Annotated in this window: 39 protein-coding genes, 2 tRNA genes and 2 pseudogenes; 7 read left to right on the top strand and 36 right to left on the bottom strand. The window is 45.2% G+C overall.

Annotated features, from left to right (window positions below; genetic code table 11):
* Positions 1–182: 182 nt before the first annotated feature.
* From H9625_RS06535 to H9625_RS06515, 5 genes are all read right to left on the bottom strand, one after another.
* On the bottom strand, positions 183–1,265 hold the full coding sequence (locus tag H9625_RS06535; RefSeq protein ID WP_191763514.1) for a linear amide C-N hydrolase: 1,083 nt from the start codon (positions 1,263–1,265) through the stop codon (positions 183–185).
* Positions 1,266–1,379: 114 nt separating this feature from the next.
* Positions 1,380–3,284 carry a RecQ family ATP-dependent DNA helicase gene (locus H9625_RS06530; RefSeq protein WP_191763512.1) on the bottom strand — a complete coding sequence of 635 codons (1,905 nt, stop codon included), beginning with the start codon at positions 3,282–3,284 and terminating at the stop codon, positions 1,380–1,382.
* Positions 3,281–5,005, bottom strand: coding sequence for a single-stranded-DNA-specific exonuclease RecJ (gene recJ / locus H9625_RS06525; RefSeq protein ID WP_191763510.1), 1,725 nt, complete (start codon positions 5,003–5,005; stop codon positions 3,281–3,283). The genes H9625_RS06530 and recJ overlap by 4 nt, the downstream gene beginning before the upstream one ends.
* A 179-nt stretch (positions 5,006–5,184) precedes the next feature.
* Positions 5,185–6,381, bottom strand: coding sequence for a C1 family peptidase (locus H9625_RS06520; protein WP_022039666.1), 1,197 nt, complete (start codon positions 6,379–6,381; stop codon positions 5,185–5,187).
* A gap of 107 nt (positions 6,382–6,488) precedes the next feature.
* Complete coding sequence (locus tag H9625_RS06515; RefSeq protein ID WP_191763508.1) at positions 6,489–7,877, bottom strand: aminopeptidase P family protein; 1,389 nt, start codon at positions 7,875–7,877, stop codon at positions 6,489–6,491.
* Between the two features lie 178 nt (positions 7,878–8,055).
* Between H9625_RS06515 and H9625_RS06510 the strand changes: the two genes are divergently transcribed.
* Entirely contained in the window at positions 8,056–8,892 is an 837-nt protein-coding gene (locus tag H9625_RS06510) for a patatin-like phospholipase family protein (RefSeq protein ID WP_191763506.1), read from the top strand.
* A gap of 154 nt (positions 8,893–9,046) precedes the next feature.
* Here the strand turns inward: H9625_RS06510 and rny are convergent, their stop codons facing one another.
* From rny to H9625_RS06475, 7 genes and pseudogenes are all read right to left on the bottom strand, one after another.
* Complete coding sequence (rny, locus tag H9625_RS06505; RefSeq protein ID WP_022039663.1) at positions 9,047–10,585, bottom strand: ribonuclease Y; 1,539 nt, start codon at positions 10,583–10,585, stop codon at positions 9,047–9,049.
* 114 nt (positions 10,586–10,699) lie between these two features.
* A complete protein-coding gene (locus H9625_RS06500) occupies positions 10,700–11,002 on the bottom strand; it encodes a cell division protein ZapA (RefSeq protein WP_022039662.1) in 303 nt (100 codons plus the stop codon).
* A gap of 19 nt (positions 11,003–11,021) precedes the next feature.
* Complete coding sequence (locus H9625_RS06495; protein WP_022039661.1) at positions 11,022–11,315, bottom strand: hypothetical protein; 294 nt, start codon at positions 11,313–11,315, stop codon at positions 11,022–11,024.
* 230 nt (positions 11,316–11,545) lie between these two features.
* Positions 11,546–12,925 (bottom strand): annotated as a pseudogene (locus H9625_RS18035) (vWA domain-containing protein).
* Positions 12,861–14,480, bottom strand: a complete 1,620-nt coding sequence (locus H9625_RS06485) for an AAA family ATPase (RefSeq protein WP_191763504.1) — start codon at positions 14,478–14,480, stop codon at positions 12,861–12,863. Before H9625_RS06485 ends, H9625_RS18035 begins: the two are co-directional and overlap by 65 nt.
* Before the next feature lie 56 nt (positions 14,481–14,536).
* Entirely contained in the window at positions 14,537–15,418 is an 882-nt protein-coding gene (locus H9625_RS06480) for a DMT family transporter (RefSeq protein ID WP_022039658.1), read from the bottom strand.
* Between the two features lie 131 nt (positions 15,419–15,549).
* The gene (locus tag H9625_RS06475; RefSeq protein ID WP_191763502.1) at positions 15,550–16,725 is read right to left on the bottom strand and encodes an exo-beta-N-acetylmuramidase NamZ family protein; all 1,176 of its coding nucleotides are present in this window, start codon (positions 16,723–16,725) and stop codon (positions 15,550–15,552) included.
* 56 nt (positions 16,726–16,781) lie between these two features.
* Between H9625_RS06475 and H9625_RS06470 the strand changes: the two genes are divergently transcribed.
* The 3 genes from H9625_RS06470 (at position 16,782) to H9625_RS06460 (ending at position 20,481) form a co-directional block, all read left to right on the top strand.
* Positions 16,782–17,318, top strand: a complete 537-nt coding sequence (locus H9625_RS06470; RefSeq protein WP_022039656.1) for an HDIG domain-containing metalloprotein — start codon at positions 16,782–16,784, stop codon at positions 17,316–17,318.
* Between the two features lie 88 nt (positions 17,319–17,406).
* Entirely contained in the window at positions 17,407–20,160 is a 2,754-nt protein-coding gene (locus H9625_RS06465) for a putative LPS assembly protein LptD (protein WP_087210038.1), read from the top strand.
* A 150-nt stretch (positions 20,161–20,310) separates the two neighbouring features.
* Positions 20,311–20,481, top strand: a complete 171-nt coding sequence (locus H9625_RS06460) for a hypothetical protein (protein ID WP_158098033.1) — start codon at positions 20,311–20,313, stop codon at positions 20,479–20,481.
* 85 nt (positions 20,482–20,566) lie between these two features.
* Here the strand turns inward: H9625_RS06460 and H9625_RS06455 are convergent, their stop codons facing one another.
* From H9625_RS06455 to H9625_RS06365, 19 genes and pseudogenes are all read right to left on the bottom strand, one after another.
* Positions 20,567–21,205 carry an AlbA family DNA-binding domain-containing protein gene (locus H9625_RS06455; protein WP_087250077.1) on the bottom strand — a complete coding sequence of 213 codons (639 nt, stop codon included), beginning with the start codon at positions 21,203–21,205 and terminating at the stop codon, positions 20,567–20,569.
* A 109-nt stretch (positions 21,206–21,314) separates the two neighbouring features.
* Positions 21,315–22,613 (bottom strand): L-cysteine desulfidase family protein, encoded by a 1,299-nt coding sequence (locus H9625_RS06450; RefSeq protein WP_191763528.1) that lies wholly within the window; start codon positions 22,611–22,613, stop codon positions 21,315–21,317.
* Between the two features lie 270 nt (positions 22,614–22,883).
* On the bottom strand, positions 22,884–24,635 hold the full coding sequence (locus H9625_RS06445) for an ABC transporter ATP-binding protein (RefSeq protein ID WP_087406083.1): 1,752 nt from the start codon (positions 24,633–24,635) through the stop codon (positions 22,884–22,886).
* Between the two features lie 15 nt (positions 24,636–24,650).
* On the bottom strand, positions 24,651–26,453 hold the full coding sequence (locus tag H9625_RS06440; RefSeq protein WP_191763500.1) for an ABC transporter ATP-binding protein: 1,803 nt from the start codon (positions 26,451–26,453) through the stop codon (positions 24,651–24,653).
* A 6-nt stretch (positions 26,454–26,459) separates the two neighbouring features.
* A complete protein-coding gene (locus H9625_RS06435) occupies positions 26,460–27,281 on the bottom strand; it encodes a class I SAM-dependent methyltransferase (protein ID WP_087210030.1) in 822 nt (273 codons plus the stop codon).
* A 199-nt stretch (positions 27,282–27,480) separates the two neighbouring features.
* Positions 27,481–28,092, bottom strand: a complete 612-nt coding sequence (locus tag H9625_RS06430; RefSeq protein ID WP_177897316.1) for a TetR/AcrR family transcriptional regulator — start codon at positions 28,090–28,092, stop codon at positions 27,481–27,483.
* 94 nt (positions 28,093–28,186) lie between these two features.
* A pseudogene (locus H9625_RS06425) lies at positions 28,187–28,852 on the bottom strand (alpha/beta hydrolase); the annotation flags it as partial.
* A gap of 171 nt (positions 28,853–29,023) precedes the next feature.
* Positions 29,024–30,214 carry an AGE family epimerase/isomerase gene (locus H9625_RS06420; RefSeq protein ID WP_191763498.1) on the bottom strand — a complete coding sequence of 397 codons (1,191 nt, stop codon included), beginning with the start codon at positions 30,212–30,214 and terminating at the stop codon, positions 29,024–29,026.
* Positions 30,215–30,297: 83 nt separating this feature from the next.
* Entirely contained in the window at positions 30,298–31,680 is a 1,383-nt protein-coding gene (locus tag H9625_RS06415) for an MFS transporter (protein WP_191763496.1), read from the bottom strand.
* A 466-nt stretch (positions 31,681–32,146) separates the two neighbouring features.
* Entirely contained in the window at positions 32,147–33,313 is a 1,167-nt protein-coding gene (locus H9625_RS06410) for a glycoside hydrolase family 130 protein (RefSeq protein WP_087250059.1), read from the bottom strand.
* A gap of 108 nt (positions 33,314–33,421) precedes the next feature.
* Positions 33,422–34,528 (bottom strand): glycoside hydrolase family 26 protein, encoded by a 1,107-nt coding sequence (locus H9625_RS06405; RefSeq protein WP_394354924.1) that lies wholly within the window; start codon positions 34,526–34,528, stop codon positions 33,422–33,424.
* A gap of 54 nt (positions 34,529–34,582) precedes the next feature.
* The gene (locus H9625_RS06400) at positions 34,583–35,551 is read right to left on the bottom strand and encodes a glycoside hydrolase family protein (protein WP_191763494.1); all 969 of its coding nucleotides are present in this window, start codon (positions 35,549–35,551) and stop codon (positions 34,583–34,585) included.
* A gap of 96 nt (positions 35,552–35,647) precedes the next feature.
* Positions 35,648–37,426 carry a RagB/SusD family nutrient uptake outer membrane protein gene (locus tag H9625_RS06395; RefSeq protein ID WP_191763493.1) on the bottom strand — a complete coding sequence of 593 codons (1,779 nt, stop codon included), beginning with the start codon at positions 37,424–37,426 and terminating at the stop codon, positions 35,648–35,650.
* 11 nt (positions 37,427–37,437) lie between these two features.
* On the bottom strand, positions 37,438–40,470 hold the full coding sequence (locus H9625_RS06390; RefSeq protein WP_191763491.1) for a SusC/RagA family TonB-linked outer membrane protein: 3,033 nt from the start codon (positions 40,468–40,470) through the stop codon (positions 37,438–37,440).
* A gap of 39 nt (positions 40,471–40,509) precedes the next feature.
* Positions 40,510–42,003 carry a glycoside hydrolase family 28 protein gene (locus H9625_RS06385; RefSeq protein WP_191763489.1) on the bottom strand — a complete coding sequence of 498 codons (1,494 nt, stop codon included), beginning with the start codon at positions 42,001–42,003 and terminating at the stop codon, positions 40,510–40,512.
* 30 nt (positions 42,004–42,033) lie between these two features.
* Complete coding sequence (locus H9625_RS06380; protein WP_191763487.1) at positions 42,034–43,335, bottom strand: glycoside hydrolase 5 family protein; 1,302 nt, start codon at positions 43,333–43,335, stop codon at positions 42,034–42,036.
* A gap of 468 nt (positions 43,336–43,803) precedes the next feature.
* Positions 43,804–44,691, bottom strand: coding sequence for an AraC family transcriptional regulator (locus tag H9625_RS06375; RefSeq protein WP_191763485.1), 888 nt, complete (start codon positions 44,689–44,691; stop codon positions 43,804–43,806).
* Between the two features lie 136 nt (positions 44,692–44,827).
* Positions 44,828–47,629 carry a glycoside hydrolase family 2 TIM barrel-domain containing protein gene (locus H9625_RS06370; RefSeq protein ID WP_191763483.1) on the bottom strand — a complete coding sequence of 934 codons (2,802 nt, stop codon included), beginning with the start codon at positions 47,627–47,629 and terminating at the stop codon, positions 44,828–44,830.
* A gap of 118 nt (positions 47,630–47,747) precedes the next feature.
* Positions 47,748–48,545, bottom strand: coding sequence for a M48 family metallopeptidase (locus tag H9625_RS06365; RefSeq protein ID WP_087406087.1), 798 nt, complete (start codon positions 48,543–48,545; stop codon positions 47,748–47,750).
* Between the two features lie 151 nt (positions 48,546–48,696).
* On the opposite strand from H9625_RS06365, the gene H9625_RS06360 reads away from it, so the two are divergent.
* Entirely contained in the window at positions 48,697–50,913 is a 2,217-nt protein-coding gene (locus H9625_RS06360) for an alpha-galactosidase (RefSeq protein WP_191763481.1), read from the top strand.
* A 169-nt stretch (positions 50,914–51,082) separates the two neighbouring features.
* Here H9625_RS06360 and H9625_RS06355 read toward each other — a convergent pair whose 3' ends face one another.
* From H9625_RS06355 to H9625_RS06335, 5 genes are all read right to left on the bottom strand, one after another.
* Complete coding sequence (locus tag H9625_RS06355; RefSeq protein ID WP_191763479.1) at positions 51,083–52,276, bottom strand: pyridoxal phosphate-dependent aminotransferase; 1,194 nt, start codon at positions 52,274–52,276, stop codon at positions 51,083–51,085.
* Positions 52,277–52,347: 71 nt separating this feature from the next.
* A complete protein-coding gene (locus H9625_RS06350) occupies positions 52,348–53,055 on the bottom strand; it encodes a Bax inhibitor-1/YccA family protein (protein ID WP_022039156.1) in 708 nt (235 codons plus the stop codon).
* A 32-nt stretch (positions 53,056–53,087) separates the two neighbouring features.
* A complete protein-coding gene (locus H9625_RS06345; protein ID WP_022039863.1) occupies positions 53,088–54,302 on the bottom strand; it encodes a bifunctional 3,4-dihydroxy-2-butanone-4-phosphate synthase/GTP cyclohydrolase II in 1,215 nt (404 codons plus the stop codon).
* A gap of 12 nt (positions 54,303–54,314) precedes the next feature.
* On the bottom strand, positions 54,315–56,216 hold the full coding sequence (locus tag H9625_RS06340) for an LptF/LptG family permease (protein WP_191763477.1): 1,902 nt from the start codon (positions 56,214–56,216) through the stop codon (positions 54,315–54,317).
* Positions 56,217–56,296: 80 nt separating this feature from the next.
* Positions 56,297–56,677, bottom strand: coding sequence for an START-like domain-containing protein (locus H9625_RS06335; protein ID WP_022039861.1), 381 nt, complete (start codon positions 56,675–56,677; stop codon positions 56,297–56,299).
* Between the two features lie 313 nt (positions 56,678–56,990).
* Here H9625_RS06335 and H9625_RS06330 point away from each other — a divergent pair.
* Together H9625_RS06330 and H9625_RS06325 are read left to right on the top strand one after the other, a co-directional pair.
* A tRNA-Met gene (locus H9625_RS06330) sits at positions 56,991–57,064 on the top strand.
* A 49-nt stretch (positions 57,065–57,113) separates the two neighbouring features.
* Positions 57,114–57,187, top strand: a tRNA-Met gene (locus tag H9625_RS06325).
* The last annotated feature ends 484 nt before the right edge of the window (positions 57,188–57,671 follow it).

Genomic DNA, 57,671 nt, shown 5'->3' with positions numbered 1-57,671 from the left:
CGACTGATTTGAGATCTGAAGATGCTTATAACATTATTCTTGAATCAATTCAAAACAGTTTCTTAGATTGAAGAGGATTATCTTCTCTAGCGGAGAAGATAATCCCATATTCAGTATCAGATAATTACATTGTATGTATGCCTGATATGAGTATTTTTAATCCTCTTGCATCCCACAAGGTTTCATTTGATTTGTAGGATTCGAACAGGTTGTTGTTTTACTTCATCCAGTGGGACGGCTTGATAGGCGACTTTTGAAAAATCAATATCTTTGAGTCGGATACTACGTATCTCGCTGTTGTACATCGTACGGTAATAAATAATACGGTGTTTCATGTCTGTAGCCGAAGTCCATTGGGTCGCACTGGGAATGTCGGCGGGGATTTTTCCTCCGGTAAATTCAATGCCTACGGGAATGTCGAAATTGTTCAATATCTGGAATGACTGGAGAACCGTTTTTAGTGCGTTTTCCTGTTTGGGTGCCGTGGCTTGATAGAATGCAGCTCTTACGAAACGTGAAGGAGGAGTCACATCACCTGGGATACCGAGGAATCCGCTTCCTGCCCCGAAAGAAGCCAGTCGCGTATCGCCCAATGATTGGGAAGGAGCTGAACCGGGATAGAGGTTCACGTAGTTATTAAGGTTGGTCAGGTGCCATTCGAATCCGGGTGAATTGGTCAGTACGCCTAGGTCGTTTTCGTAAAACCGGGCTTTTCCTTGAACGAGTTCCAGTACAATTTGTCGTCCGCTGACATCGGTAAACCGCCAATGAACGGTAGAAGCACGCGGGTCGATACTGATGATGTGTGCTTCGTTTACTTTTTCTGTCACTTCTTCCAGTGTAGCACATTCGCCCAATATCCAAGCAACCAGTTGCAGGTCGGCTATGCTGGTATCTTTTTGGGCAGGGTTGTAAGTTTCGTATTCTCCATAATTGGGAAAATAAAATAGTCCGGCAGATAAGCCGGCTTCATTGATACCTTCGGCAATGAAGTCTTTTTGTTCTACTGCAAGCCCTACATAACCATAACGTGCAGTAAATGTCATGCCTTTGTTTCCATCGGGAGTAAGCGAATGCATTGTATAGCCTCGTGGTACAATGATATACTGGCTGTTCAGGTCGCTGCCTCCCCATTCGATGGTACGGGCTACGATGGTGGTACTGTCTTGGCTGATCAGGGTGATTCCTGTACAGGCATTTGCCGGGAGCGATACGTTGAGCATGCCGGCGAAGGCTAAGATTGAAATGATGGATGGTGTTTTCATGGTTTTTGAGTTTTTAAGTTTTTGAGTTTTTAAGTTTTGGGGTTTTTGAGTTTGAGCGTTCTTAAAGGGCTTCCCGACTTATAAACTTATTAACAATCTATGTGGTTAAATGGTTCAAGTTTTCATCAGATAGAGTTTTCCGTTCTCTTGCTTGATGCGTTCTTCCGAAAGCAGGTACGTCAGTACGTTCAGAATTTTTTCTTCGGGTACAGACAAGGCATGAATCACTTCCTGTGGGGTGTGGGGATGTCTGTTCAGCAAGTTTTTTATATCGGAGGCAATGTCTTCGTATTCACCTTTTTTTAATCCGGATGTATGTTTCTCAAGGCATACGTCACATTGTCCGCAATTATGTTCATTATTTTCACCGAAATAATGCAGCAGCATCCGGCTTCGGCACTGGTCGTTGCTCTCGGCATATTCCAACATTGCCTGTATGCGTTTTTCATAACTTCTTTTCCGGTCTTCGTATACTTCTTTGTTTAATACAATACGGTTCGTGTCTTGCCTCTCGCGTGTATATATAATATAAGGAGTCTTTTTGCCCGGTATATAGTGTAGGATATGTCGTTTGGTCAAAAGGATGAGCGTATCATATACCTGTTGGCGTGAAAGTCCGCTTCTTTGGGCTAAAGTTTCTTCATTGATGTATGCATAATCGCTGAACAGGCCGGTGTACGAGCGCAGGATAATGCGGAGCAGTTTTTCTGTATCCTGGTTATGCTCTTCCATACGGTATAATTCATCGCGGCGCAGGGTGAAAATAAGACGGGAGGCATTGTCTTGTTCATCGGTATATTCCAGGTATCCTGCGCGGGTCAGTATTTTCAGGGCACTGTCTACGCGAACTGGAAAATGCTTGAAGCGCTGACAGAACTCATCGATGTTGAAAGCGAAAGTACATCCTCTGCCATCACCCATGGCCATCTGGTAATAGTAGTTGATGTGTTCATATACTTGGCGGATATAGTCTTTTTCTGGAAAGGTATCACTTATCCGTTTTTTCAAAATAGTCTTGTCACTTTGTGCATACAGTAAGACCGCGTATGCTTTTTGTCCATCACGTCCCGCACGTCCGGCTTCTTGAAAATAGGCTTCCGGTGAATCTGGGAAATCGATATGAATAACCAGCCGCACGTCCGGTTTATCAATGCCCATCCCGAAGGCATTGGTAGCCACCATTACACGATACGTACCTGCCTGCCAGCCTTTTTGTCGCAAGTCTTTGGTTTTGTTGTCTAGTCCGGCATGGTAGAAAGTGGCACTGATATCGTGCTGGTTTAGGAATAGTGATATTTCTTTGGTGCGTTTCCGGTTTCGTGTATAGACGATTGCAGAACCTTGCACTTGGTTAAGGATATGTAGCAATTCACCGCTTTTGTCTTCCGTGCGGCGGACAATATAGGCAAGGTTTTTGCGCTCGAAACTCATCCGGAATACGTTTTCTTCGCGGAAGGCAAGCCGTACTTGGATGTCCTTTACCACTTCGGGGGTAGCTGTAGCTGTCAGTGCCAGTACGGGTACATCGGGCAAGAGTTTGCGCACATCGGCTATTTTCAGGTAGGCAGGACGGAAATCATATCCCCATTGCGAAATGCAGTGTGATTCGTCTACTGTTATCATGCTTACTTTCATACTGCGCAACTTGTTCTGGAAGATTTCGGTGCCGAGCCGTTCGGGTGAAATGTATAGAAACTTATAGTCACCGAAGATGCAGTTTTCCAGTGCAATGACAATCTCCTCACGCGTCATACCCGAGTAGACTGCCTGTGCCTTGATACCGTGTTTTCGCAGGTTTTGTACTTGGTCTTTCATCAGGGCAATCAGCGGAGTGATGACCAGGCATAGTCCGGGATTCGCCAGGGCAGGCACTTGAAAGGTAATGGACTTTCCACCGCCCGTAGGCATCAGCCCTAACGTGTCACGTCCACTACCGATACTGGAGATAATGTCTTCCTGTATGCCTCGGAAATTGTCATATCCCCAGTAGTGTTTCAATATGCTTTTATAATCGGTCATGTCTGTTTGCTCGGTTTAATATCCTCTATTTGTAACTGAATGTCTCCTCGTTTATGAGTGTTTTCTTCAATGGTATAGCAGATATTAAACGATTGTTTGGTCTTGATATAACGAGCCTGCGAACTTTGTCCGAATGCGATTCCGTTCATCACATTGTTTGACTTGTTGTCTACCAATTCCAATTTGATATGCTCCTGGTCACGTCCTACTACTTTACTCGTGCCATAATCGTAAACGTTCAGCGTAGAGAATACCGGTTTCGGGTTTTCAGGTCCGAAAGGATTGAACTTCTTCAAGTCGAAGAAGAATTTCGGAGTGATATCCCTGAAATCCAGTTGGGCATCGATATCAATGGTGGCACTGGTCTGTTCAGGCAGGATATGGTCGGTTACATACTCTTCGAAACGCCGGGTAAACTCCGGTACGTTTTCTATTTTCATCGAAAGCCCTGCGGCATATGTATGTCCGCCGAAGTTTTCCAGCAAATCCCGGCAATATTCGATGGCTTTATATACATCAAATCCCGATACCGAACGTGCAGAGCCGGTGGCAAGATTATCGGTTCGTGTCAATACAACAGCAGGTCGGTAATAGATTTCCGTCAGACGTGATGCAACGATACCGATTACTCCTTTGTGCCAGGCTTCGTTGTAAATGACAATAGATCGCCGTTCGGACAAATTGTCCAAATGGTCGACAATCTTGTTTGCCTCTTCCGTCATATTCTTATCCAGGTCTTTCCGTGTTTCATTATACCGGTTGATCTGATTTGCTTTTTCCAATGCTGCAGGGAAATCTTTTTCCGTGAGCAGGTCTACGGCTTCCTTTCCATTCTGTATACGGCCGGACGCATTGATGCGGGGACCTATCTTAAAGATAATGTCACTCATACTGAGTTCCCTGTCGGACAAGCCGCATACATCGATGATGGCTTTCAGTCCTACGCTGGGGTTGGTATTCAGTTGGCGTAAGCCATGATAAGCCAGTACCCGGTTTTCTCCCATGATGGGTACAATATCAGATGCGATGCTTACTGCTACCAAGTCTAACAGAGGAGTCAGTTGATGAAACTCTATCCCGTTGTTCAGTGCAAAGGCTTGCATAAACTTGAAGCCCACTCCACAACCCGACAAGTGATCGTAAGGATAAGTCGAGTCAAACCGTTTCGGGTTCAAGATGGCAACCGCGACCGGCAATGTATCATCGGGTACATGATGGTCGCAGATGATAAAATCGATACCTTTTTCCTTGGCATAGGCGATTTCCTCTACCGCTTTGATGCCACAATCCAACACAATAATCAGCTTTACGCCGGTTTCGTACGCATAATCCACTCCTTTTTTCGATACTCCATACCCTTCGTTATAACGGTCGGGGATGTAATAGTCGATGTTCGAATAGAACTGCTGGAGGAATTTGTATACCAGTGCAACGGCGGTTGTGCCGTCCACGTCATAGTCTCCATACACCATGATGCGCTCTTTCCGTCCCATGGCTTTATTCAGGCGCTCCACGGCTAGACTCATGTCTTTCATGAGAAACGGGTCGTGCAGTTCGTTCAGTTGCGGGCGGAAAAAGCGTTTGGCTTCACCAGCCGAGGTAATACCTCTTTGTAAGAGCAGCCGGCAAAGAATTGGGCTGATGCCAATTTCTTTCGCCAGAGCCTTAGCTGCTTCCCGTTCTTCGAGTGTAGGAGGTTGATAGTTCCATTTGTAGTTCATTTATATATTTTTTTTCTTTCTTTTTCTGCATTCAAAGGAGCGGGGTATGAATACTTGAAAATATGCCCTGCTCTTTCAACTTGTAAAAGTAAGAAAAAAGCAAGAAAAAAACGGCTAATTCCCGAATTATTTTCAGGAACCAGCCGTTTAATTATTTATAAATATTCTATATTATTGATTTACAGCCCCAGTTTTTTGGCTATATCTGCCGGGATTGCTTTTTTATGTACCAGTATATTCATAGTTTTATAAGCGACGAAAGTTTTCGATGCATACCAGATGCCTTTGTACTTGCCTTCCGTGCCCCATGAATTTTTTACCATAAAGTATTCTTTTCCGTTCTGGTCTTTGGCGATGCCGTAGATGACCATGCCGTGGTCGTCGGTCGTTTCCCAATTGTCGAAAGCTTCCTGGCGCATCTCTTGGGTTACGGTGATTTCCGGAAGTGGTTTGGCAGTAAGCTCTTTGCGTTTGTCTGCAGGGCTCAAACCCAGCCAATGTGCCATATCCGAGCCTGTCAGTTCGGCGCCTTTTTCCACATCGGGGCATACGGCAACTCCATTGCGTGTGAAGCCTTGTTCGCTTACATCAGCTCCCCAGGCGAATGTGTATCCATTGTTGATGGCGTTTTCCATTACTGCCATCAGTTCGTCAATGGGAAGGTTATACGACAAAGCGTTGCGCCAGTTGTCTTGCACTTCGATGCTGAACTGTTTGTAGAACGGATGGTGTGTGTACGAGGTCAGCGAAACATAGTCATCCATATTCAATCCCAATACTTCATCGGCGAAGGTTCGCGGTGTGTAGGTCTTGCCTTTATAGGTGAATTGTTCCGGACATTTGCCCAGGTAAGTATCGTAAATGGCACATACTCCGTTTTTCCAGACTGGACTTAATTTTTTCAATTTGCCTTTGGCTATGGCATCTACATACCCTGAAGCTACGGCATCCAGTTCGTTGTGGTTCGGGAGTGAATCGCCGTACATGATGCCCGGCATGGCTTCTTGGGGCACCATTCCATAGTTTTCGTAACAGTATACGATATCTTCAAAACTTCCGCCCGGCGAGAAGGAAGCATCGCCGTGATAACGCACGTAGTTTACGGCACGGTCTTCCATCGTATGATGTACAACGAACATTTCCGACAAGTCGAACTCTCCTTTTCCCAACCGGAGCAGTTCCGATTCGAAGAAACCGAGGGTAGAGAACGACCAGCACGTGCTCGACTGGTTTTGGTCTTTGATGGAAGTAATCGGGTTTTCTTTTACCGTAGTAAATACAAATCCTTCTTCTTCTGTCTTGTCTTTCTTAGGACCTTTGGCATATACATTGCTAAAGCAGATGCCCATTGCTAAAATTGCGATAAGTTTATTCATTGTTATTTATAGAGTTAATAGTTAATAATTAATACTTAATAACGGCGGATGCTTTCGATTTCCGCTATTCACCATTAATTATTAATTGTTCATTATTTAATTATTAATTACTTCATGATTTCTTCCACTTCCTCGATGGTGATGGGGATATGTTTTTCACCGGTGAAGCGCGAACCGCCGGGGATAATCAGGATATCGTCTTCCAGTCGGATGCCCCCGAAATCCTTATACTTATCAATGGCATTGAAGTCGAGGAAGTCGGTATGCATTTTGTCGGCACGCCATTTATCTATCAGGTCGGGGATAAAATAGCAACCCGGTTCGTCGGTGATGACGAAGCCTTCCTGTAAGCGTCGTCCCATACGCAAGGATGCCAGGCCGAACTGTTTGGAAGGACGTACTTCATCGTCATAACCAACGTAACATTGTCCCAGGTCTTCCATGTCGTGTACATCGATACCCATCATGTGTCCCAGTCCGTGGGGCATGAACAGGGCATGTGCTCCTGCTGCTACGGCATCCTCTACGTTGCCTTTCATCAGTCCCAGGTCTTTCAGCCCTTGTGCCAGTACACGGCACACTTCCAGATGGACCGATTTGTAGGTGATACCCGGACGTGCCAGTTCTAGGGCACGGTCGTGACAAGCCAGCACGATGCTGTACACGTCACGCTGGCGGCTGGTGAACTTGCCTCCTACTGGGATGGTACGTGTATGGTCCGAGCAATAGTTGGTCGTACTTTCGGCTCCTGCATCGGTCAGCATCAGTCTGCCCGCCTGAAGTATCTGGCTATGGTCATGGTTGTGCAAGGTCTGTCCGTTCTGGCTTAGGATGGTAGCAAAGGATACCATATTGCCGTAAGATGCGGCAATGCCGTCCAGTACACCGGTGATGTATTGTTCGGATACACCCGGTTTGCAAAGTTTCATTGCTGCGGTATGCATTTCATAACCGATGTTGCAGGCTTTGTCGATTTCTTCTATTTCGCAGGGTTCTTTTACCGAACGTAAGGCTACTACCGCCTTGATGAGTTCAAGCGAGCTGTGCTGTCTGACCAGTGAGGCACGGATGCCGGTCAGGTCTTCCAGCAAGAGCATGTTGTCGTAGCGGTAAGGAGGCAGGAAATGAATTTTCCGACGTTGGGCGATGGCTTTGCCTATCACCTCTTTCAGCTTACCGAAGGGGAAACTTTTGTCTATTCCTACTCGTGCAGCCAGTTCTTTTACGCTGGGTTGGGGACCCATCCAGATGATATCGTCCATCGTGACGTCATCGCCGAAAAAGTAATCTTCGCCGGAATCTGCATCAAGTATTCCTGCATATCCCGGATGGGCATGTCCGAAAAAATAAAGAAACGAACTGTCCTGACGGAATTTATAGGTATTGTCGGGATAATTGGCTGGTGCCTCATTGTTTCCCAATATCAGGATTAGGCCGTTGCCGACCTTGTCCCTTAACGCCTGACGGCGTTTGCTATATACGGTAGATTCGAACATATTGTTATGGTTTTTGGTAATACCTTTGTAGTAAGTATTGCAAAAGTAGAAAATTAAATTGAAAAGTTCTCTCTATATTCTGAAAAATGTATCTTTGTAGCAAATAAAAGAAATGAATATCCGCATTTTGCTCAATTGGCTGTAGGGGATGTTTGCGGATTCAAATAAAAGAAAGGTTATGGCTATGGATTATTCAAAAATGGGTTTAGTATTGGAAGGAGGAGGCATGCGTGGGGTGTTCACCTGCGGTGTGCTCGACTATTTTATGCAGAAAGGCATAGAGTTTCCTTATGTTGTCGGCGTTTCGGCTGGTGCATGCAACGGTCTGTCTTATTTGTCGCACCAGCCGGGCAGGGCACGTTACAGCAACATCGAGATGCTGGCTAAATACCGTTACATCGGGTTGAAGTATCTGTGGCACCAGCACAGCATTCTTGACCAGCATCTGCTGTATGAAAAGTTTCCTGCTACGATATTGCCTTTCGATTACGAAGCGTATTTCCTTAACCCTGCACGTTTTGAGATGGTGACCACTAATTGTGTCACCGGCAGGGCCTGTTATCTGGAAGAGAAACACGACCGCGGGCGCCTGCTGGCAATTGCCAAAGCATCGAGCAGCTTGCCCTATGTGTGTCCGATAACGTGGGTAGACGGGAGTCCCATGCTCGATGGAGGTATTGTCGATTCTATTCCGGTGATGCGTGCTGTTTCGCAAGGATATGCCAAGAATGTGGTTGTGCTTACCCGGAACCGGGGCTATCGGAAGACGGAAAAAGATATCCGCATACCGCGTATCATCTATACGCGCTATCCTCGTTTGCGTGTAGCGTTGAGCCGGCGGTGTCAGGCATACAATGAGCAGTTGGAAATGATAGAGAGGCTGGAAGATGAAGGGCGTATCATAGCCATCCGTCCCGAAGCGCCCGTGAAAGTAAACCGGATAGATAAAGACATCCAGAAACTGACCGCGCTTTATGAAGAAGGTTTGCGTTGTGCCGAAAAAGTGGTGGGTTAATGGGGTGATTCCGCATTTGCCTACAAGAAGTTGTTTAAAGGAGTTAGAGGGAGTTAAAAGCCAATACTTCTGTGCTATTGGCATTTAACTCCCTCTAACTCCTTTAAATTCTTCTAACTCTTTCTAATTACTGGCGTTTTGAGAGCAGTAATGACTATTTCGCGAAGCTTACGGCGCGTGTTTCGCGGATAACCGTAATCTTGACTTGTCCCGGATATGTCATTTCGTCTTGTATTTTTTTGGCGATTTCGGTAGACAGGCTTTCGGTCTGCTTGTCGTCTATCTTGTCTGCGCCTACGATGACACGAAGCTCTCGGCCTGCCTGGATGGCATACGTCTTGGTTACGCCCGGATAAGACATGGCAAGTTGTTCCAGGTCGTTGAGACGTTTGATATAAGCTTCTACAATTTCGCGTCGTGCTCCCGGACGTGCTCCAGAGATGGCATCGCATACCTGTACGATAGGAGCCAGAAGGCTGGTCATTTCCACTTCATCGTGGTGGGCACCGATGGCGTTGCAGATGTCTGGTTTTTCCTTATATTTTTCAGCCAGTTTCATACCCAGCAGTGCATGGGGCAGTTCGGGCTCTTCATCGGGCACTTTGCCGATATCGTGCAACAGGCCGGCACGTTTGGCTTTTTTGGGATTCAGTCCCAGTTCGGATGCCATGATGGCACACAGGTTGGCTGTTTCACGTGCATGTTGCAACAGATTCTGTCCATACGAAGAGCGGTATTTCATCTTACCGATGATACGGATCAGTTCGGGATGCAAACCGTGGATACCCAGGTCGATGGTTGTCCGCTTACCGGTTTCGATAATTTCATCTTCTACCTGTTTTTTCACCTTAGCCACCACTTCTTCGATGCGTGCCGGATGGATACGTCCGTCGGTTACCAGTTGGTGTAATGCCAAACGGGCTATTTCTCGGCGTACGGGGTCGAACGCCGAAAGGACAATGGCTTCGGGCGTATCGTCAACTACAATTTCCACTCCCGTAGCGGCTTCCAAGGCACGGATATTTCTTCCTTCCCGTCCGATAATCCGTCCTTTTATCTCGTCCGATTCAATATGGAATACGGTTACAGAGTTTTCAATGGCGGTTTCGGTTGCTACGCGCTGGATGGTTTGTATGACAATGCGTTTTGCCTCGCGGTTTGCCGACATTTTGGCATCATCCATGATGTCGTTGATGTACGATTGTGCTTCCGTTTTGGCTTCTTCTTTCAGCGATTCGACGAGACGTTCTTTAGCCTCTTCAGCAGACAGTCCCGACAAGGCTTCCAGTTTTTTACGTTCTTGTGCCTGGAGGGCATCCAGTTCTTCTTTCTTCTTGTCGATAACCACCAGCTGCGCATCAAGGTTTTCGCGGATGGCTTCGGTTTCGTTCCGTTTGCGTTGCAGTTCCTCGTGCTTTTGGCTTAATACCATTTCGCGCTGCTTCAGTTTGTTTTCAGCCTGTTGGATTTTCTGGTTGCGTGCTGTTACTTCTTTTTCCAGCTCGGCTTTCTTGTTCAGAAATTTTTCTTTGACCTCCAGCAACTTGTTTTTCTTGATTACTTCTGCTTCTGTTTCGGCCTCCTTTATAATTTTATCGTACCGCGATTTCAGGCCGAACTTGAAAAAAGCGTACGAAATTGCTCCTCCTACCAGGAAAGCAACAACCGTGAATATTACTACTGTTGTAAACATTACTATTTAGTTTAAAAATATAAATAAAAAACGCACATACTTTCCTGTCGGTTTGTTCCGGCATTCCAGTTGTGCGTAAAATCTTCCTTGTTCTATACTAAACTTTCCTGTCTCCTAATCGTCAGGTTTAGGATGAATGCATTCATCTATATCATCAGCCAGCTGTTTCAGTTTTTCTGCATACGGCTGTGTATCATTCCGGTCTTTCAAGGATACATTCTCAAAAGAGAGTTCCAGTGCAGTCATAGCCCAGTGTTTGGCCAGGCTGAACTCCGGATACATACTGCGATATTTGTTTAGTTTATAGTCAATCTGCTTAGCCGCCTTCCTATATAGTTCTTCCTTGTCGCGGTCAATGACCAAGGGATATAGTTCGTTGTCGATCCGCAGATGTATTTTTAATTTGTCGTCTTTCATGACTCGTTTACCTTTTGGCTTATTCATTCAGCAAAGCGATACATTTTTCGACTTCACGCACCAGCCTCGTCAACCTTTTCTTCGTATCATTGAGTTCCGTATCGTTGATACTGATTATACGGGCCATTTTCAAATTGGCATATCTTGACTCCAGTTCTTTCCGGTCACTTTCCATACGTGCGATAGCAGCTTCCTTTTCTTCCAAGAGGTGCCGGAGTGAAGCTATTTCCTTTTTCTGTTCTTCGAACAGGAACAGCAGGTTTCTTAATCTTCCTTCAAACGTATTCAGTAGCCTTTTGTCTTCTTCCGTCATTTTTTGCCAAATTCTACACAAATATAATGGATTGCTCAGAAACTCAAAAATTTTTGCGCTTATATTTTCAGAAAAAGTGGATTTTGCGTTTTTATAACATTATATGAATGCCCGCATTTCACCCATAAGGAGTTATTTCAGGGAGTTAGAAACCAATACTTTTACTAATGGAAATCCTAACAGAACTATTGTCTTTTAACTCCTGTGAGCGAAGCGCAGGACAGTTCGTGTTACCCCGGAATGTCCATGTTCCAGCAGCGGTCGCACAGGTTCAGGTAATCCATTTCGGGACGTGTTCCGAACACCAGGGCATAGAAAGCCGTTTCCTTACGTTTCAGTCCCAAAATCTGTTTCATCAGTGTTTCAGATATGGGGGGCATTTCGAAATCGGAAATCATCACTACATCCGAACGGTGCCATCCGTTGCTGTTTATCATTCGCACCGCTTCGTCTACGGCCTGTTCCATGCTGGTGCCTCCCCCGAAACTATGGTTCAGAAATTCCACCAGCACAGGTAAGTCGGTATACAGGTCTTTTACCAGCAGATGTTCGGTTTCTTCCGAAAAATTGATGATGTAACACTTGCGGTGTGTGCTTTCGGTAAGACGGGCAATGGCGAGTACGGCCGATTTGGCAAGTTGCTCCCGCTTGCCTTCCATCGATCCGGATGTATCCAGGCAAATGACAAAGGGACCTTGTCCGCTTACTTCCCTCTTACCCGGCTGTGCCGCCGAACGGTCTTCTTGCGAACGGCTGTCGAACATCTGCAAGCGTTTTTCCGTGTAGCGTTGCATAAAGACGGGACGTAGTGTTTCTTCGGCAAAATATCAATACTCTATGGGTAACAGGTGATTCAGGTCGTTGCCCAGCGTAATGCATTCGATGTCGCTTTGTGTGGCATGACGCACCAACTGCTCTTTTTGTGCTCCCGATAAGGGGTCGAAGCGTTTCTTTTCTCCCTGGCTTCTTTTGCCCAGTACCCGTACCAGTTCGTGTATGTGCCGGTTCTGTTCCATTGTTTTCTCGTAATGCATCACCTTCCGGTACAGTTCCGGATGGTTGTACAATAGCCAGCGGATGCGCGAACTTATCAGGTTGGTCTCGGTCTTCATGCCTGTACTTGCCTTCAGCAGTGCAAAACTGTTGCATAAAGAGGCGATGTGATGATACTGGTAATCGTATTCCTTGGCGGTAAGCAGGCGGTGCCACTTGTTTAGAAAAAACTCCTGTAAGTTTTTCCGCCCGGCATCTGTGCTGGCCGGTTGTTCCAGTTTTCCGATGTAATACGGCACATCCAGTTCGGTAAGTGCATAGCGCTTACGGAAAGCCGGGAGCATCCGCTTCAGAAAAAGTAGGAAATCGCCGGGCGACAAAGACTCAGCATCGTAGAACATCTCCCATTCGGGCGTATAGCGGGAGTAAAACTCCTGGAGCGATGGAGATGTCTTGCGGTAATACTGCCATATGGCGTCCTCCAGTTCGGCAGGGAACACGATACGTTTATGCAACGCTTCCTGCAGATGTTTGGAGCAACGCTGACGAAGCTCAGCCAAATAGATTGCCTTCAATGTTTTCAGACGGATATTCCGTGTTCTCTTCCCGATATGCATGTTCCAGTTCGTTTAGTTCGTTCCGATAATCTGCTACCGATGTCTGCTGATGTTCCAGCAATCCCCGTATGATGTCTCGTTCCTGCTCGTTCAGGAACAGGTGCCGGTCTGCATATGCCAATTCTTGTGTATAAAAGTCTTTGCATCCTCCTTCCACCCGTAGCAATAAGTCGTTCAGCTGGCAGAAGCGTTCCTCCAGCTTTTCCTTGTCCGTCCCTGCGGCTTGTGGTGGCAGCGGTTCACAACCGGGCACACACACCAATGGATATTCGTAATCATTGATAAAGACCGAGCGGTTGCCCTTGCGCAGCGAATAGATTTTATGCTGCGGCACCTTGTTCCGCATCGACAGGTCGTAGCGCTTCAAGATAAAACACTGGCTCTTATACTTGTCTTTGTGCAGGTAGAACAGTTTCCCGATGGTGTCGAGCGACTGATAGTCGGATGCAAACATCAGCAATCTTCCTGCCAGCCGCACTTTGTCTATCTGGTGATAATACGAGTCGACCAACAGCAGTCCCGGATCTCGGTTTTCGTGCACGGCTGCTGCCGATGACAGCTCATCTTTCAGAGCTTCCATCTCCCTGTGCAAGCCCTGCAGGTTCAACAGATACCCTTCGGCGCTCATCCGAATGGCGTCTGTTACCATCTCATTTATTTCCTCCAGCTGTGATACCTCGTTCCACAGGCAATGGCGTAACAACAGGCAGTCGGTCAGGCGTATGGTGTCCGAACCGTTCAGGAAAGCCGATGTACGTAGCAGCTTCACCAGTTTTTTCCACCTGCGGTCGGACACATACAGAGGTTGCTCCGTCGATTCGGCATTCTGTAGTTTGTGGTTGTGGTCTTCTATTTTTTCTTTCAACGTATGTATCACTTCGAAAATGGAATAGTGGATGCTGATTGAGCCGATTTTGCCTTGCCATGTCTCATATTCTTGTTCTTCTATTTGCAAGGCGGTATTAACACAAGGTTCGCTTTCGTCTGGCGAAGCTATCATACGGTCGAAGTCAGACTGGTCGGTTATGCCTGTCACCAGCATCCGCACCAGGAAGCGGTCCCACAAGGCGTCCAGTCCCTGTCCTGAGGCAGGCAATTCGTTAGAGGCAGCCACCAGCCCTTTCAGCGGTACCCGGAAAGTATGGTTGCCGTTGCGATATATTTTCTCGTTCAGAATGGTCAGCAGGGCATTCTGTATAGCTGGTCCTGCCTTCCAGATTTCGTCCAGAAAAGCAATGGTAGCAGTAGGCAAATAGCCTTCTGTCATCCGTTCGTACGTGTCGCGGTCTTTCAATTTCGAGATGGAAACCGGACCGAAGATTTCATCGGGGGTACTGAAGCGCGACATCAGGTAATCAAATGAACCCGCATTGCGGAATGCTAGCTTCAATCGTCGCGCCACCATACTTTTTGCTACTCCCGGAGGACCGAGCAGGAAGATGCTTTCGCCTGCCACTGCCGATAGTAGTGACAGGCTTATGATATGCTCTTTGCCGAATACTCGTTCGTTTAATGCTTCCAGCAATAGCCGGATGCGTTGTGTCAGATTTTCCATATTTGTAAAGGAGTTAAGCCGGTGCTTCTGTAAAACCGGCATTTTGCCTGTTGGCTTTAACACTTTTGTTTTTTTACTTTTGTTATTATCCGCAGGGTCTGCATCACCACCGACAGGAATATCATCCCCAGCCCGGCATAAAAACTTGCGTTCAGGTCTTTCGCTTCGCCGAAGATAATCATGGCAAGGATGATGCTGTAGATAGGCTCCAGGTTGTAGGTCAGGTTGAACGTGAACGCCGAAATCCGCTTCAGAACCTGTATCTGCAGGATGTACAGGCATACCGTACAGAGCGAAGCCAATGCCAGCAGGCTCCCCCAGTCGGCGGCAGAAGGCACGAGCGACGTAACCGGAAAGAAATGCAGGTAGAAGGGCAGCAGCAGGCTCAGCCCTGCGAAACCTCCTCCCATTTCATAGAGCAGCACAGTGCCCGACGGATAATCAGACGCTACCCGCTTGTTGCAGATGGTGAAGAGCGAAGCCAGTGCCGACGAGAGGATGCCCATTAGGATGCCCACACGGTAACGGGTATCGAAATGGAATATCAGCACGATGCCCGCCACACCTATCAGGCTGAACAGCACCTCGCTTGCCGATACCCGGTGTCGGTTGATAAGCGGGTCGAACAGGGCGGTAAAGAAGCTCATTAGCGAGAGGCAGACCACTCCGATAGACACATTCGATGCCTTGATGCTGCCGTAGAAGAACAGCCAGTGCAAGGCAAGCAGCACACCCGTCGCAGCAATCCGTACCGCATCCCGCCGTTGCACCTTGCGTAATTTGTCTAAAACAAACAACACGGCATAAAACATCAGTGTGGCAAGCAGCAGCCGGTACCACACCAGCAGTCCTTCGTTCAACGTAATCACACGCCCGAACACTCCCGTACCACCTGCTATCAGCACCGACAGGTGGAGTTTAAGTAAAGCTTCTTTCATCGTTTAACTGTTTTCCGGTGCAAAGGTAGTCATTTCTCCGGCGAACAGGCAATATGGGCAATAAAGATTTATGCATATCCGCACTTTACCCAATTGGCTGTAGGGGCGTATCGTATGGGATGTTTGCGGATTCAATTAGTATAATCATGATAGAGAAGATAATTTTTCCGCATGGTTTTATATTGCTGGAGGGCGGGTTGCCACGCTGTACGGATTTCAGCTTCAGATTTTCCTTTCAGTATGTCCATCCGCACACTGTCGGTGCCCATCAGCAGGTCAAACCAATGGGGACGGGTGAAGAAGCCTTTTGGATTATTCCGGTAAAGCCGGTAAATTTCAAGGATGTATTTTAAAGAAAAGCCTTCAGGTGCTTCTGTGTGCCGCAAGTCTGAACCGTAACAATAGGTGTTTTTATGCAACGGGTTCATATCCGAACCTTTTAACGGGCGAGGCATAAAACGGAATGTGCAGGTCTTGAGCGTGGGATTCCCGATTACTTGAAATGGGAAAGGGGTACCGCGTCCTATACTTACCGATGTACCTTCGAAAGGACAAAGGGAGGCATAAAGTGCGACGGCTTGATCGTTGGGCAGGTTAGGCGAGGGCTTGACGGGAAGCGAATAGGGCTGTCCGTGATGCCAGCCTGCGACAGGGATTATTCTCAGTCTGCAATGCAAGCCATTCCCCAACCACCCTTCGCCGTTGATCATTTGGGCGATTTCTCCTACCGTACATCCGTGTAATACCGGAATGGGAAGCATCCCTACGAAGCTCTTGAACTTCGGTTGCAATACAGGTCCGTCTACATAGTCGCACGGATTCGGCCGGTCCAATACAATCAGTTCTTTCCCGTTTTCGGCGCAAGCTTGCATCACATAGTATAAAGTACTGATGTAGGTAAAGAAGCGTGCACCTACATCCTGAATATCGAATACGATGATATCGGTATCTTTTAATTGGTCGTTTCGGGGTTTCTTGTCCTTGCCATAAAGAGAGAGAACCGGAATGCCGCTGCGTGCGTCTTTTCCATCTTTGACGATGGCTCCGGCATCTGCTTCTCCCCGTATTCCGTGTTCGGGAGCGAAGATGGATGTTACTTGTATGTTTTGCGATAACAGGGAATCGAGCAAGTGCGTCTTTCCGATAAGAGAAGTCTGGTTGACTACCAGTGATACATGTTTCCCTCTGAGCAAGTGCAGGTACAGTCCGGTCTGTTCGGCTCCAGTACGTACTTGGGCATAGAGTGAGGTGAGAGCAGTTGACACGCTCCAACAGATGAAAAACAGGAATAATAATCGATATTTCATAACGGATGAATATTTTTTTGTAATTTCGCGTGTTACAAATATAATAAAATAAGTATATGAATCCATTCGCATTGATTGATAAATTTTATCCGGAAGATAATGAATTGAAGCATATCCTGCTGGTACATAGCCGTTCGGTTGCCGACAAGGCGCTGGCTTTGGCACAGAAACATCCTGAACTGAATCTAGACTTGGCTTTTATTGGTGAGGCGGCGGTGCTGCACGATATTGGCATATTCCAGACCGATGCTCCTGACATTCAGTGTTTTGGTACTTATCCGTATATCTGCCACGGATATTTGGGAGCAGATTTGGTGCGTAAGGAAGGTTTTCCGCGTCATGCTCTGGTATGCGAACGGCATACCGGTGCCGGTCTTTCTCTGCAGAATATCCTCGACCGTGGTTTACCTTTGCCACATCGTGACATGTTGCCGGTGAGTATGGAAGAACAGATAATCTGTTTTGCAGACAAGTTTTTTTCGAAGACCAAACTAGACAAGGAAAAGAGCCTTGATAAGGCACGCAAGAGTGTTGCTAAGCACGGAGAAGAAGGTGCCGTGCGTTTCGACCATTGGTGCGAGCTTTTTTTATAGTCTTAAAAATACATTAAAAACAAAGGCTTCTGTGTTTATTTACAGGATAATGCTTACTTTTGCAGCGCATTGTGTAAAAAAAGAGTGAATGACGTCATTTAAGAAAACCACATACTCGTTTTTGCTTCTGTTTTTCGTGAGCTGCTTTTTCTCATTGTACGCTGAGGCTCAGCGTGCCAAGGGAAAGCGCGCACGAAAAAACAATACAGAGCTTCGTACAGATTCTTTGCAAGCGGATTCGTTACAGCTTGATTCGTTGATGAGAGACAGCCTTATGGCCGATTCGCTGGCAGCCGACAGTTCGAAAAAAGAACCGCTGGACGCTCCGGTAATTTACGAAGCAAGTGATTCTATAGTCTTTACAAAGGGAGGGTATGCCCATTTGTATGGTAACGGTAAGGTGAATTATCAGAACATCGAACTGACTTCGGCAAAGATTTCGATGAATATGGATAGCAGTACGGTATTTGCCGAAGGAGTGGTGGATACGGCTGGTGTAAGTTCGGGCACTCCGATATTCAAGGATGGCGAGACACCTTACGAATCGAAAACGATGCGTTATAATTTCAAGACCAAGAAAGGTTTTATCAACGATATCATCACCCAACAAGGCGAGGGCTATGTGACCAGCGTGAATGCCAAAAAAGGGGCGGATGATGAAATCTATATGACGGAAGGCAAGTATACGACGTGCGACAATCACGAGCATCCGCACTTCTACCTGAAGCTTTCGATGGCGAAAGTGCGCCCTAAGAAAGACGTGGTATTCGGTCCGGCACAGTTGGTGGTAGAAGATGTACCGTTGCCGCTTGCCATCCCGTTCGGTTTCTTTCCTTTCAGCAGCAGCTATTCTTCGGGATTCATCATGCCGACGTATGGTGACGAAATGAACCGTGGTTTCTACCTGCGTGACGGAGGATATTATTTTGCCATCAGCGACAAGATGGACCTGAAACTGTTGGGTGAAATTTATACCAAAGGTTCGTGGGGGCTTTCGGTGGCATCGAATTATAACAAACGGTATAAGTACAGCGGTTACTTTAATGCCAGTTATCTGGTGACAAAGACAGGCGAGAAGAATATGCCCGACTATGCCGTGTCGAAAGACTTCCGTATTCAGTGGAGCCACCGGCAGGACTCTAAGGCAAACCCGAACAGTTCGTTCTCGGCAAGTGTGAACTTTGCGACCAGCAGTTACGACCGTTCCAGCTTGAGTACGTTGTATGACCCTTCTTCGTATAGCAATAATACGAAAGCGTCCAGTATCAGTTACTCACGCAATTTCCCTGAAATCGGATTGAATATTTCGAGTACGTTCAACATTACGCAGAACACTCGCGACTCTTCGCTGAATATGACACTGCCTGATGTAAACATTTCGTTGAGCCGTATTTACCCCTTCAAGCGCAAGAAGGCGGCGGGCAACGAGCGTTGGTACGAAAAAATTTCGTTCCAATATACGGGTGCCTTGACCAATAGTGTGGACACCAAGGATAACCTGCTGTTTAAAACTCCGTTCTCGCAATGGGAGACCGGTATGCGCCACAATATCCCGATTGAGGCGAACTTTACCTTATTTAATTATATAAACATTACTCCTTCGTTCGACTATACAGAGCGTTGGTATACCAAGAAAATCATGCGCAGCTATGATGAACAGCGGCGTGAAGAGGTGCGTGACACCATCAACGGTTTTAATCGTGTGTATGATTATAATATGTCATTGTCGATGAACACCAAACTGTATGGTATGTACAAACCGTTGTTTTGGAAGAGCAAGGACATTACCATCCGTCACGTGGTGACGCCAACTGTGAGCTATACGTATACGCCTGATTTTGGAAGATCAAAATTCGGTTATTATGAAACTTATACCTATACAGACGAAAACGGCGAAGTGCGGACTACAGAATATTCTCCTTTCGAAGGTATGCCGTATGGTGTACCGGGACAAGGGGTTTCACAAACCGTTGCATTCTCATTGAAAAACAATCTGGAAATGAAGATGGCATCGGATAAGGATACGACGGGGTACAAGAAAATCAGTCTGATTGATGACCTGACGGCAAATCTGTCGTATGATATAGCCCAAAAGCGCTGGAGCAACCTGACGATGAGTGCCCGTCTGAAGCTGACCAAGAGTTATACCTTTAATATGAATGCTACCTTTGCCACGTATGCTTATAAATTTGACGAAAACGGAAATGTGGTGACCAGCGACCGCACGGAATGGTCGTACGGACGTTTCGGACGTTTTCAGGGATACAGTGGCTCGTTCTCATATACTCTGAACAATGACACATTCAAGAAACTGTTCGGTAAAGGAGATGACGAGGACAAGAAAGACAAGGACAAAAAAGATGAAGAGGAGGATAGCGACGAAGAGGATAGCGAAAGTACAGACCAGACAAACAATACAGCCAACCGGAAGACGGAAGATGCCAAACTTGACCCTGACGGTTATCTGGCATTCAATATGCCGTGGAGCCTGAGCCTGAGTTACAGTTATAGCATCCGCGAGAATACCAGTGGTAAAATCAATATCAAGAAAATGCGTTATCCGTATGCCTTGACCCATTCGTTGAACATTTCGGGAAATGTGAAGATAGGAAGCCGTTGGAATATCACGTATTCGAGTGGTTACGACTTTACCTCGAAAGAAATGTCTATGACTACGGTAAATATCACTCGTGACCTGCACTGCTTCAATATGAGTTGTGGCCTGGTGTTCGGTCCGTTCACATCGTATAACTTCTCTATCCGTGCCAACTCCAGTATGTTGACCGATGCCTTGAAGTGGGACCAGCGAAGCAATACGGGTAGCCAGGTGACGTGGTACTAAATAATTAATAGTAGTGAATATCCGCCATGACAAGCAAGCTTTGGTTTCTCCGCCATAAGCAGCATTGTTTGTAAGATTATTAATCTTACAGCGTGAAGATTAATAATCTTTCGGCATGAAGATTAGAAGCTGTTTTGAATTTATCGTGCGATGATTTGGGATGAGTTTTTGAGGCATTTCCGCTTCTGTGATGAGGAAGATAGCGGGCTATCTGACGAAGAACAGGAGCGGAAAGGACCAAAAAATCGCCCAAAGCACACACGAAAACGGATACATCAAGCCAAGAAAAACTTTTTGGAGAAATTCAAAACAGCTTCTTAATAATCTTACAAGCAAGGCAGTCATGTGGATTTAAGGTGACAAGCGATAAAATGCACCAATTAATGCCGCGAGAAGTATAACGGCATTACTCTTTCAACCGGAAATAGAACGTGTGTTCATGGAATACCTGCTCTACCAGTCCGAAGCGGATAAAGTCGGCAAGGAGGTTGGTGATTAGCTTGCGGTTCATCCGGGTGAGGCGTTGGCATTGGTTGAGGGTGAGGCAAGGATGTTGTGCCAGCAGGTTCAGTACTTGTTGTTCGCGTTGGGTGTAGGCGATGATGACCTTTTCCTCGTGCCGGTTGTGCTGCCAGATGTTCAGGTGGATAGGGCTTGCCAGAATGTTTTCGTCCTTGATGCGGACGTATGCCCACCGCCGTTCTTCGGCATCGAGGGCGTAGACGGGTTTTCGCGGGCTTTCATCGATTACCACTTCCAGCACATCTTTTCCTTCTACCTTATATATATAGGTATGCAGGTCGACGGGCGGCGTGCAATAACGTTGGGCGGCGGCTTCTATCATGTAGATTTCTTCTTCGGAGCGCACGCCGGCTATCTTTCCGTTGTCTTTTACTCCTACCAGCAGGCGTCCTCCTTCGGTATTGGCAAAGGCGGAGATGCTTTTGGCTATCTTCCGGGCATCGGAGATTTCGAACTTGAAGTCCTGATGCACGTGTTCGCCTTCGCTGATAAGCCGCTGTATGTAGTCTGCCGGATGTGTCATTTTTTAGTTGACTAGTTGACCAGGTACTAGTTGACTAGGTTTTAAATACCTTTGAGCATGTTTGGTATCTGAAAACCTAGTACCTAGTCAACTAGTTCCTAGTACCTGATTAATCACAATGTTTGTGGGTCATGATGTCGAGCACCATCTTGTCGGTCTCGTTCATGCCTTTCGAACCGATGAGGGTCAGGTTGCGGATGCTCCGGTTCACGTTCTCTTCGATGATGCCCTCTACGGCAGTGACGCACTTCTGGTCCATAGCCATAATGGCAGACATCACGGCAGTAGATACGCCGCTGGTTACTTTCAGGGCACAGCTGGGCTTTGCCCCGTCGCATATCATTCCGGTGAGGGTGGCAATCATATTCTGCACGGCGTACATCACCTGTGCGTAGCTGCCTCCCATCAGGTAGGTGATGCCGCAGCTGCTTCCGGTAGCTGCCACTACACATCCGCAGAGCGCCGAAAGCTTGCCCAGGCTCTGTTTGATGTAAATAGCGGTGAGGTGGCTTAGCGTCAGCGCACGAATGAGCTGTTCTTCGGTGGCGTGGGTGTCTTCGGCAAAGATGACTACGGGAAGGGTGGCAGATATGCCTTGGTTTCCGCTTCCTGAATTACTCATTACGGGTATCATTGCACCTGCCATACGGGCATCGCATGCGGCAGAGGTGTACGAGAGGATGTGGGTGAAGGTATTGTTTCCCATAATCTTTTCTTCATTCTTGTTAGTGCACAACATACGTCCCAATCCGTGTCCATAACAGCCTTTGAGTGATTGTTCGGCGGCAGCCTTGTTCAGATTTTTGGCTTCGAGGATGAAGCGTATTTCATCGATGGGGGCAGTGGTGGCGAAATCAAACACCTTGCGTAAAGTGAGGTCGACCGTTTCTTCGTCTTCGGCCGAGGTGGTGCCGGTACGTTTGTCGAGCTGCACTTCTCCATTACGGCATAAGTAGACAAAGTTGGTATGTCCGCCGCTGATGATGGCAGTCGCTACATTGTTCCCGTTTGTACAGGTCACTTCAATGTATAGTTTTTCCTCGATGTCGTCTTTTAAGGCGATGTTGATGCACTGGGGACGTGCTATCATTTCCTTTCCTTTTTCTACAACTTCGGGTGTGCAGTCTTTTAAGACTTCCAGTCCGTATTCCGACTTGCCGATGAGTGCGCCCAATGCAATGGCGATGGGAAGACCTATCATTCCCGTACCCGGTATGCCTACGCCCATCGCGTTTTTCAGGATGTTTGCACTCAGATAGACGTTGATATGTTCGGGTGTACAGCCCAAAGCCTCAGTAGCTTTTGCTGTGCAGAGTGCTACTGCAATAGGCTCGGTACAGCCGATGGCAGGAACCACTTCTCTTTTCATCAGAGCGATGATTTGCTCTCTTTCAGATTTGCTGATGATGCTCTCCATTTGTTTGTCTGTTTGTCTTGTTTTTGATTCGTGTTGCAAAAGTACATTTTTTTTGCAGAGAATGTGCAGGCTGGAAGGGAAAATCTTTTCGATACAGCTATGCCGGTACGGAACACAGATGGTACAGATGGTACAGATGGCACAGAGAAGCACAGGAAAATAAATTTATATGAATGTCGCAATCAGCCAAATAAAATAACCTGTATGTCCGTCTGTGCCTTTGCAATATCTGTGTTCTTTTGAAATGTACAAATTTGTATATCAATGGTTTTCAATTTGATTGGCAAGTTTCCAACCGGAACTGTTTTCTTGGATATTCCACAAATGTGCGTAAAGCCCTTCCTTCCGGATAAGTTCATCGTGCGTACCTTCTTCCCTGATTTCTCCGTTGTCCAAGACAATAATCCGGTCGGCGTTCTGAATGGTTTTAAGTCGGTGGGCAATGGCTATCACGGTACGTCCTTTGATGAGCGTGTCGATGGCTTTCTGCACTTCCACTTCGTTTTCGGGATCGAGGGAGGCGGTCGCTTCATCCAGCAGAATGATTGGCGCGTCTTTCAGAATGGCACGGGCTATGGATATGCGCTGCTTCTCACCGCCCGACAGGGTGCAGCCTCCTTCGCCTACCATCGTGTCATAGCCTTGAGGCAAGCGCATGATGAAGTCGTGGCAACAGGCTTTCTTGGCTGCGGCGATGATTTCCTCCTCCGTCGCATCGGTTTTGCCGAAACGGATGTTGTTGCGCAGGGTGTCCTGGAACAGATAAACATCCTGAAATACCATGGATATGTGGCTCATCAGGCTTTCGGGATCTGTTTCATCCATCGGAACATCGTTGAAGAAGATACGCCCTTTCTGTGGGTCGTAGAAACGGGCACAAAGCTTCATTACTGTACTTTTCCCGCTTCCCGAAGGACCGACAAGAGCTGTCAGTGAATTATTGGGAAGAGTAACGGTTACATCGTGCAACACTTCTTTATCTTGATAAGCGAACGATACATGTTCAAAGCGGATGTCGCCAGCCACCGGAGATTGCCGTTCCCCTTTCATTTCCGGCTCGTTCATCAGTGAAAGGATGCGTCCTCCGGCAATGGAGAAATAACGGAACTCGGTGAAATTGGTCAGGGCGGAAGTCAGCGGATCGAACACACGGGAACCGACCACGAGGAACAGTACGAATACGAGTATGGAAAGCTTGCCCCCTAACAGGAGATAAGTTCCGCACAGAACCATCATCGTCAGTCCGGCACGAACCACTGTGATACTTAGCAAAACGAACGGACCTAACAAAGCTTCCTGGCGGATGCAGGCACGGCGAAGCTGGGCAAAGGCATCACGCAACCGGACGAAACGGTCGCCCAGCAGGTTGTAGGCTTTCATCACCCGGATGCCTTGCAGGTATTCTTCCAACCGGTTTCCGGCATCTATTTTGGCTTGAATCTGCTTGCCGCTCAGTTTCCTTTGTACGCCAGTGCTTGCCCATAGGACAAGCATGGCAAGCGGAAGCGCGGCAAACATGCTGACTGCCATCCTCCAGTCTATCCAGACCAGCGAAGCAAAAGCCAGTACGGGCATGACCACGGCACCCATCAGTTGGGGCAAGTGGTGCGAGATACCGGTTTCCGCCATCATGAAGTCCGTAATAAGCATGGAAGACAAATCGCCGGGGTCGCGTCTGGACAGGAATCCCAGCGAAAGTTTCCGTAGATGTTCAGCCAGCGATAAGCGTCCCGATGCGCTCATTTCGTAGGCTCCTCGGAAATTGGCACGATAGGATGCCCGTTCCGCCAAAGCCATGACCAGCATATAAACAGCCATCATGCCGAATATCCACCAAAGGCGGGTGGTGTCAAGCGGCTGTCCGCTCCCGTCAAAAGCACTGAAGATGATGCGTACCGCTTCAATAGAGAGGCAGAACGGCACGATATTGACCAAGTTGGCAAGCATGGTGTATCCGACTGGCTTGTAAAGCCGTTCGGTATGTCCGATGGTAATGTTTTTGATTGCGTTCATATCTTGTTCTCCTTTTCAATTTTTGTTCAACGTCCAGTGGTAAGCACTTGTATAGGCATCCCACATCTTTTTATATACACCTTCTGTTACGGACAAGACTTCATGTTTTCCGCACTGTGCGATCCGTCCCTCTTTCATGACGACAATCTGATGTGCCGAGATGATGGAAGAGAGGCGGTGGGCAATCACGATGACCGTCTTGTCCTTTATCAGCGACTGCAAAGCCATTTGCATTTTATGCTCGTTTTCCGGGTCGGCGAAAGCCGTGGCTTCGTCCAGCACCAGTATCGGGGCATTCTTTAGGATAGCACGTGCCACACATATCCGTTGCGCTTCGCCTCCGGAGAGATACACACCTTTGTCGCCTATCCGCGTGTCGTATCCCTGCGGCAACCGTTCGATGAAGTCATGGCATTGGGCAGCCTTGGCTGCGGCTATCACTTTTTCCTGCGTGGCTGTGGGAGAGCCGACGGCAATGTTCTCATAGAGCGTGTCATAAAACAGGAACGTGTCCTGAAATACGAAAGACACCATGTCCATCAGCTTCTCCGTGGCTATCTGGCGGATGTCCACGCCGCCTATGCGTATCTCTCCCTGTTCCACATCCCAAAAGCGGGGAATCAGATTGGCTATCGTAGACTTACCGCTTCCCGACGGACCGACAAGAGCGGTTATCTCTCCTTGCGGTGCCGTGAAGCTGACATCGCGCAAGGCTTCCGTCCGCGTGCCCTGTTCCGTGTTTTCGTAGGAGAATGATACATGGCGGAACTCCACATCATAGGATGTAGGCACCTGCGGGTGCTCCGCTTCCGGTACAGGCTTTTTTCCCAAGATGCGGTCGATGCGTTTTACACCCTCATCGATGTCGCGCGTGTTGCCTCCCAAGAATGTCAGTTTATAGACGGGAGAAGCCATACCCGGACCCATGATGATGAAAAACAGCCATACCACCGCCAGCGACAAGGATTGCGGACTGGCCTGCATCAGCAGGATGCCCATGGGGAGAATGAACGTCACCATCGAATTGAGCAGAACCGTAAAGGCAATCATCCCGTTCTGGTAGGTGTCGCAACACTTCAAGGCAAAGGTCTTATATGCCTGGATTTCGGCATTGAACTGACGGAACGAACGGACACTTTGCCCGAATATCTTGACCACGGGCATCCCCCGCACATATTGCACGGCAGACGCGCTCATCTTTTCCTGCGCATCGTAGTAGATGCCCATAAACTCCCTTGCCCTTTTGCCCATGAAATTGGAGAATTGAAGAAACAGACTGACCACTACGACCGTCAGGCATACGGCCGTCAGCCACGCATCCAGCGAAAAGAAGATGGCAAGCATCACCGCTACCGTGGCTACCACGTTCACTAAGTCCGGAATGGTATGGGCGATGAACCCCTCTATCTTTTCGATGTTCTGGTCCATCGTTTTCTTGATGGCTCCGGTGGACGTGTTGTTCAGATACCCTAATGGAAGCCTGCCGATGTGTTCGGACAGGCGGACACGCAATCCATAGAGTATGCGGAAAGCCGCAATGTGGGAAGACATCAAGGCGGCATACAGCAATACCAGTCCGCCGACAAGTCCCCCAAACGCTATCCATCCCCAGCGTATCATGCTGGCTCCGTCCGAAGCGGCGGGATTTCCTCCATGTGTCAGCAATTCTTTTAAAACTTCATAAACCGCCCAATAGGGCACGAGCATACACACCGCGCTGCCGGCAGACAACACGCCTGCCATGATGAGCAGCCCTTTCTTCTGTCCCGCTATCTCGAACAGCCGGGACAGACCTTCTTTCTTTTTTGTTTGATTCATTGTATATTATTTTGATAGGATTTTATATCCGAGTAATGAACTGAATTTATAACATAGCCAAGGAATGCGCCCTAATACTTGTCCGAAGAAGAATCCCCAGCGTGAGCGGAAAAACTTCATGTAGTTAGCTTGTTCGATGAGTTGCAAAGCCGGTTCCCATTGTTCCACCAGATGTCCATCGCTCAATCCCGAACGGATTTGCGCCTCATGATGGCGGAGTGAATCGGGCTTTACACCATGCCGGCTCATCATGGTGCCACATACGTCAAACCACAACTCTCCACCTCCGAAACGGCTTGCCACGTGATGCAGGAAACTTTTTACCTGCTTCTCGTAAAAATACATCAGCACACCTTCCACAATGAAAATAAATTCCGCATCGGGATGTTTCCGACGTAGCTCGTCCATCCAGTCGGTTTCCAGTAAGGAAGCTGCGATATAAACATTACCTGTCTGTTCGGGTATCAATTCCCGACGTAGTGCCATGACTTCCGGCAAGTCCAAGTCATAAAAAACAGTTTTTGGGTTGCCGATACGCTGGAAACGGGTATCCAATCCGCACCCTACATTTACGACTACCGGACGGGGATGCGTATCGATAAACCGTTTTACGGCACGGTCGAAATACCAGCCGCGCACCACGCAGCCCACTTCGCTCAGCTTTGCCCCATCGAATTGGGAATAATCGTATTCCAAGCTGTCTGCCAACCGTTCCGCTGCCTTGTCATCCAGAATAGGATTGACACGGCGGCTTTCTTTCGCTCTCATGTATAGCGGAATGAGCAACGTCTCCGCCACAATGCTCTTAAATTCGTGTTTCTGTTTCATTATATTGCAATTTAATAGTGAACGTTTCGATTGAGTGAGAGCAAAGCGAGTTTACTTGCTTTGCTGAATGTGAGAAAAGTGCGCAAAAGCGAACGATATTCAGAAATGTTCATAAAAAAAGGAGGAAACCTCCGTGAAGATTTCCTCCTTGCCAACCGTTCCAATACGGTTGAATGTTCGTATGTACGTTGCCTGTATCTCATATTTGGATGATTGCCCTCCAGCCTTGAATTTCAAAAAGAATATAGTCGTGCAAGATGGTTTCCATTTCCTGTTGGGGAACCGAATGCATCAGCAGTTCCTCGAACAGGGTGAACATCCATACCGTATGCAGGTGGATGATAAAATCGGACACTGCCGTATTGATTTCGGGATGCTTCTGCTGCATGGACGTGAACCATGCCTTGACCAGTTCCGTAGAACGGTCGGTGTAGTTCTCGCGGAAATGTTCCAATGAAGAGCCTTGTGCGCGGAACAACAGAATTTCCATCAGCCCGCGGTGCGTGTTAATAAGCGAAACATATTCATCGATGCAGGACTTCAGATACTTTTCCGACCGCATCATCATAATATCCTCGCCCCGTATGCCGTGATGCTCCTGCAACATGGCTTCCAAGGCATACAAGACCGGACGGACCACTTCACGGAACAGCTCGTCTTTGTTTGCAAAATAGTTGTAGATGTTTCCGACCCCAACTCCTGCCAGTCCGGCTATTTCACGCATGGAAGTTTTGGAATATCCATTCTGCGCGAATTGCTGCCTGGCAATAGCCAATATACGGTCGCGTATGTCTTCTTTCAGCACTTGCATGATGTTTTCTGTTTTTTTCTTTCTGCAAAAATACAAGGCTTGAAATAATCCGGCAATACCTATTTATAGGGATTTGTGGTAGGGGTATTCTTGGTCAGTTGTTATCCACCGGTTTCCCTAAAATTTTCCGGATGTGTTGCTCTAAGATGTGGTAAGCCGGTTCTGCCATAGAGCCGTGCCCGTGTCCGTCTATCTCGTAGAGGTAGGTTTCGGCATGTCCGGTCAGTTTCATCATCCGCCACATGTAGGCGTTCTCTTCGTATCGTCCGAAAAGCTCGATGTTGCGGTCTCCTGTAATCAATACCAAGGGAGGAGCGTCTTTCCGGACATGAAAGAGTGGGGCATACTCATCAATGGTCGGTTGCAGGTTTCCGATGCCTTTCATGTCCCGATAGGCGAAATGGCTGATCATCTGTCCGCTGAACGGGATGAGTCCTGCTATCTCATTGGCATCGGTCTGATAGTTGGCGAGCCATTTCTTATCCAAGCCTATCATGGCGGTCAGATAGCCTCCTGCCGAGTGTCCCGATACGAAAATCTTCCGTTTGTCTCCTCCGTATTTCCCGATTTCGAGGAATACCCATGCCACGGCTGCCGCTGCATCATCAAGGCATTCGTTGATTTCCACTTTGGGAAGCAAACGGTAGTTGACGGCGACAAGCACCATGCCCTTTTCTTTCAGTTTCCAAGGGAAAGACTTGTTGCCTTGTGTCAGTCCGCCTCCGTGAAACCATACGACAACAGGACACTTAATCGTTTCATGGTTTTTGTTGAATTATTAGAAACGCAGATTTTCGCGGATTAACGCAGATTTATCAGATAATTAAAATGATAATCTGCGAAAATCTGTGTTAATCTGCGTTTCTGAACTGACTGTTTGTATAAACTTTAAAATCTAAATTGAAAATCTGTGTAATCTGTGGTGAAAAAGTCAGAAGCGTTCGATGACCTCCATGCACATGCGGCCGTTGTGGTAAGGACATTTCCAGAATCCAGCCTTGTCATCGCGGCGGTTTACGGTGCCGTCGGGCAGGAGGCTCCAGTGCCATTCGCCGTGTTCGCGGTCTATCAGTTTCGTCTTGATGAACTCCCAGCAGCGGACGGCGGTGTCGAGAGCTTCCGTGTTGCCGAAGTGTTGGTAGAGGTTGATGTGTCCTACTACGTTTTCCGCCTGTACCCACCAGTGCAGTTCACGGTCTATCTTTTGTTTGTCGAGGAAGTTTTCGTATATCATGCTTCCATCGGGATTTAGTCCTTCATCGGCGGCTTGAGCTATCCGGATGATGAGGGGCTCTATCCGTTTCAGCAACGCCGGGTCGCCCAGTACCAATGCCGCTTCGTGGATAAGCCATGAGGCTTCGATGTCGTGACCGTACGAATAGATGCGGTATTTGTTGGTCCAGTCTTCTTCGAAGAACAGGTTGAGGTGTCCGGTCTGTGGGTCGAGGATGCGGGTGATGAATACTTCAATCAGGTTCCGTAGCTGTCGTTCCAGCTGTTCGTCCTTCCATACGCGGTAGAGGTTGGTGTAAGGTTCCAGGATGTGCAGGTGCGTGTTCATCGTTTTCTTCTCGTTCTCGTCCTTGTCGCTCAGGCGCATGTCCCCGATGGGTTGCCAGTCACGGGTCAATGCTTCCACATATCCGTTTTGTTCGGAATCGAAGCTATGTTGTTCGATGACATCAAATAATTGTTGGGCATACGCCAAGGCTTCTTCATCACCTGTAGCACGGGCATATTCGCTCAGTCCGTAAATAGCGAAGCCGATGGCATAGATTTGTTTTTTCGTATCAAGCGGGTTGCCCTTGTAATCCAGTTCCCAGTAAATGCCACCGTACTGCGGGTCGTAGAACCGGTCTATCAGATAGCGTTTGGCACGGGTAGCTGTTTCTAAGTATTCGGGTTTCTTCAGCAGGCGGTAGGCAGACGAGAACGTCCACAGGATGCGTGCGTTCAGTATTGCGCCTTTCGATGCTTCAGGTTTCAATTCGTCTTCGCCGGTGATTTGTCCGTAGAAGCCGCCTTCTTCGTTATCTTCCATTTTGTTCATCCAAAACGGAAGGATGTTGTTTTCAAGCTCGGAGCGCATTTCGTTCCGAAGCTGGTTGATAAGTTGATTCATATTTATTATTTACGATTTGACTATTTACTATTTACGATTTGGCGATAAATAGTACCTTGTAAATCGCCAAATCGTAAATAAAGTTAGGATTTCCGTTTCTCGTTCAGCTTGCCGATGATTTCCTTCATCTTCTGTTCGCCCAAGGGATAGCCGATAACGAAGAGCATCGAGACGAATGCTGCAGCTCCGGGCAACCAGCTGAGGAACAGTTTGATGCCGTGGATGGTCTCGGCACTCTGTTCGGCATTGGCTTGGAATCCGAAGTAGGAGAGCAGCCAGCCCGTTACTGCCGTGCCGATTGCCCAGCCGAACTTCTGGCTCATCGACGAGGCACTGAAGATAAGTCCTGTAGCGCGGTTTCCGCTGCGCAGTTCCGAATAGTCGGCACAGTCGGCATACATCGACCACAGGAGCGGAAAGATGCTTCCGGCACAGATGCTGATGAGGCATTGGAAGATGAATATCCATACCAGGTCGCTGCGGTCGAACCAATAGAAGATGATGCTGAGTGCGGTGGCAAGGAGCATGGCGATGGCAAAGGTGTTTTTCTTGCCTATCTTGTTGCTGACCGGAGCCGCCAAGACTACGCCGATGATATTGGCAGCCTGGCCTACGGAGAGGAAGAGTCCGCTCAGCACGAACGACATCCCGAAAAGCGTGATGACGTGGAAGTCTGATTCCACGATGTAATATTTGAAGTAGTACACCGCCGCTCCGTCGCGGATGGAATTGAACACCAGCGAGGCGATGCCGGCTCCGAACAGAATCCACCACGGGCGGTTATGGAAGAGGTCGTGTATGTCATCCTTCAATGAGCTTTTCGCTTCCTTGATAGGTTTTACCCGTTCTTTGGTCCACGAGAAGCAGCCGAAGAAAAGCAAGACGCACATTGCCGCAATGACCATTACAGCCATCAGCCAGCCATGTTGTTGGGCGGCAATGTCCGAACTGTGTCCGCTGAAAGCATTCGCCATGGGCATGAACAGCAGCAGGGCGATGAAGCTGCCGATGTAGGCGAACATCATGCGGAAAGTAGAAAGCGTGCCGCGTTCTTTCGGGTTGGGGCTCATGACGCCTAAGAGCGAAGCGTAGGGCACGTTGATGCCCGAATAGACCATCATCATCAGCGAATAGGTGATGTAGGCGTAGACTAATTTACCCGCTTCGCCGAAAGGAGGTGTATAGAAAGTCAGTATGCCGATAAGTCCGAACGGGACGGCAAGAAAGAGCAGGTAGGGACGGAACTTCCCCCAACGGCTCGACGTACGGTCGGCGATGATGCCGATGACAGGGTCGAACACCGAGTCCCACACACGGGTGACGAGGAACATTGTGCCCACCATGGCTGCCGGAAGTCCGAATACATCGGTATAGAAAATCATCAGGTAGGCTCCGAACAGCTTCCAGAACATCGAGGAAGCCATGTCGCCCAGCCCGTATCCGATTTTTTCTTTGAGTTTAATCATGGTTATTAAGTAGATGTTGAGAATTAGTTTATATAATCTGTCGGCTCAGAAACGCAGATTAACGCGGATTAGCGCGGATTCTTTTAATTTACTATTTTTCGATTTACGAAGTACGATTTAAAGCTCAAATAGTAAATTGTCAAATCGTAAATTATGCCAATCAGGAGTTAAAAGAGAGTTATAGGGAGTTATCGCCCGCCAGTGCGGGCTGGGAGTTAGATGCCAATACCTCTTGCACCGCTTTCAGAAGCAGGACTATTGGCCTTTAACTCCTGAACGAAGTGATAACTCCTGTGAAACATAACTACGTTTAACTCCTGATTCGCATAAATTACAATAATCTGCGCTAATCCGCGAAAATCTGTGTTTCTGATAATATCATTAATTTTGCATACTTACTTATTTGTTTAGCTGAAAGAGGAATGAAAAATAGATGCCCCACTCTTCATTCCTCATTCTTAATTATTCATTTCCCAAGGTTCTTGTCAATGAGCCGTTTCAGCGTTTCTACCGAAGCGGTAGTAGTCAAGCCGTCTTGAGGCGTGTTCATGCAGTAGTCTACCAACTTGTCGATGGTAGATACCGCAACGTGCATCCGCGTGTCAGAAGAAGCATAATAGATGTACACCGTGCCGTCGTCATCGGCAATCCAGCCGTTGGTGAACAATACATTTGATACATCGCCGATGCGTTCTTCACCTTCGGGAGCCATGAAGTAGCCGCCCGGCGAAGCGATAAGTTCGCTCGGGTCTTCCAAAGAAGTCATATACATATATAATACGTAGCGCAGCCCGGCAGCACATCCGCGTACTCCGTGAGCCAAATGCAGCCAGCCTTTCGGAGTCTTGATAGGATGCGGACCCTCGCCGTTCTTCACTTCCTTGATGGTGTGGTAGTAGCGGAGGTCGATGATTTTCTCTTCCTTCACTTCGGCATGCGTGATGTCGTCAATCAGTGCCCAGCCGATTCCTCCGCCGCTTCCGGCATCGATGAATCCGTCTTGCGGACGGGTGTAGAGGGCGTATTTGCCGTTTACAAATTCGGGATGAAGCACCACGTTACGCTGCTGGCTCTTCGATTTCAGGTCGGGCAGGCGTTCCCATGTTTTCAAGTCTTTGGTGCGGGCGATGCCTGCAGTGGCTGTAGCAGAAGAGAGGTCGCCTGCCGGAGCATTGTTGTCATGGCGTTCGGCACAGAAGATACCATATATCCAGCCGTCTTCGTGAGCCGTGAGTCGCATGTCGTAGATGTTGGTGGCGGGGATAACGTCATCGGGCATGGTTACAGGGTAATCCCAGAAGCGGAAGTTGTCTACCCCGTTGGGGCTTTCCGCTACGGCGAAGAACGACTTGCGGTCGGCACCTTCCACGCGGGCTACGAGCAGGTATTTCCCGTTCCATTTAATCGCTCCCGAGTTAAGCACGGCGTTCATGCCGATGCGTTCCATCAGGTAAGGATTGGTTTTCTCGTCAAGGTCGTAACGCCAGAAGATAGGGGTATGCGCTGCGGTCAAGACGGGGTATTTATAGCGTGTGTACACGCCATTGCTTTCAGCTACAGGTTCGTTTTTACGTGTGATGAGTGCCTCGTGACGGGCAATGAGGTCTTTTACTTTTTCTTCGAATGAGGTCATAGTGTATGGTTGTTTATGGAGCCTCCCCTAAATCCCCTCCCTAACTTTATATATTTAAAAGTATTTAAATCTTCCCTTAGGGGAGGATTGGAGGGGATGGGTTTGTTATTATTTTTTTATATCTTTCGCGAAGAGTGTCTTTGGGTCGTTGTAGAACTTTACGAAGTCTTGTTCCGACATATGTCCCGGATAGGGGGCATAAAAGTGATTTTCCTTTTCGCGAGCATTGCGCCATACTAAAACATAGGATATAGGATAATCCTTAATCACAGGCAAAAGCGTACCTGTCCACCAAGTAGGATCGGGGATTCCTTCATAGCCCGTCTCAGTAATGGCAATAGGTTTGTTATGCGACTTACCTACTTCCTCAAGTACCGATAACGACTGACGCAAATCTGCTACAAATGACTTTTTGGCAGATTGGTATACATCAAATCCTAACACATCTATTACATCATCTCCCGGATAACGCTCCAGATATTGAATTGTGTCACTTAAACCTGAACTTGATGAATAAGTATACAACGCATTATCAACCCCTTTTGCTTGAAGAGAATCTACAGTCATACGCCATAATGTTTTATAATCTTTAGAAGAACACAACTCTTTCCCCCACCAGAACCAACTACCGGTATGTTCATGCCAAGGGCGAAACAAAATCGGAATTTTGGTTCCATCGGGAGTTTTTAAAGAGTTAATGAATGATGCAACATAGTCTAACCATCCCATAAACATCTTGTGATTATCATTACCTGGCAATATGGAATGTACCGTAGTACTATCTGATACATCCCATGCATCTCCGCCTGTTAAAGGATTACGAACATGCCAGCTCAAAGAAATAATTCCTCCTCGTTGATATTGATTCATGATTTCTTTTTTTATTCTACTAAAAGGAACTTTATCTAGATTTTGCGTATTCCCCAATTCAAGTTCCCCTAAATCAAAACTTATCACAGCAGGATAGTCACCGCATACATCCTTTACATCAGAGCGTCCTTCCTCTCCTTCCCAGCCAATTCCATAAAGCGTATCATCATGATGACCGAACATAAATTGGTGCTGACTTGATAATTCAACCAACTTCGCATATGTTTTCTGAGTTTCTTCTGTCACATTTCTTTGATAAATATCATCTGTTTTATAAGAACATGAACAACACAATGTCATTCCCCATATACATATACTCACCCTAGTAATATTTATTATTTTCATCTATAAACCATTCTAAATAAATTAACTCATTTTGAAAAAATCTACCACGAAAGATTAATTCGCCCACTCCCAATTTAATAAATCATCACTCCAAGCAATTCCTATCGAACTGTTTTTATCAAAATCTCCTTCTTCCTCTGTCAAAGGACCTGACGCATGAAAAAACATCAAATATTTATTTATTCCGTTAACTTGGGTCAAATCTAACACTGTTGCGGCTGTTACTCTTCCTTTACCCCAGTCCCAATTTTTTTGCCCAAGTGTTATCAGAGTTCCAAAATCTGTCCAATGTTTTAAATCACTAGATTTTTTCATGCCGATACCATTTTTAGGAGAATGAAACAAAATGTATTCATCATTAATAACCATTACACATGCATTCTCACCAGCTTCAACACGTCCCGAATAAACCCAATTCTTTAAATCATAAGAATAAGACATGCTGACTCCATCTTGCTTATAAAAGCACCACCATTTACCTTGAATATCTTTATCTTGAACCAAATAGGGATCTATCATTCTACCCATTTTATTGATAGGCATATCTCCTTTAAGTTTTAAAATCTCAGGATATGACCATTCCTCTAAATCTCTGCTTCTCATTGAATATATTCTAGCATCAGAATTTGCATAACGAGGCATTTGATCTACAGTATAATTAGGACGTGGATATGTCTGCAAGCACATAATCCATTCGTTACCAAACCTTATTACATTTCCTGGACTTGAAAAATTTAAATTCTGAGAACGAGGCGTTATGCATCTAGGCGATGTCCACGTAACTAAATCTTTACTTTCAGATTGAGCTGTATATCCATAAATTGAATCTTTTTCAATTTTCATTACTGTATAAAATAAATAAAATGTATCATTATAAAATAATACCGCAGGATCTCTATAAGCAATAGAATCATTTCCTCTTAATACAATTGGAGATGAAATTTTATCCAAATCAAAACGTCCAATAGAATGCCCTGCAATAAAGCATAACGCATATATAATCAATGTAATCAATTTTCTCATAAATAATCATTAAAAAAAACAACATTCAAGATCCGCAAGCATTCTACAATATGTAAGATCAGAATATTAAAAAATGATTGCGGATTTTACATTAATCTATTTCGATGGATATCCTGGATTTTGTACAAATTCATCTTTATTCATAATATTATCCATTTCATATTGAGGTATAGGTCTAACATAATGAATATCTGATAACTGTCCATTCCCATAAAGATTACCATCAGCAGCAGATCGGGCATCTGGATTATATTTCAATGTCCTTTCCACTAATTTTCGTGTACGCTTAAGGTCAAACCATCTGATGAACTCACCACCCATTTCTAATGCACGCTCATCCAATATAAAATCTAGATCTATATCCGATTCATTAACAGCAAGTTTATCTTCGTACCCTGCTACAATAGCTCGTTCTCGTAAACTCCTTATATAATAAGCGGAAGTTCCATTGTCTCCCATACGCCATGCCGCTTCAGCCGCATTTAAATAAATCTCTCCTAATCTAAACATTATAACATCTTTATAAGACTTTTCATCTTTAGGAGCTAATCTTGTTGGATCTAAGAACTTTTTAAGGGTATTATAACACGACCGCCCATTAGGTTTAGGAAATCCCTCTTCATCATACATATCATTTATATCATTAATAACATAAGTTTTAAGATTCCTATCACCTTCATAGCTATATGGCAAACGAACTAAAATTGTATCACATTTCACGGTAACCTTTGATGGATTCAAATAATTGATAGACACATCATCATCGGATTTTAATTTGCACCAAGCCCATACAAAAGTACTAGCAAATCGCTTATCATATTTACCGAACCTAGACAAATACCATCGAGTAGGCATGTTACGCATCCACTCTCTTCCATACATGCAAGTATGACCTCTTGAATCAGGAACCAAAGATAAATCAACAGCAGATTTTGTATGAGGAGAGACCCAATATTTATGAGGATAAGTCTGATTGTCACTGGATAATCCCGTATTAAACGCTGTATTTGTTGTAAATTGAACAGCAAAAATAATCTCATCATTACGTTCATTATATACATCAAAAATATCATCAAGATTCTCCAGTAGACGGAAATTATAATTCTCTATTAAGTCTTCCGAAAGAGTTAAAACTTCTTGATAAACATCTTTAACGCTTGCATATCTATTATCTGCTAAATCAGACAATACACTTTGACCTGCATAATCATCGTACCCCGCCAATGCCAATAGGACTCTAGATTTCAATGCTTTTGCAGCAGCAATATGTACACGTCCATATTCCGTCACTTCAGCAGGTTCCGGCAAATTCTCCATTGCAACATCAATATCTGACAATATCAATTTGTAAAAATCTGATATATGTTTTTGTACGCCAATCGTAGTATATGTTCCAATGGGCAAAGCATCCACTGTATAATGGGCACCTTCACCCCAAGTCTCCACTATATAATAGTAATACCATGCTCTAAAAAAATGTAGCTCACCTATCATTACTCGCTGCTTATTAGCATTTGAAAATGGGATAGAGTTAATATTACTCAATGCAAAATTAATGTTATTAATGCTCTCATAAAGATAGCTCCAAAAATCTTTTATATATCCCTTACTAGGGAGCTGATTCGTATTATACCATGTTAAATCTTTTTCACCACTACCCGCATAAGTCCAAAGATCTGTACCCATCTCACCTAAGTCACACAAATATTGAATTACAGATCTGGAACTACCATATACCGAATTCACTAGGTCATTCATTCCTTGTTCCGTAGTTAAATAACTAATGCCTATTTTTCCTTTAGGATCTTCCTCTAAGAAGTCCGAACAAGAAATTAACGATACTAAAACAAGAAAGCAACAAATATATTTCTTCATATCATTATATATTAAAAGTTAATATTAAATCCGACAACATATGTACGATAAGCTGATATATCATAATTGGGTGCTTGAGGATCTATGTCTTTATCCGCACGCCATAAGTAAAATGGATTCTTCACATTAACATAAATATTAAAGTTCCGCATAAAAGATAGTTTATCAAACGTATATCCCAACGTAATTTCTTGAAGATTTAAATAACTGGCTTTCCTATATCCCATAACTTCAATATTATCTATAGGACCTTCCAAACGAATACTAGGATATTCATTAGTCGGATTATCAGGAGTCCAATAGTTCCCATATACTGCTTGAGGTATATAACGAGTTCCATTTAAAAAGATATTCTTTCCTAAAGCTTCCGATTCTAGCATATGACCAAATTTTCCTTCAATAGCGAAAGATAAATTGAAATTGTAAAAATTGAAGCTATTTCTCATGAACATAGACCATTTCGGTGTTTTTTGTCCTAAGATAATTTTGTCATGATCAGCATCAATAGCTTTTCCGTCCTCCGGATTCTGATCTTTAAATTTCAAATCTCCGACATTTGCATTATAAATTAAGGCTTCTTCTTTTTCATTCGCCTGCCATATTCCTATTTTCTCATAATCATAAATGACATTGACAGGATGTCCGATAAACAAATTCGAGCCAACCATATCCTCTTTTTCAATCAGGCTTGTAATTTCTTCCTTATTTTTATAAAAATTAAAATCAGTTTCCCACCTAAAATTCTTCATGTCAATGTTCACAGAATTGATAGCAACTTCTACTCCTCTATTTCTTGTTTTTCCTATATTCTGCCAAATTTCTGCAGAACCATTGATCATCGGTATATTCCGTTTCAATAACAAATCTCTTGTGTTTGTCACATAATATTCTACCGACCCTGATATTCTATTATTTAATATGCCGAAATCAATTCCAATATTATAGTTAGAAGAATATTCCCATCCTAAATCTTTATTGGCTATCGAACCTAATTTATAACCATAATAGTAAACATCTCCAAAATTATATGTGGTCTGAGAGGTCCCAGAAAAAGTCTGATATGGGTCTATTGCAGAATTACCAACAATGCCGTAGCTAGCTCTAACTTTCAAATTATTAATCCATCTTATTTTAAAGAATTTTTCTCTACTTATAACCCAAGCCGTCGACACTGTTGGGAAATACCCCCACTTATTTCCATCTGCTAAAACAGAAGACCCATCAGCTCTAAAGGCAAAATTGAATAAATAGCGACTATCGAAACCATATTGGAATCGGCACAAAAATGAAAGCAAAGACCATTTTTCATAGCCGCTGGCAATTTTTATATTTTCCGTTGCAGCTTGCAAATTCCAATCCAATAAATCCTCAATAGGAATAGATTCCCCTGACGCATCTTCATATGAAGTAACGCTCTTTTGCATACTAGAGACTAAAGTTGCATTTAAACTATGCTTATTTTTCTCAAACAAATAAGTTAATATATTATCCCAAGTAAAATTTTTCTCCAAAGTATGCTTCCTTTCCCCATAATTTTTTTGTCCATTTCCATCGAAAGAATTTTTTCCATAAAATCTTTCATAACCAGTATTAGCAATGTCAATGCCCACATTAGAACGCAACTTTAAACCCTTTAGGATATTTATATCAATATATCCGATATTAAAACTTCTGAACGTATTCGTTGAATTTTTATAAGGCTCATAATAATTCGCTAACAAATTCCACGTATTGTTTTGTCCTACTTTATACACAAGATTACCATCTTCATCAAAAGGTTGGGCTATAGGATCCACATAAACCAAATTAATGCCTCCAACTTTTGTAGCTCCTGAATTCGTCGTATTGGTAATTCTTGAATTCAATCCAAAACTAATATACTTATTTAATTTATGGTCAATTGAAACTTTCCCATTTATTCTATCATAATCATTTGTCTTATAATATCCTTCCTCTTTTCTATAGCCTAAAGATACCGCAAATTGAGTTTTTTCTGTGCCGGAAGATACGTTCAAATTATATTCTTGATTGATTCCATCCCTATAGATTAAATCCTGCCAATCTGCATACCGTCTATTCTTGATGATGTCTAAAGCATTCTCCCCATCAAGTGCAAATACAATATCATCTGAAGGGTATCCTTCTTCCCAACCACCATTTTGTGTTATTCTTGCTACATCTCTTCTATATTGCACATAATCATCTCCACTAATCATTTTCGGCATTTTAGCTTGATTAACACCAATATGCATACCAAATGATACTTCTGTTTTTTGAGCTACTTTTCCTTTTTTAGTAGATACCATTATAACTCCATTGGCTCCCCGGCTTCCATAAATAGCAGTAGACGCAGCATCTTTTAAAACTTCTATGGATTCAATATCAGAGACGGGAATATCATTAATTTCATCTCTTGGTATGCCATCAACTACATACAATGGAGTATTACTGGCATTAATGGATCTATTACCTCGAATTAGTATGTTTGGTGAAACACCGGGTTCTGTCGCAGCTCCAATTTCCACTCCTGCGATTTTTCCTTGCAAGGCCTCAATCGCATTAGAAGCAGGCATCGTATTCAATTTTTCACTATCAACAGAAGAAACAGCTCCTGTCAAGTCTGATTTCTTCATAACTCCATACCCAACCACAACTATTTCATCGAGTGCCTTAGAATCTTCTTCTAACACTACTTTCAATTTCTCGCGGTTCATATCTTGACTAATTTTTATTTCTTGAGAGATATAGCCGATATAAGATATTTGTAAAACAGAGCCTAGAGATACTTGAAGTTCAAAATTACCTCCCAAATCAGTAATAACTCCATTAGTTGTACCTTTTTCCACAACATTCGCACCAATAATAGGTAAACCATTACTGTCTATAACAACACCTTTGATCACATTAGCTCCAACATTGTTAAGATCTGTAATGCGATAGTCCAAAGCATCCAAAGATGATGCTAAGGTTACAGGTGCATGAGACAACACCACAGGAAAGCATATTACAGCAATCCAAAATTTTTGATTCAAATTGATTCTCATAACTACATTTATTATTTTAATAAAATATTGTTTTAATTACTAATTATTTTTTACATTATGATGATAATATTGTTCTTTCAATCCTTTAGGCAAACGAATTCTTTCACACTTCAGACCTATTACATCGTCGAACACAAACGCATGTCTAAAATCCTTTTCTATAAGATAAAGTTTTATATCCTCCATCTTTAGATTTTTTACATGCCTTACATATACTCCCCATGCAGGTAATTCACCAAACATAGAATACTCCGGGTAATCATTTTCTTTTTCCGGGACAGCGTCAATTCTCCATGTTGGAATATAAGCAACTCCTTTTGAAGCTCTTCCAGGATACTCTATTTCAATATTTCTTAATACAACATTTTCTACATAATTACCTGAAATTCCTGTTATAGATGCTGGGATAGGATTATGCGGAAAACTTAGACGAGGACCTTTCATATCGTACATAATGTCCGCATCTTCATAAGGAACTTGTACTTTCATATTCTTAATTTCCACATTCTTAAGTGTTCCTTTCTTATTTTTTCGATTCCCTAAACGAATAAAAAATGCATTGCCAGTATTCAATGCCACTACATCATTTACATAAACTCCGTCTATCATACCACCATCAACCATTTCAACGGCAATAGCTGATCGATAGGTATCCTTCATTCGGATAGAATTTATACGTATATTTTTAAATATTCCATATGAAGCAGTCCCCAATTTTATTGCACTAGCACTTGTTACTATATTGCAATTTGAAATATAAATGGAATCATTACCCGTTTGAGGATTATATGATTTGAGGCAAATACCATCATCAGCTGAATTAATCATACAGTTTGTAACTTTCACATTTTGGCAATCTACTATATCTATTCCATCATTATTCCAATAAGCCCGACTATAAACTTCCACATTATCAATTGTTAAATTCTCACACATCTCATAACTTTGTACCCAACAAGCGGAATTCTTTATAGTCACCTCTTTTATGGATATATTAGAACAATACATAAAATTGATAATTTTAGGACGGAGTCTTTCGTTTACTCTAACCGAATAATTAGAATCAATCCTTTCTCCTATATGATGTAAACTATCTATAGCCAATGCTAACTCTCGTCCCTGTCCGTCAATAACGCCTCCTCCTGTTATAGAAATATTAGTTGAGCGATATGCTAGCAACAGAGCTAATTTTGAATTGTCCATTCTATTAATAGACGGAGAATTTTTTTCTATGTCTAACATTACATAATCATAAGGATTTGTGCTGCCAAGAATCTTTGCTCCTTTCTCTAAATGCACTTCCACATTATTTTTCAATAATAAACTTCCTGATAGATATACTCCTTTGGGAAAGACTATGCAACCACCACCTGCAAGACTGACTTCATCAATGGCGTGTTGAATAAATCGAGTATTTAATGTAATTCCATCCCCTTTTGCTCCAAAATTAGTTATCACGTATTTTTTCCCTGAAGCAAACGCACAAAGGTACAACACACATAATAATGAGATAACATATAAACGCTTATTCATACCAATCGTAATTTTATATATAAGCAACCATCAATGCATTTTCTCTGTAATATCTACAATAAGTTTAATAGTTGAAAAATCTGAATTAAATACAGAATTCAACCCTTGTTCCTCCTGTGCAGGATCACCCATATAGTCATCTCCTTTCTCCCAAAATACATGTTCGGGATTCTGACGAGCGGATCCTCCCCATGCCCAAATATTGCAACCAGCTAAGCGGCCATTAGATTTGCTGTTTTCAAAGACTTGATTAAAGACAGATTCATAATAACGGTCTCTGTTTACCGTAGATGAAGTTTTAGAGAATTGGAAATTATCTCTTGGAAACCCGAATTCTTCTATGACCAAAGGCTTTTGATGCTCTTCAGCAATAACCAAATGTTCTTTGATATATAAAGCTGTCTGATCAATAGAATATTGGACCGTTCCATCCAAATTGTCTTTTTGAGCCCACCCCCAATTGTAAGGCCAAATATGAATGGTCATATAATCAACATTGGAGTAAGAATGAATCAGTTCCCATAGCTGGATATCACCTTCGGTTCCTTGATATCCTTCATTGCCCGTAGAAACTAGATGATTCGGATCCAATGCCTTAATCTGTGCAGCTACATCATGAATCCACAAAGCATAACTCACTTTATTCTCTTGACCAAAAGCTCTCGGTTCATTACCAATCTGCCACGACATGATAGTAGGATCATTTATGTATTTTTGGTTAGTATACCGATTGGTACGCGTAACGATATTCTTCACATGATCGGCAAATAGTTTTTTGGCTTCTTCGCTCTTCTGATATTGGCTAACGAAAGTCTGATACTTATCCCATCCATCTATGGCTGGAATAGGTGCTTTCCCGTAACCTGCCCATTCTAAATATTGTCCATAACCGCCAGACCATTCCCAAGAATTATTCAAGTAAAGCACAGCCACCATATTCCGCTTTCCCATTTCATAAAGCAAATAATCCAAACCTGCCAAAATAGTATCATTATACACGCCCGCTTCCACTTGTAACGTAGGTTCTACTTTTGCGGGGACACCGTTTACTCCATCCGCTCCAATCAGAATTCTCAGATTGTCAATGCCAATAGCAGCCATTGAGTCTAATTCCGCAATCAGCCTCTGCCGATTGCCTCCTTCTCCTTCAGAAGCCAAAATTGCCCCATACCAAAAATTCGCTCCTATATAATAATAGGGCTTCCCATTTTTTATAAACTGACCATTTTCGATATTTACAAAAGAAGTTACCTTTGAAGGCTCTGAAATTTTGGAAGTGCAAGCAATGCACAACCAAATAGAAATAAGAACAAATAAATAGTGTTTTCTCATTGGTACTTTATTTAGTATTGTTAATTATCAATTACAAAATTAACGTAGACAAATAAGATAAACTAATACTATTTTATCGATTCTGATGCATATTGGTAATACTTGTTTCAAAATGATTTTGAACCGGTGCATTATTCCCCCGTTTGATATCTTAGCCGATGTGGGTTATTGCCATAATTCCCACATACATGCCATGTAACGTTTTTCTATTTCAGTAAATGGATTAAGCTGGCAAGGAGGAGTGTTCTGTACCTAAATTTAGTTGCTATATAATAATAAAGTTGTTTGTTACGGATGCTTGATTTGAATAGACTGAAGTGTGAGAAAGAATGTTGGCAAATTAAGACAGATAGATTTATTTGTTTTCACATAAGCCATTAGATTTTGATTTTTGCAAATTAAAGCTGGGATTGAAATATGAATTGATACTATTTTATCTGATGTTGTCTAAAATGAATATAGGTTTTGCTAAATCAGGATCCGTTTTTTCTTATAACTGTCTCGGAAATCTTTTGGCGATGCCAGTTTTTTCTTTTTGAAGATGCGGTTGAAATTGGAAAGGTTGTTGAATCCTGATTCGTAACAGATTTCTGCGATGCTCATGGTGGAGTCTACCAGCATGCGTGTGGCATGTCCCAGACGGATGTCAATGATGTAATCGGACAGATTTTTGCCCGTGCGGAGTTTAAAGAAGCGGCTGAACGATACTTCGGTCATTCCGACCATATCTGCCAGTTGGTTCAGCCGGATTTCTTCTTTGTAATGCTGGTTGATATAGTCTTGTACTTTCTGCACTCGGCGACTGTCTGAGTGTTGTTGGATTTTCGCGAACGAAGAACTGGATAGCACGCGTGCTTCTTCGGTGAACATGGAAAGTTCATATAAAAGGGTAAGGAAGCGAGTCACGGCATAGAAACCTTTCGTGTCGGGCAGTTCGTCTATCAGGGCATAGACTTTCATAATGGCTTGCATGGGGAAACTCAGTCCGTTTTGTGCCTTGTCGAACATTTTCATGACGCGGTCGAATTGATTGGTGCTGAGTAAAGTTTTCATGAATTGGGGTGAGAACTGGATGGTGATTTCCCGAACGTCCTTGCTTTTGCAATCATGTTGTTCCCATACATGCTCCAAATCTGGACTGGTGATGAGTACCAGGTCGTATTCGCCGATGATTTCTGCAGAGTCGCCTACGATGCGTTGTACTCCAGGGGCATTGATTACGAAGTTCAGTTCGAATTCCTTGTGGCAATGCATCGGATAAGTGAATTCGCTTTTCCTTCGGTCGGCAATGTAGAAGCAGTCTTTTTCCGAAAGAGGAGTAATTTCGCGGATAACGTTTTTGTCTTTTACTATCATGGTCTTAAATTTATTAATTTGCTAATGAGCCAATGCATTCTCACATTAGCACATTCTCACATTGGCACATTGTCACATTAGCACATTGTCGCATTAGCACATTCTCACATTGGCACATTCTCACATTAGCACATTGTCACATTAGCACATTCGAACTATAGTCCGATTGATTCTTTACTCCCTGTATATCTCGTTGGATGATGTCCTCGGTGAAAAGTCGGACCAGTTCTTCCCATGTCAATACGGTGTCGGGCTGGAATTGTGCCGATTTTGCATAGCGGAGCAGGGCAGTGCGGAACTGGTTCCCTTCGGGTGTGTCTTTAATGGCATTGAGGTCGGTGGTGCATACCAGAAGCTTTCCTTTTCCGATGCGGAACTCGAAGACGATACCCAGTTTGTGGTTCCGTTCGATGTTATCAATGACTTGCACTACGGGGCGGTATGCCTTGTCTGTGTGGTTCAGTATCATCGGACGCGAATTCCGGGTGATGCTCCACCATTGCCAGTCACTATGTTCTTCGGTAGGGAAGTGGCGGAATAAGGGATGTGCGGGATTTGTCAATATCGACATCGTACCCGGCGAAACCTCTTTGCCTGCATTTTCCGATATGGTCTTGAACATGGCATAGTTCCAATAATCGGGTGTGAACATGCCTCCTACGCTTTGTTTCCCGATGTCCTTGTGGCGGGGAAGCAAGAGTACGGTTTCTCCCTTTGCCAGCTTGGCTTTCACCTGCTTGTTAAGTAGGGAATCGATGTAAATTCCTTCTGTACTTTCCTGCTCATCGGGGTAAACCCAAAGATGGTAATAATTGTGGTAAGTACCTGTCCGAAGGTTTAAGGTGAGGCGCTGAGGCTTTTTCAGTCCGTTTAGTGATAAATTGATGTCACCGGCTTCTTTTAGTTCGCCTTGGGGAACGGAACAGGTAATCGTTCCTTGTTTTTCCCATTCTCCGTCATCAGAAACCAGTTGCCAATGAATGGGAGTCGACCAATCATTTTCTTCGTAGTTGGAAAGGGAGATACCAATGTGTAAAGGTTGGGTGTTCAGCCAGCAGAAATCGGTGAGCCGGGCAAGCGGTACGACCGGTGCACAGAATCCGTAGAAGGTTTCGGGGTCTATAATGCCTTTGCTTTCCATAAAGGCGTCAAGTATGCCTACCAGTGCCGAGCCTTGTCCGGGGTAATCCTGCAGGTCGAGCATTTGGAAACCTCCGAAGCCGGGTGTGCGCAGGGCATATTCGATATCGGCTTTGTAACATGCCACAGAGAAATGTCCCGTAGCACGATGGAAAGCTTCGGCTTGGTCGTATAGGTGATTTTCTTTCAGCCGGTTACGGAATATTTCCAGATTGTATGGATACAGCACGCCTTTGTATTTCGCAATTTGCTGGAAGTCGGGATAAATCTGGAACTGGCAGGTCTCGTGTCCCACTACGGGACGGGGACACCGGGCAATGGCTTGTGCATAATTGGCGGTTGTATTGGGACGGGTGTTGTTCAGGATGCCTCCCTTTTCTGCATCCACGTATGCGAAGGAAGAGCGTACATGAGTCGAATATCCTTCGCCTCCGCCTACCCGGCACGTTACGAAAAAGTCTTCTCCATCTTGCGGACCTTGCCAACCCAGATTGTTGTTCGAACCGAAACAATACAAGTGCCGTAGGTCTTTCCAGCGGAACTCGTCAAGCCACTCGCGCATTACGTCAATGTCTCCGTGCAGCTCATTGCCTAGTCCCAGCATCATGAACGAAGGATGATTGCCCAGCCAGTCCAATATCATGTTGCCTTCTCGTTTCAGGAATGTGTTCAACGATATATTGTTACGCTGTATGGCTCCCCAAAGTGGAAGTTCCACTTGGAAATAGATACCTTCTATATCGGCTGCTTTCAAGGCTGCTTCGGGAGGAGTGTACGAATGGCACCGGTAGTGATTGATGCCATATCGTTTGGCTATGCGAAATATGTTGCGCCATGTTTCCACATCCATTGGTGCATATCCGGTAAGAGGAAAGACGCAGGCATCATGTTTGCCGCGAAGCAATATTTTCTTGTCGTTTAAAACAAATTGCGTGTTTTCTGTACCGAATTCACGCATTCCGAAATCTATGTGTTGCTGGTCGTGTGAGTGCCCGTTGTTAAGTGCAATGTCCAGTCCATACAAGGCAGGATGAAATTCGCTCCATAGCAGCGGAGACTCTCCCATGCCAAGTGTAAAGGTAAACGAATTGGCACCCTGTTGCAAGGTTATGTTTTTCTCGAAGGTGGGAAGCACGTGTGTAGTAGGGGTATTCCATGCTTTTCCTTGGATACTGACAATTGCTGAACAGGGATAGTCGGACCATACCTCCAATGTTATGCGGGCGCATTTTTCAGATACAGATGGGTAGACTTGTACCTTATTTATATAAGGTGTATCGTAGGCTTCTATCCCGAATTTGCCTAAGATACCGTTCCAGTTGGTTTGTGTGGCATCGGTCCAAGCATGTGAACTTTGTATTTCTTTCGGTACTGATGTTTCAGAATTGTCTATACGCAGGACAATATGGTGCTTGCCTGGTTTCAGGGAAGGAAGTTCATAACAATGAGGGGCATAGAGGTGTGAGAAGCTTCCGATGCTGTCTCCGTCTATCCAAAGCGTGCTGGGCTTGGTGCGTTCCATAATCAGGCGGAGTTTTTTTCCGGCAAATCCTTCGGGCAAGGTAAAGTCGCGCTCGTAGGTGACTTGTCCGCTATACGAATGGAGCCGGGTCAGTTGGGTGGTAACGTAAGGTGCCTGTGCCGGATTGCCTAATTTGTTTTCATCGGTGGTGCCCGGAAGCCGGCAAGTGCCTAACGAACTTTCCCAGGTGCCCGACAGGGGAAGGAAGGCTCTCTCTTGTGCTTGTGCGCACAAAGCGCAAAGCATGGTTGCGAGTGAAAGAAAGAGTTGTTTCATTTACAATTTAGCAATTTACGATTTACAATTTATTTCATTTCTATTCGCAATGTACAAAATAGGATTAGGGGATAAATCGTAAATCGTAAATCGTAAATTGTCAAATAGTAAATGTTCATCATTTGCCATATTTCGCCTTGATGCCCGGCAGTTCTTTCCGGATATCGGCGATACGGGTGGCATCGCTGGGGTGTGTGCTCATAAACTCGGGTACAGACCCTCCGCTTCCTGCCGACATCTTTTGCCAGAATCCGACGGCTACATCGGGATTGTATCCAGCCATGGTCATGAATACCAGCCCCATATAGTCTGCTTCCGATTCGTGTTTGCGCGAGAAGGGAAGCATCATGCCGTATTGTGCGCCGATGCCGTAAACCGTGCCTGCAACCTTTTGCACCGCAGAACTCTTGTCGCTTACCAGCGAATTGAGGATATTCGCACCATATTGCGCCATTACTTGTTGGCTCAGGCGTTCATTGCTATGCTTTGCTACGGCATGTGCCACTTCATGTCCTACCACTACCGCCAGTTCGTCATCGGACGAGACCAGCTTCATCAGTCCTTCATAAACTACAATCTTGCCGCCCGGCATGCAGAAGGCGTTCACTTGCGGGTCTTGTATGAGATTGAATTCCCACGCGAAGTTCTGGATTTCCGATGCCATGCCGTTCGCGCGCAGGTAGGCTTCGGTGGCGGAGGCTATCTTTTTCCCTACCCGTACCACCATGGCGGTTTGTGCGGCATTGGCTGATTTCTTAGCCGACTTGATATAGTCGTTGTATTGGGTAAGACTGGAGGACAGCACTTCGCTATCCGATACCAAAAGCATTTGCTTCCGTCCGGTCAGTGGGACGGTAGAGCAGCCTGCCAGCAGGAGAGCGGCAAGCAAGAGCAAGGTGAAATGCAGTTGTTTCATCATCCGTAATTCGTTTTAAGGTTTCTTTCAGCAAATATATAGCATTTTCTGTAATAATCCGCACTATCTGTAATGAAAAAGATAAAACAGTATCATTCGCATTGGTGGAATATGCCTACTTTTGCATTGATATCATTTAAAACAACTCATCATGAAAAACATGAAAGCTAAAGTCTTATTAGTTGCCGGAGCTTCGCTTTTCGCTTCCGGTGTATGGGCGCAAGAGCAACTTGTGCGACTCTCTACTCCCGAAACCTCGCTGGTGATTGACGCACCGCAAGGGGGAGAATTGAAATATGTATATTATGGTACGAAGCTGGGCGATACGGATCTGAAACAGATTGATGCGGTGCGTACGTGCAATCATGCCGCTTATCCGGTGTATGGAATGAATACTCCGGCAGAAACGGCACTCTCGGTATGCCATGCCGACGGGAACATGTCAACCCAGCTGGTGGTGGAAAGCGTGGCTACGACCGATGGGGATAAGACAACGGAAGTTTCTGTCCGCTTGAAAGATAAAGTGTATCCATTTTATATCAACGTATGTTACCGGGCTTATCAGGATGTGGACATCATTGAGACCTGGACCGAAATAACGAACGAAGAAAAGAAACCCGTAGTGCTCAACCAGTTCGCTTCGGCTTACCTGCCCATCCGCAGGGGCAATGTATGGCTCTCCAGCCTGTATGGTTCGTGGGCGAACGAAGGGCGTTTGGTTCAGGAACCGTTGGAGCCGGGCATGAAAGTGATAAAGAACAAGGACGGGGTGCGCAATTCGCATACGGCACATGCCGAAGTGATGTTCTCGCTCGACGGACGTCCACAGGAAAACGTAGGGCGGACCATTGGTGCGGCACTTTGCTATACAGGAAATTACAAGCTCCGTATTGACACCGATGATAGCGAATACCACCAGTTCTTTGCCGGTATCAATGAAGATAATTCCATGTATCATTTGCAGAAAGGCGAGACGTTCAAGACTCCAGTGCTTGCCCTTACTTATTCGGACGAAGGGTTGAGCGGAGCCAGTCGGAACTTCCACCGCTGGGGACGCACTTATAAGCTGGCGCATGGAGACAAGCCTCGCAAAATCCTGCTCAATAGCTGGGAAGGCGTTTACTTCGACATCAACCAGCAAGGCATGGAACAGATGATGGCGGACATCGAATCAATGGGCGGCGAATTGTTTGTGATGGATGACGGATGGTTCGGAGGCAAGTACCAGCGCAATACCGATAATTCTTCGTTGGGCGACTGGGTGGTAGATACCCGTAAGCTTCCTGAAGGCATTGAGGGATTGCTCCGTGATGCGAAGAAACATCATGTGGGATTCGGTATCTGGATAGAACCGGAAATGTCGAATACTACGAGCGAACTCTACGAGAAGCATCCCGAATGGATAGTGAAAGCTCCCCAGCGCGACCCGGTATTGGGACGTGGCGGAACGCAGGTGGTGCTTGACCTCGGCAATCCCGAAGTGCAGGATTTCGTGTTCGGCGTGGTGGATGACCTGATGAGCAAGTATCCCGAAATCGAGTATATCAAGTGGGACGCCAATATGGCGATTATGAACCACGGTTCGAATTACCTGACCGCTGACAACCAAAGCCACATGTACATCGAGTATCATCGTGGCTTCGAGAGTGTATGCAACCGTATCCGTGCCAAATACCCTGACCTTACTATCCAGGCTTGTGCCAGCGGCGGAGGACGTGCCAACTGGGGGTACTTGCCTTGGTTCGACGAGTTTTGGGTGAGCGACAATACCGATGCCCTCCAGCGCATTTACATGCAATGGGGCACCTCGTATTTCTTTCCGGCGATTGCCATGGCGTCCCACATCAGTTCGGCTCCCAATCATCAGGTCTTCCGTACCGTTCCTATCAAATACCGCATCGATGTGGCGATGAGCGGGCGTCTGGGCATGGAAATCCAGCCAAAGAACATGACCGAGGAGGAGAAGGAGATTTGCCGGAAGGCAATAGCCGATTACAAGATGATTCGTCCCGTAGTGCAGTTCGGGGATATCTACCGTCTGGTTTCTCCCTACGACCGTTTGGGTGTAGCGTCTCTGATGTACACCTCGCCCGAGAAAGACAAGGCGGTATTCTATTGGTGGAAAATGGAAACGTTTTATAACCAGCATTTGCCTCGTGTGCGCATGGCAGGGCTTGACCCGGCGAAGATGTATCGGGTCAAAGAGTTGAACCGTATCGATAACGAACCGTTGCCGTTCGAGGGGAAATTGTATTCTGGTAAATTCTTAATGGAGAACGGCCTGGAAATCCCTTATACCCATAAGGTAGACTATCACAAGCTGAATGATTATGCCAGCCGGGTGCTGTATTTGGTAGCAGAACAGTAAAAAATAAAGAACCGGGAATGAAGAATAAACAAATCGTTATTCTTTATTCCCGGTTCTTTATTTAGTTAGAAATCGTTTTGAATTTATCGCCCAAAGTACGCACAAGACGAACACATTAAGCTAAGAAAAACTTTTTGTAGTAATTCAAAACAGTTTCTTGGAAAACTTTTTATTTCAGTTTTGCCAGTGTTTCCTTGATGCGGCGCATGGCTTCGATGATGTTTTCATCGGAAGTGGCGTAACTCATGCGGATACATTCAGGGGCACCGAAGGATGTTCCGCCCACGCAGGCTACGTGGCCTACTTCGAGCAGGTACATGGCAAGGTCATCGGCGTTGTTGATGACACGGTCGCCGTCTTTCTTGCCAAAGAAGAAGTCGCATTTCGGGAAGAGGTAGAAAGCACCTTCGGGCACGTTTACTTCAAATCCCGGAATTTCTTTCGCCAGTTTGACAATCAAGTCACGACGGCGTTGGAATGCCTGGCGCATTTCTTCTACCGGAGCCTGTGTGCCAGTGTAAGCGGCTTCGGCTGCTTTCTGTGATACCGAGCACGGACCAGAAGTATATTGTCCCTGAAGCTTGTTGACACCTTTCACAATCCATTCGGGAGCGGCGATAAATCCGATACGCCAGCCCGTCATGGCATACGCTTTCGATACGCCGTTGACAATAACCACACGGTCTTTGATTTCGCTGAACTGGGCGATGCTTTCGTGTTTGCCGATGTAGTTGATGTGCTCATAGATTTCATCGGCGATGGTAATGACACGCTCGTGCTTAGCCAATACCGAAGCCAGTCCCGCCAGTTCTTTCTTGCTGTATACCGAGCCGGTAGGGTTCGAAGGCGAGCAAAGAATCAGGGCGCGCGTCTTAGGAGTGATAGCCGCTTCCAGTTGTTCGGGAGTAATCTTGAAGTCTTGCTCGATACCCGCACGCACAATGACGGGAGTACCTTCCGCCAGCTTCACCATTTCGGGATAGCTTACCCAATAAGGAGCAGGGACAATGACTTCATCTCCTTTGTTTACCAAAGCCATAATCGTGTTGCATACCGACTGCTTGGCACCGTTGGCACAACTGATTTGGGCTGCTGTATATTCCAGTCCGTTTTCTTTTTTCAGTTTTTCTACAATGGCGTTTCGCAATGCGGGATAACCGGCTACAGGAGAATAGCGCGAATAGTTTTCGTCAATCGCTTTTTTAGCGGCTTCCTTGATATGGTCGGGAGTGTTGAAGTCGGGTTCGCCGACACTCATGTTGATTACATCTACGCCCTGAGCCTTAAGCTCACTGCTTTTTTGCGACATGGCAAGCGTGGCCGAGGGTGACAAACTGTTTAAACGTTCTGAAAGTTGATTCATATTCTTCTTTTTAATTTTAGTTCAAAATCGGTGCAAAATAAAGCATTTTTTATGACATATAAAAACATTTCTTACTTTCTGTCGCCTAAGAACCGAAGTAAATACAAGAAAAGATTGATAAAGTCGAGATAGAGTGTCATGGCACCCATCAGGGCAATCTTTTGGGTGGTATCATTTATCGCTATGTCTTCTCCTGTTAATAGCTGCTTGATTTTTTGTGAATCATAAGCCGTAAGCCCCGTGAAAATCAACACACCGATACCCGAAATGATTAAATCCATCATTGAGTTATGCAGGAACAAGTTGACCAGTGAAGCAATGATAAGTCCGATCAGTGCCATGATGCAGATATTTCCGATACGGCTCAAGTCTTTCTTGGTTACATAGCCATAGAGTGCCATTACGCCAAAGGTACCTGCCGTAACAAAGAATGTGGTGGCAATGGAACTCATGGTGTATATCATAAAGATAAAGGCGAGTGTGACTCCGTTCAGAATGGAGTAGGCGATAAAAAGCAGGGTAGCGGTGCTGAAAGCAATCCGGTGGATGCGTGCGGAAAGGTAGATGACCAATCCTATTTCAGCTATCAGAAGCCCCCAGAAGAGCATCCGGTTTTCAATAATCATCGAGAGTAACGTGTATGATTTTGCCACGTATAAAGATACCAATCCGGTAATGACCAGCGCCAATGTCATCCATGTGTAGACATTGCGCATCAGTGTAGCTTGTACGGCCTTTGCTTTAGACGCGTACACTTTTGCCAAATCATTTGTTTCCATAATCATCAATTTTTAATTTTTGATTTTCAATTCTAATTCTTAAAATGCAACGTATGTCCCATGCGGTCTTTCTTCGTATGCAGGTAACGTTCGTTGTAAACGTTAGGTGTGACCTCGATGGGCACATTCTCCACGATTTCCAATCCGTAGGCTTCCAGTCCCACCCGTTTTACAGGATTATTGGTAAGCAGACGCATCTTGTGAATGCCTACCTCACGCAGGATTTGTGCGCCTACTCCATAGTCGCGTTCATCGGCTTGGTGTCCGAGGCAGATGTTGGCGTCTACGGTGTCCATGCCTTCTTCCTGGAGCTTGTAGGCTTTCATTTTTTCCATCAATCCGATGCCACGTCCTTCCTGAATAAGGTAGATAACGGCACCTTTGCCTTCTCTTTCTATCATTTGCATGGCTTTATGAAGCTGTTCTCCGCAATCGCAACGCAAAGAACCGAAAATGTCGCCCGTAGCACACGACGAATGTACACGCACCAATACGGGTTCATCAGGCTCGAAGTGTCCCTTTATCAACGCCACGTGTTCCAGGCCGTTGCTTTTCTGGCGGAAAGGTATCAGGCGGAAATGTCCGTATCCGGTAGGCATGTCTACCTCCACACCCCGCTCTACCAGCGACTCTTGCTTCAAACGATAGGCTATCAAGTCGGCAATCGATATCAGCTTAAACCCATATTGGTCCGCCATCTGGCGCAGTTCGGGAAGGCGTGCCATCGTACCGTCCTCGTTCATCACTTCCATCAAAGCAGCCGCGGGATAAAGCCCTGCCAGCTTGGCGAGGTCGATACTCGCTTCGGTATGTCCCGCACGGCGGAGCACCCCTTTGTCTTGCGCATAAAGCGGGTTTATATGTCCGGGACGGCCAAAAGTTTCAGGAACCGATGCCGGGTCGGCAAGCGCACGGATGGTAGCGGCACGGTCGGCAGCCGAAACTCCTGTAGTACATCCCTCCAGCTTATCGATAGTCACCGTAAACGGAGTCCCTAAAACCGATGTGTTATTGATTACCTGGCACGGAAGGTCGAGCTCCTTGCATCGGGACATCGTAATCGGCGCACAAAGCACCCCGCGGGCATGTTTCAGCATAAAGTTCACTTTTTCAGGGGTAATCAGCTCGGCTGCAATGATAAGGTCGCCTTCATTTTCGCGGTCTTCATCATCTACTACGATTACAAATTCTCCTTTACGGAAGTCCTCAATGGCTTCTTCTACGGTATTTAGCTTTATCTTGTCCATAATGCGTTATTGTTATGAATAATAATGTTGGTCTTTTATTTGTTGTATAACCTGTCCGTTGGTCCGGATAATGTTTTTTAAATCTTTCTCCAGCCGTAGCCTGAACCGCCAGATATGAAGGTACACCAACAATCCTGCAGGTACCACGATACCTAACGCCAAGTTAAGCCAGCGGTTCCCGAACGGACTCTTATGAGCCTTAACCGCCAGGAAAGGATAATTGTTCATCGCGTTCAGCAAGATTGGATCTTTCGAATTCGAGAGTTCCTCTATCACCGCTTCCATTTGCCTGCTGATATCAGCGATGGCATCGTCCGGCTTGTTGTTCATGAATAGCTTGATATAATTAGGCAATCCTTTCAACCGATGCATACGCATATAGTCTTCACACAATGCGCTGATGTGTTCCAGCGCCTCGACATCTTTCCGGTATTCGGGTGTATGGATAATCACTTCTTTCTTAAACAGGTGTCTCGACAAGCGGATGCCAAACACCTTGCGGAAAAACGCCGCATACGTGTCAATATTGAACACCACCGAATCTTTGTTTGACTTATAAGTGAAGAACGCTCCTACGGGTGCCAGCACGAGTGTACTCATCCAGGTACCCAGCGCCACATTCATCTCGCCGCTTTTCCCGATACGGGTCGCGCCCGAGTCGATAATGTAATACACCACAAAAATCAGCACGGATATCACGACCGGCATACCCAGTCCGCCCTTGCGGATAATGGCTCCCAGCGGCGCTCCGATAAAGAAAAAGATGATACAAGCCAACGAAAGAGTGATTTTCTTGTGCCAGTCGGAACGGTGCGAACGGATATTTCCGTCCGTACTTTTGCTCATAAAACTTTTCATCTCCCAGTCGGATGCCAACGAGGAAATCCTGTTTTCCGTCTTGCTCAATGTTTGAGACTTTTCTTGCGAAGTCATGGAATTGAAGATGCTGTCAGTATTCAGGTATGCCACGTTCAGTTTCTCCAATTTGGTAGAATCGGCTTTGGTCAGTACCGGTGTCTTGTAAGTAGAGTTAATGACATCGTTGAAGTAAGCGCGTCCTACACTGTCGGCGTGTAATTCCAACGAATCAATAGCCTGGGAGATTTCCCGCATATTCTTGATATCCGAGCGTTGGTCGAGGAAACTTCCGTCTACCATATTGAAATCGGAATCGAATTGGATAAGTGTATGCTTTTCCTTGAATGATTCGCGGCGGTAGGGGACGTTACGTGAAATGACAGATTGGGATTTCAGGTTCTCAAATTGTTCACCATTATACAAATGAAGGAAAAGGTGCTGCTTGTCGGCGGTCAGTTCCAACTTCCCTTCTTCCGCCCAAATGATATGTGCATTTTCGAATCCATCGGAAAAGTTGTATATTAACACGTCTTTCAGCATACCTGTCTCCCGGTCTTTGTGCTTGACATAAATGTTATAACCGTCGATATCACTATAAAATACTCCTTCCGGTATGTCTACTTCAGGAGATTTTTGCTTCATGGAAACCAAGAGTGTCCATAGTTGCTTTTGGGCACGCGGACCGATTTCGTTCTGGAAAAAGAATGACATGCCTCCCAGAAACATGCAGAACAGTACGACTGGCCGCATGATACGGAGTAGGGGGATGCCTGCTGCCTTCATGGATAACAGTTCGTACCGCTCACCAAAGTTTCCGAATGTCATGAGTGCAGCCAGTAGGATGGCCAGAGGAAGCGACAGGGGAATCAATGTCAGACCTGAATAAAAGAAAAATTGGGCAAGAACATTAATCTCTAATCCTTTTCCTACTAACTCGTCTACGTACCTCCATAGAAATTGCATCATGAAGATAAACAGACAGATGAAAAACGTCCCAGAAAAGAGCAGTAAAAAGCTCTTCAATACGAATATATCTAGTTTTTTTATGCGTAGCATTCCTTAATATATGGTTGTCAGCTTGCAAAAGTAGCATAAAAAACAACGCGGAGCATGATGTTTTGTATATTTTTAGAAAATTATATACCGCACGTCCGTTTTAGCACTTCAATTTGAGAGTCCCATAGGTTGATAACGTCATCTTCTTCACCGGGTTCGGCAAAGTCTGTCACTTCTAGTGAAAGGTCTGTGGTTAGTTCATTGTAATAAATTTTTAGTTCGAAATAGGTGCGTGGCTCATCGTCTTTCCAGTGAAAACGGATGAATGATTCGGTCCGGAAATTGGTTATTTCGGCTTCTCTGGTTTCGGTCTTTCCCCATTTGAACATAAATGTCTTGTTAAGTCTGGTTACGTTATCGGCAAACCAACGGCTTAATCCGGATGGAGTGCTGATGGCGTTCCATAAAATAGTGCTTGATGCAGGAGCTAACGTATATTCTATCTTTATTTTCTTTTTCATAGATAGTTTCAGGCTTTTCTTTGTTAAAGTTATGAATTAAAATAACGGGCGCAAATTAAACTAATTTTTTGTACACTACATAATGAATCGTCTATTATTTTTCGCTTTTCTCTTTTGCGTATTTTCCGTTTTGATGATATACGTGATAATATGGATTTCGCATATGGCTGGATATGAATGCATTGTACGTGGATTTAGCTTTTGGAGGTAAAAAAGAAGTGAAAAAGATGTGGAGGAAAACAAAAGAAAAATGGGCGAAAATGTTGCGTATGTCGAAAAGATGTTTTACCTTTGCACCCGCAATCGAAAAGATGGCGGGATAGCTCAGCTGGTTAGAGCGCATGATTCATAATCATGAGGTCCCCGGTTCAATCCCGGGTCCCGCTACTAAGTAATGATTTGACCGTTGGGTGGCTTCCACGCCTGGCGGTTGTATGGCGGGATAGCTCAGCTGGTTAGAGCGCATGATTCATAATCATGAGGTCCCCGGTTCAATCCCGGGTCCCGCTACAGAAAAGAGGCTGACTCGTTCGGGGTAGCCTTTTTTTTTATGTCTGTTTGTCTGTATTTGATGCCAAAAAGAAATAGTATCTGAGAGTAATATATACTGCGTTTGCCGATGCAGTTATCTGTTCTGGCAGTTTCAATGCACTGAAACTGCGGATGCAGTATATATTACTTTTCATTGGCATTTAAAGTCAATCAAAAATGAAATGAGAAACATTATTCTTGTCACTCATTCAAGCATGCCTTTTGATGAACATAAGTGGGTGGCCCGTTTCACATAAGTACCCTTGCCGTTTCACATAAGTGGTCCTGCCTTACCACTTATGTCCGTCTGGATGTGTGTGGATGTTTTTTTGTCCTGTGTGCCCCTCGCGCGCGTATAATTATATTAATGAGTATCCGTTTCAGTTATTTTTCATCAGTTTTAAGAATATTCGTCCTGTAATATGTTGTATGGCAGCATTTTGCGTTTATATGTGTAAAAAAG

Source organism: Phocaeicola intestinalis (assembly GCF_014837065.1).
In the GTDB taxonomy this organism is placed as follows: Bacteria; Bacteroidota; Bacteroidia; order Bacteroidales; family Bacteroidaceae; genus Phocaeicola; species Phocaeicola intestinalis.
This window is presented reverse-complemented; position numbering and strand designations above follow the sequence as displayed.

Coding starts and splice junctions, on each gene's coding strand:
- H9625_RS06535 (WP_191763514.1), bottom strand. CDS start 1,265: ATGAAAACACCATCCATCATTTCAATCTTAGCCTTCGCCGGCATGCTC.
- H9625_RS06420 (WP_191763498.1), bottom strand. CDS start 30,214: ATGAATCAACTTATCAACCAGCTTCGGAACGAAATGCGCTCCGAGCTT.
- H9625_RS06375 (WP_191763485.1), bottom strand. CDS start 44,691: ATGATAGTAAAAGACAAAAACGTTATCCGCGAAATTACTCCTCTTTCG.
- H9625_RS06335 (WP_022039861.1), bottom strand. CDS start 56,677: ATGAAAAAGAAAATAAAGATAGAATATACGTTAGCTCCTGCATCAAGC.
- H9625_RS06495 (WP_022039661.1), bottom strand. CDS start 11,315: ATGACGGAAGAAGACAAAAGGCTACTGAATACGTTTGAAGGAAGATTA.
- H9625_RS06515 (WP_191763508.1), bottom strand. CDS start 7,877: ATGTTCGAATCTACCGTATATAGCAAACGCCGTCAGGCGTTAAGGGAC.
- H9625_RS06350 (WP_022039156.1), bottom strand. CDS start 53,055: ATGGAAACAAATGATTTGGCAAAAGTGTACGCGTCTAAAGCAAAGGCC.
- H9625_RS06475 (WP_191763502.1), bottom strand. CDS start 16,725: ATGAAATATCGATTATTATTCCTGTTTTTCATCTGTTGGAGCGTGTCA.
- H9625_RS06480 (WP_022039658.1), bottom strand. CDS start 15,418: ATGAAAGAAGCTTTACTTAAACTCCACCTGTCGGTGCTGATAGCAGGT.
- H9625_RS06520 (WP_022039666.1), bottom strand. CDS start 6,381: ATGAATAAACTTATCGCAATTTTAGCAATGGGCATCTGCTTTAGCAAT.
- H9625_RS06460 (WP_158098033.1), top strand. CDS start 20,311: ATGATTTGGGATGAGTTTTTGAGGCATTTCCGCTTCTGTGATGAGGAA.
- H9625_RS06445 (WP_087406083.1), bottom strand. CDS start 24,635: ATGAACGCAATCAAAAACATTACCATCGGACATACCGAACGGCTTTAC.
- H9625_RS06470 (WP_022039656.1), top strand. CDS start 16,782: ATGAATCCATTCGCATTGATTGATAAATTTTATCCGGAAGATAATGAA.
- H9625_RS06455 (WP_087250077.1), bottom strand. CDS start 21,205: ATGACACATCCGGCAGACTACATACAGCGGCTTATCAGCGAAGGCGAA.
- H9625_RS06395 (WP_191763493.1), bottom strand. CDS start 37,426: ATGAAGAAATATATTTGTTGCTTTCTTGTTTTAGTATCGTTAATTTCT.
- H9625_RS06430 (WP_177897316.1), bottom strand. CDS start 28,092: ATGCAAGTGCTGAAAGAAGACATACGCGACCGTATATTGGCTATTGCC.
- H9625_RS06355 (WP_191763479.1), bottom strand. CDS start 52,276: ATGAATCAACTTTCAGAACGTTTAAACAGTTTGTCACCCTCGGCCACG.
- rny (WP_022039663.1), bottom strand. CDS start 10,585: ATGTTTACAACAGTAGTAATATTCACGGTTGTTGCTTTCCTGGTAGGA.
- recJ (WP_191763510.1), bottom strand. CDS start 5,005: ATGAACTACAAATGGAACTATCAACCTCCTACACTCGAAGAACGGGAA.
- H9625_RS06510 (WP_191763506.1), top strand. CDS start 8,056: ATGGCTATGGATTATTCAAAAATGGGTTTAGTATTGGAAGGAGGAGGC.
- H9625_RS06385 (WP_191763489.1), bottom strand. CDS start 42,003: ATGAATAAGCGTTTATATGTTATCTCATTATTATGTGTGTTGTACCTT.
- H9625_RS06465 (WP_087210038.1), top strand. CDS start 17,407: ATGACGTCATTTAAGAAAACCACATACTCGTTTTTGCTTCTGTTTTTC.
- H9625_RS06365 (WP_087406087.1), bottom strand. CDS start 48,545: ATGAAACAACTGCATTTCACCTTGCTCTTGCTTGCCGCTCTCCTGCTG.
- H9625_RS06390 (WP_191763491.1), bottom strand. CDS start 40,470: ATGAGAATCAATTTGAATCAAAAATTTTGGATTGCTGTAATATGCTTT.
- H9625_RS06340 (WP_191763477.1), bottom strand. CDS start 56,216: ATGCTACGCATAAAAAAACTAGATATATTCGTATTGAAGAGCTTTTTA.
- H9625_RS06380 (WP_191763487.1), bottom strand. CDS start 43,335: ATGAGAAAACACTATTTATTTGTTCTTATTTCTATTTGGTTGTGCATT.
- H9625_RS06405 (WP_394354924.1), bottom strand. CDS start 34,528: ATGAAAATAATAAATATTACTAGGGTGAGTATATGTATATGGGGAATG.
- H9625_RS06435 (WP_087210030.1), bottom strand. CDS start 27,281: ATGAAACAGAAACACGAATTTAAGAGCATTGTGGCGGAGACGTTGCTC.
- H9625_RS06415 (WP_191763496.1), bottom strand. CDS start 31,680: ATGATTAAACTCAAAGAAAAAATCGGATACGGGCTGGGCGACATGGCT.
- H9625_RS06400 (WP_191763494.1), bottom strand. CDS start 35,551: ATGAGAAAATTGATTACATTGATTATATATGCGTTATGCTTTATTGCA.
- H9625_RS06500 (WP_022039662.1), bottom strand. CDS start 11,002: ATGAAAGACGACAAATTAAAAATACATCTGCGGATCGACAACGAACTA.
- H9625_RS06440 (WP_191763500.1), bottom strand. CDS start 26,453: ATGAATCAAACAAAAAAGAAAGAAGGTCTGTCCCGGCTGTTCGAGATA.
- H9625_RS06360 (WP_191763481.1), top strand. CDS start 48,697: ATGAAAAACATGAAAGCTAAAGTCTTATTAGTTGCCGGAGCTTCGCTT.
- H9625_RS06410 (WP_087250059.1), bottom strand. CDS start 33,313: ATGACCTCATTCGAAGAAAAAGTAAAAGACCTCATTGCCCGTCACGAG.
- H9625_RS06530 (WP_191763512.1), bottom strand. CDS start 3,284: ATGACCGATTATAAAAGCATATTGAAACACTACTGGGGATATGACAAT.
- H9625_RS06370 (WP_191763483.1), bottom strand. CDS start 47,629: ATGAAACAACTCTTTCTTTCACTCGCAACCATGCTTTGCGCTTTGTGC.
- H9625_RS06345 (WP_022039863.1), bottom strand. CDS start 54,302: ATGGACAAGATAAAGCTAAATACCGTAGAAGAAGCCATTGAGGACTTC.
- H9625_RS06485 (WP_191763504.1), bottom strand. CDS start 14,480: ATGGAAAATCTGACACAACGCATCCGGCTATTGCTGGAAGCATTAAAC.